This is a genomic window from Collinsella aerofaciens (assembly GCF_040910245.1).
Classification (GTDB): Bacteria; Actinomycetota; Coriobacteriia; order Coriobacteriales; family Coriobacteriaceae; genus Collinsella.
Genome location: NZ_JBDGAY010000016.1, coordinates 1 through 55,667, shown reverse-complemented (window position 1 = coordinate 55,667; position 55,667 = coordinate 1). Strand labels below are relative to the sequence as shown.

Here is a 55,667-nt window from a genome sequence, read left to right as displayed (position 1 = left end):
GCCACGAAACCGGCCCATCTACTACGTTTGGGCGGCATCCCCCGACCATGGCGCCTCGGGCAAAAATAAAACCGCAGGTAGACGGCCTGCGGTTTTCGCGAAATACGGGGTATGGTCGAGGGACCGGGACTAAACGTAGTAGATGGGCCGGTTCCGTGGCGGAGACCATACCGGGAACCCGACCCAGGGCGTTCGGAAGGGGAAACGGTCGTTTAGCGACCGATTTCCAGCCAATTACAAAGGACGTTGGCCCGTAGCTCCGTTTCCGCTGCCCTTTGAGCTTTTGTTTTGCACCTATAGCGCAAACCCAAGCGCGAGCAAAGACTTCGCACGATCGCATCAAGCTGCTCAGCATCATTAAGCATGTCGTGCGTAACCAGAAAGACGTCATATCCCATGCTTTGCAGCGCTGTCATGCGTTTGGCATCGTGGTCGAGCACGGCGCCAGAACCATGGACAACCTCTCCCTGAAGCTCCACGATGCCCGCCTTCATTATGATCGGGTTCACGATCACGATGTCCCCATAGCAGACTTTTTGCCCTGCAATGCTCTGCGCCGATGGGCTAAGCGGCGTAAAGTCGTTGACGTAAACGTTTCTAAAGCCGGCACCGCCGCGAGAGCGAGGAATCGATAGCAATAATATTCCTGCAACTTCGAGCGGAGAAGCGGCTATACCCGTCACCAGCTGCGCGGCGTTGTAAAACTTCGTACCCCACTTTCGTTTTTTCATCTTATTGGCGTACTCATGAAGCTCATGTAATTCGATGAGCGGCTTCCTCATCCAGAGCGAAGTGCCCTTTAGCTTTGTGACCTCATTCGTTTTCTTTTGTCTGTTGGGCCCCTTCGTATTTACCTGTTCCTTGACTTTTATGCGAGCATAAATGCGTTTCCATTGTGATTCTTCTTGGCTTTCGTCGTGGTCAAAGAGGGATTCGGTGGTTGCATTCTCGGCAGCGTCTTCAGCTTTGTCTAGTTCCTCTTCTGCTGCGGCGGTGGGCTCAAAGACTGAGAACCATCCGCAGAATTCGTACATGGCAAGGACAAGATCGGTTGGTGACACAAAGCGCGCCATGGTAAATAGCGTCGCAAGTGGATTGGTAACCCTAAGGCTCATCGCGGTTTCTAGCGTGCTGTCCACCCCAGAAGCATCATCACAGTGGATTGTTGTCCGTAATCCCGAATGGTAGTTAACGCCACCGGGCTCCGTCGTGGTAATAATCGGGGTCTTGAGGACGTCGGTTACGAAAGGGGCTTGGGCTAGGGCTCGCCAGCCGTCTTCGGAGTTGGGCAGTCGTGGGTAGAGGTCGCGCACTTGCGGTGGGCAGCGCCAGTAGCGGAATGCGGTGTTTGCACAGACGATTTCGTCCATTTGCTCCTCCCCTTGTATCGACCGTAGGTCATGCGGATTGTGATCATGGCCGATTATCTACCGGGGCATCATGCGGGTAAGTACCGGAAGCAAACCAAAAGCTTGACGAATTCCGCCGGAAATCCGTCGTGTGATAGATATCCGCTGGAAGGCGCTCTGGGCATATGGTCCCTGTCTCCACAATTGTGCTCGGATCACAGGGGGAATTCAATGAAAATACGCATGCGTTTTATACAAAACGGGCAATGGCGTCAGCAAAAAGGGTGCGATAAAAAAATAGCGCCTTAGACAACTAGGATTTATTTTTGGTGTAACCCTTGCTGTCAAAAAGAAAAAGGCCAGAGACTTAATACCTCTGACCTGTGCTTTAGATGGTGGGCGATACAAGATTCGAACTTGTGACCCCATCCGTGTGAAGGATATGCTCTACCCCTGAGCCAATCGCCCGTCGCCTTTCGGCAAAAGAGATACTATCATAGCCGCGCGTGGTTTACCAAGAACTTTTTGCCGCCGATTTTAAATTCGTGGGCGCCAACCGCGCCACCGCAATCAGAGCAACCGGCAAACCCCCAGCTAGACCGCCCTTTATCGCTTGATCCACGAGGTCTCGGGACGGCAGATAAGTCGTGCGTTGTTGTAGGCCATGTCGAGCGTAAGGCAGGTGCGCGCGGCATAGAAGCCGTCCTCGCGCTGGATGGTCAGCGCCAGCTCGGGCTTGTCGCCGGTCAGGCACAGCGGCAGCAGCAGCTGAATCCGGCCGCCGTAGAACTGCGGCACCGCGAGCGTGTAGTTGGCGGCGGCGCGGCGGGCGGCCTCGACGACGGCACCCTCAAAGGCGCGGCGCAGCAGCAGCGAGTTGTCCTCCCCCATCAGGCTGGCGGGGATGCACGTGAGGTTCTCCTCGTCGCCCAGAATGTGGTCGATGTTGGAGCGGATGGGCAGGCGGTAGTCAAAGACCAGCTCGGAGGGGTCCTCGGTAAAGCGCACGCGGCACGGCAGGTACTCAAACGAGACCAACATGGGGTCGCTTTCCTTAAAGAAGCCCTTCAAAAACCAGCGCTGGCGCGCATCGGGCTTGGTGTTGGGCTCAAACAGCCCGTAGATGGTCTCGTAGCGGCGTGTGTACAGGCCGGTGTTAAACAGGCAGCGGTCGTCGTCGAACACCAGCGGCAGGTTGGAAGGCGCGGTCTGGTCCACGTCGCGTTCGGTCAGAAACACCGCGCGGCTAAACGAAAACGAGAGGTAGTTTTTGAGGATGCGGTTGCTAGGACCCCAGTCCTCGGGATCGGCGAGGTCGACAAGGCGGTCATAGCAGGGCTCGGGGCAAAACGCAAACTCGTACACATTGCTGCACAGGGTGCTGGGGATTTCCATGTTGTGTCCAATCCATTCAATAACTGGCGTGCGGATGCTTAGATTCTATACGTGCGACGGGTCGCCCGCGCCCGCAACGTAACCGCGGCGCAGCCCTTCGGCGAGCCCGCTGTTCGTGCGGCGACTAGAAACGAGGTCCTGGATCCAGGCGTAGTACTGGTTGTCTTTGGGCTCGGGGCTGTCGGACAGCACGACCGGGGAGCCGGCGAGTCTTAAGACGGACAACGCAAAGACAAGGCTGGTGCGTTTGTTGCCGTCCTCAAAGATGTGGTCCTTGACCATGTGCTCGGCCACGTAGGTAACCTGGTCAAAGATGTCTGCGAAGCGATCGGCCGGCGATTGGCCGAATATCGTACAGAATGCACCCGCAAGCACGGACTCGACGCGTCCGAGTTCGAGCGCGGCCCGGTCGCATGTGGCATCGGTCGTATAGCAACGCCCGACCTTCATCAGCGTACTGTGCAGACGCATTACGGCCGCGGCCATAGCTTCGAGCGAACCGGTATCATCGAGCATGAGCGGCGCGAACGGATGCGCCCGGCGCGGCGCGACCGTCATCATGAGTTCTCCAAGAGCCTGAGCGCGTTGGGCATGCCCTCAATGGTCAGCCGAACAGCTTCATCGATTGACGTGGCGCCGCCGAGCAAAAACGGTGATGCTGAATTTGCCTCGTGCGCAGTTGGATGATCTTTTTGAGCAACGCAATCAGCGCCGTCATCTTGTTGAACATAGCTCCAAGGCATGTCTACCTCCTCTATAGCTTTACGGACGGAATAGCCTGCGAGTCGTACTCCAGAGCAATCGGTTGCCAGACGAGGTCTTCGATGGTGCAGTTTAGGGTGTCTGCAAGCGCCAATGCCGAGGAAACCGAGGCGCGGCGTAGGTCGAGCTGGTTCTGCTCGTAGAGTTGTATGGCGCGAAGCTTAACCCCCGATTGGGCGGCGAGCTGTTTTTGCGTTAGTCCGGTAGCCTTTCTTGCCGCCTTGAGGCCCTTTTTGTCTGCCTGGGCGTTGCTCCATTTATCGATGACAATCTGGGCGAATTTGTCTTCGGAGGCCTCGTGGAGCGGATGATACGAGCCGATGATCCAATCGAGCGAGGCGACTTCGAGTAACTCATTAAAGCCCAAGCCGCACATCCATTGTGTATAGGCCAAAACCCAGCCGCCCAATACTGAGGCGAACGGTCGAACGGATAGGTCTCCCTGCATTTGACGGGGGTCAGTCCCGCATGGGCGATAATATCGCGCGCGAGCTCGTCGCCCGCCATGCCGCAGACGACGCGAGGCATACCGCGCTCAAACTGTTTCATCTCAAAAGCGTTCGACAGGATCGCCGTCAACTCGGCTGGAGTCAGCCCTTGGTCACAGAGGGCAAAATCGACCGCCTCGCCCAGCGCTCTCATGGCATCCTCGAGATACATCTCACTGTAGGCGTGGGTCATCGCCCGTCATCTCCTCTCGAATGATATCGACGATACGGATTCCCTCAAATGGATTTTCGGCAAGTAGCTCCTGATATTCAATACTGGCTTCTAAGACTCGCCGAGTCTGGAAGTGTGCGGCAAAATTCAGACTTGTTGGCTAGAGCTGCATCGATAAGATCGGCGCCGTTGTCGAAGCAACCGGACTCCCCCGTCGCTAAGAACGCATCACCTTCGTGAATGGCCTGGAGGGTCACCGAGTTTGGTTCTTTGGAAGGGAAGGGCCGCGGGCTGGTATTCGTAAGCTCCTCGTCCCGCTCATGTTGTTTCATAGATGCGCACCTCATCCTGCTCGATGCTTTTGCGGAAGGCCGGGCGCATGCGCTCTGGTGGGTTAGTGACGATATCGACCTTTCGCCCAAGTTCCTTCTCGAGTTCATGAGAAAGTTCGTAAAGCGTGCCGAACCTCATGGTGTTGCCGCAGACTAGGCGCAAGTCAATATCGCTATCGGGCGTTTGCTCGCCTCGGGCAAACGAGCCAAATAAATATGCTTCGATGACGTCGTATTGAGCCAGCACGCGGGAGGCGGCAGTGGATATGTCGGTAGTCGAAATCATGGGTTATTTGCCGTTCAACAGTAGAACGTCAGAGGGCCAGCGCCGAAATCGCCGGTCCGGCTTTTTGGCGTTCGGCGAGCTCGAAGATAAACGGGGCGTTTGATCTAACAAATTCGGTCAAGAAATTGAGGTCGTCAGCAGTAAAACCTTCGACGTTGAACCATTTGACCACAGGCAAGAAGCATTCCGCATGGTCAAAGCCAAAATCAAACGGGCGCTCGACAGCCATGCGAACGGTTCCGTCTTCTCTTGTCTCTGAGTATGCAACCTGGGTGCCATCATCAAGCTGAACGTAGCTCCAAAACATGACTACCTCCTCACTGTTTGCATTTGAGTATAAAGAACGGAGTGGATTTAACACGAGGTGAATTGAATTAATCCAATAAGACCCTAACCCTGCCGGCTGGCTGCACAAGCGATAGTCCTTGTTGCGGAAACGCATATGGCTGCACGTTAGACATTGCATGCATGAAAAAGCAACGCTCCCTTGCCGAAAGCGTTGCCCTTAAAGCTCCTACAGAGTTCTTGTATCGCAGCCAAGTGCGTCGTACCGCATCAGCAGCGATATGCGGCGCTCAGAAGCACTGTTCCCAGCAGGAATAGCGTTAAGAAGGCAGTTATCCAGTAGCCGTCGCCGGTCTTGGGAAGCGCCGGTGTTGTTGCCATAGTGGATTTGCGCTTGGTCGTCTTGCTGACTGTTGTCTTGGTGACCGTTGTCTTGGACGACGTAGCCGCGGGTTTCACCGCAGGATTTGTCGCCGGCCCCGTACCGGGTCGCCCTGAAGCAGGGTCGGCGCCACCAGTAGGCTCGCCCGTACCATCCCCCGGCACCTCGCTGCCGGGTGTATCGGTCTCCCCTGTCGGAACGGTGGCGCCATCGGGCTCGATCATCACGTGCGGTGCCACTGCCCCGCCAGCATCCACCACGCCGGCAGCGGCAAAGAATCCGCCTGCGGGCGTCACAAAGTGCGCGGCCACGAGCGATCCGCGATTGCAGGCAACGCCGGCATCCATACCGGTCGCATCCAACCAGGACGCATCCACGACAAGTGTCTCGCTCGCAGGGTCGGCACCAAACCCCTCGTCGAGCAAGCACGCGCCATAAAAGCGCAAGCCCGCATCGGCGCCAGTGCCCGTGGCAGTAACGTGCCCACCGCCGCGTACGGTCAAGCTACCTGCGGCAACGCCGGCCACGGTCTGGTCAACAACGCCCGCCCCATCGGCCCTGGCATCGACCGTGCAGTCGTCCACCACCAGCGCCTGGGACACATGGATCCCGCATTGCGAACCCGTCGCCGTGAGCGAGCCGGAGCCGCGAAGCGTAAGGTTCCCCCACACCTCCATGCCGCTCATGGAAATGTCCGCATCGGGCGCATACGTCTCGACCACGGAGTTTTGCCCCACAAGCGTCACCACCAGGTCGCCGTCGGCGCCGATGGCCTCGCCCGCATAGCCGGTTAGCTCCAGATGCTCTGCATCGGTCCAATCCCAACCGGGGCCCGACACGCCCGGCTCGCAGTACGTGACGCCTGCGATAAACAGGCTCTCCGCGCCCGCGGCATAAGAAGGCCCGCCCAGCAAAACGCATAGGCAGGCCATGGCAGTAAACAGAATGTAGTGACGGCAAGTGTGGAACGCGGCAGCAAACATAACCGCTCCGATCTTCGCTAGAACCAATGGAAGCTGTACCAGGAAATGACCTGGTAGCAGTAGCTATTAGTGTAGCGAGATCAGACAAGGGGCGAAGAAAATACCCGTGATCGATACCAGAAATTAGGTGTAAATCGTTTTGCCAGTCGGTGAAAGGAGGGGTTTAGTTGCGCAAATACACCAACGGCTGATTCCTAAATCAGCAACAAAGAGCTATTACCGATATCGAGTTGACAAAACCTTTCCTAGATAGCGCCACATGTCATGTTCTCGCAAGTTAAATACCGTTGAAGCAACGCCTTAATAATCGGGTAAATACCTGGGAAGCTATTCACGGAGTTCACTACGACTGAAGGATTTAAATAATGCATCAACTAATAATTCTTGGAAACGGATTTGACTTGACCTGCGGGTTAAAGTCCAAGTTCTCAGATTTTTACAACAACAGGACGAACGGAACAAAGTCAATTGAATCGATCCCTGAGAACGAAAGAAATGTCTGGGATCTGATACTTTCTGAAACGGGACAAAGCGACCCTTTGTGGTGCGATATTGAGAGACTCATTTATGTATATGTTTTCCAGGAAGACGGATTTGGTTCAAGACTGGACAGTATGTATAGCCTCACGGGATTGGCCGTTGACCTATCAAGCGCAACTCCATACCCGCGGCCAAAAGATGATTTATACAAATTTGTGTCGACTCGGCTCGGAAAAGAAGATGTATCCCAGGCGGAATTAACAAGCTTCCTTCTAACCTCGCTAAAAGATTACGAGCACATCTTTGCGAACTATCTCGAAGAACAAGTCGATAATAATAAAAAATACAGGGAAAAGGCTGTGGAGTATTATGCAGCCATTCGCAATGCCTGCATTGAAAAGGCCCAGCAAAAGAACTATGAAACATCTATCTTAAACTTCAACTATACAACCCCATTAATATCGGAAGATCCGCAGCTGGGAATTGTTGCTGCCCGGAATATTCATGGCTCACTGGACAGAACGGACACCATTTTCGGCATTGACGGAAAAGACGTTGCTGAAGACCATCCGGCGCTGCCGTTTACAAAAACATATAGGCTTATGTCATTAGTGCCATACGAAAGCGAAACTGCAAAACTCTGCGACAGCAATACCGGTTTCATCAAGATATTCGGACACTCGCTTTCTCGGGCTGACTATTCCTACTTCCAATCGATTTTTGACACCGTCAATCTATACGGTGGAGTTACTAAGCTTGTATTTCTATACAAAAAATATCCAAACAAGTCAGATAAAACAGTTGATGAGCAGGCAATTCGCGAAGATCTGTACTCACGCATATCGCATCTTCTGTATGAGTATGGAAGCACGCTTGACAATAAAGACCATGGAAAAAATCTCATGCATAAGCTTCTTCTAGAGCAAAGGTTGCTCATTAAAGACGTTGACGAGAATATATCGGTCTTACCTTCCAATATATGTTTGCTTTAGCACCTAATCCAGATTCGGCTCCCTAAGGTGGCAATTAAAGAGTAGGACCAGAGAACGTACGTGTATCTTTCAAAGCGTAATTAAAGGCTAATGGGGCTTTAGTAACCAAAAGAGGGTGTATCGGCGCAAGCCGATACACCCTCTTTCTACAAATGGACTTATGCACCAGGCCAGAGACGACGCAGCTGCCGCTCTCCCCTAGTCCCGCTTAAACAGATCCCTCGTGTAGACTTTGTCCGCCACGTCCGCGAGCTCGTCGCTCCAGCGGTTGGCCACGATCACGTCGCACTCCGTCTTGAAGGCCTCCAGGTCGTGGGTCACCTCGGAGCCGAAGAACTCCGGCGCGTCCAGCGTGGGCTCGTAGACCACCACGGGAACGCCCTTGGCCTTCACGCGCTTCATGACGCCCTGGATGGAGCTCGCGCGGAAGTTGTCGGAGTTGGACTTCATCGTCAGGCGGTAGACGCCCACGACCGGCCTCTCCTTGCCGGCGTACACGCGGTCCCACACCATCTGCAGCACCTCGTCGGCGACGAAGTCCTTGCGGGTGCGGTTGGCGTCCACGATGGCCTCGATAAGGTTCTGCGGCACGTCCTTGTAGTTGGCCAGCAGCTGCTTGGTGTCCTTGGGCAGGCAGTAGCCGCCGTAGCCGAAGCTGGGGTTGTTGTAGTGGCTGCCGATGCGCGGCTCCAGGCACACGCCGTCGATGACGTCGCGGGTGTTGAGGCCGCGGACCTCGCAGTAGGTGTCGAGCTCGTTGAAGTAGGCGACGCGCAGCGCCAGGTAGGTGTTGGCGAAGAGCTTGACGGCCTCGGCCTCGGTGGTGCCCAGCACGAGCTCCGGGATGCCCTTGGTACCGTCGGCATTCACACGCTCGAGCTCGGCGGGGTCGGCGCCCTGCGCGAGCAGGCCGGCGAAGCGCTCGGCGGCCGCCACGGCCTCGGCGTCGTCCTTCGGCGCGCCCACCACGATACGGCTGGGGTGCAGGTTGTCGTAGAGAGCCTTGCTCTCGCGCAGGAACTCCGGGCTGAAGAAGATCTTGCTGTCGCCCAGCCTCTCGCGAAGGCCCGCGGTGTAGCCGACGGGGATGGTCGACTTGATGACGATCCAGGCGTCCGGGTTCACCGAGCGCACGGCAGCGATGGCGGCCTCGACGGAGCTCGTGTCGAAGAAGTTCCTATCGCTGTCGTAGTTCGTCGGCGTGGCGATGACGGCGTAGTCGGCGCCCGTGTAGGCCTCGGCCACGTCGACCGTGGCGTGCAGGTCGAGCTCGCGCTCCCCCGACTTGGCCTCCGCCAGGAAGCGCTCGATCTCGTCGTCCTGGATGGGCGACTGGTAGTCGTTGATCTTCTCGACCTTCTCGGGCACGATGTCCAGCGCGTGCACCTCGTTGTGCTGCGAGAGCAGGACGGCGAGGGACAGGCCGACGTAGCCGGTACCGGCGACAGCGATCTTCATGTCATTCTCCAATTGTCAAAGAACAATAATTCGCATTAAAAATGGCCCCTGTTACAGGGCCATGATTTCCTAAATGTTGTAGTAGCGCTTATACCACTTGGCGAAGGCCCTCAGGCCGTCCTCGAGCGGCGTCGCGGGCTTGTAGCCCAGGTCGCGCTGGAGCGCCGTGGTGTCGGCGTAGGTGACGGGCACGTCACCTGGCTGCATGGGCACGAGTTGCTTGTGAGCCTCGAAGTCATAGTCAGCGGGCAGCACGCCCTCCTCCACCAGCACGCGCTGCAGCGTGTCGACGAAGTCGAGCAGATTCTCGGAGTGCGAGTTGCCGATGTTGTAGACGCGGTGCGCGGCGAGGGGCAGCCCGTCCTCGCCCATCTCCACCTCGGGCGCGGCGTCCATGACGCGCCTGACGCCCTCGACGATGTCGTCGACGAAGGTGAAGTCGCGGCGGCAGTCGCCCATGTTGAAGATCTTGATGGTGTCGCCGCGGCGCAGCTTCTCGGTGAAGGCGAAGTAGGCCATGTCGGGCCTGCCCATGGGACCGTACACGGTGAAGAAGCGCAGGCCGGTCGCCGGGATGGAGAAGAGCTTGGAGTAGGCGGCGGCCATGAGCTCGTTGGACTTCTTGGTGGCGGCGTAGAGCGACACCGGCGAGTCCACGCGGTCCTCCTCGGAGAACGGCACCTTCTTGTTGCCGCCGTAGACCGAGCTGGAGCTGGCGTAGACGAGGTGCTTGACCGGGTGGTGGCGGCAGGCCTCGAGCACGTTGAAGAAGCCGACGAGGTTGCTCTCGAGGTAGGCACGCGGATTCTCGATGGAGTAGCGCACGCCCGCCTGGGCGGCGAGGTTCACCACGACGTCGAAGCCGTTCTGGGCGAACAGGCGCTCGATGAGGGCGGCGTCGCACAGGTCGCCGCGCACGAAGGTGAAGCGGCCGTCGGCGTCGGCCTCGGCCAGCATGCGCAGGCGCGCGTCCTTGATGCCGGGGTCGTAGTAGCTGTTGAGGTTGTCGAGGCCGACGATCGCGTCATCGGTCTCCTCGAGTAGCTTCTTGACGAGGAACGCGCCGATGAAGCCGGCCGCTCCGGTGACGAGAATTTTATTTGACATATCGCTCCTTTGGATGATCGAAATAACTAGTCGCGAATTGAAAGTACTGAATTGAGAAATGATGAAAATGAATCTATATAATTGTCAGATTCAAAGAGTTTTAAGGCCTTTTCTAGCGCAGCTCGTTTCATGCTGGTCAACTCATGGTCAGTTAAATTGCATGCGCTTGTAATTCCGTCAAGAAGAGCTTGATTGCTTAAATCTGGGATAACAATTCCATCAATCATATTCTCGAGAATAAGATCGGCTCCTCCGACCGCGTTGCATAACATCGGAACACCGTTCGACATGCACTCAGCGAATTTTGTTGAAAATCCGGCGCGAGAATATAAATCAGGAGTTCTAAATAGAATTCCAAAGTCAGATTCTTGCAGCATTTTGATTACGCTGTCATGGGAAACACGACCGTGAAAATGAACCTTATTAGATCTGGCAATGTTTCCCATTAAACTGACTGCCTGGTTTAAATCAATTCCAATTACATCGAGTACTGGTTGAGTGATTGCAGGAATAGCGTCATTACTTATAAGCGAAATAAACTCTGTAAGTGAGTCTTTTCCCCCAGCGGGAGAACCTGCATAGACAAACTTGGTTATAGTTCTCCGCTTCAATCCTTCTAGAGAGCAAGGGTCACTAAGAGAGTCTCCGGCCCTATTTAAGGGTGGTAAATAAAAAACCTTTGGATATCCTTGGGAGGAGTAAAGTGAATCGAAATGTTTTTTAAAAAAGGGCGAGATTGCGATAACTCCATCTAGCAATCTGTCCACTTCAGCCACCCGTTTAGAACGAGATTTCTCCACAAGCCAAGCAGCTAAATCTCCTGTAAATTTCGGAGTAAACCAATCGGTCTCATCAACGATTACGGGAACGTTAAAATCATGGCAATGATCTAAAACCCGTTTTGCAAGCTTATGTTGTATCCCGTAATAAATAACCAAGTCGGGCTGTATTTGATCGAAACATCGAGTGAAGGCTTTAAAGCTGAAGGAAGAAGAGATCCGCTCGTAATACTTTTTGGCTATTTGATGGTGCCCGAATTTCACCTCAAACGGAAAATCAAAGGGATAGTCGTAATTACTGCTTATGGCGTTGGATGACGGCTCAATTATTCCAGCAAGAACAAAATGGACGTTGAAGCCACATTTAACCAGCAAATCGGAAATTGCGAAAGCATGTTTTGTAGGAGCATTATCCCCCGGAATTGATTGAACTAAATATAAAACCTGTTTATTCATTCTGTAGTTCATTCCTGATCGATTCATTAATGCCGTTAACAAAAAACGGTTAATTCCGACGAAGGGACAATTTGTCCATAAGCAAATTAAATCCTTCGATATTCATCAGCTTAGATAGCACGATGTAACACCCTAAGGATCCGAGAGGGGCAACGATTAACGAAATAAGATTCCCGTTTGAAATGTGGATTAATAATAATGCGATCACCACGGAAAACAATGTGGCAATTGACGGCTTAAGAACGTCAATAAGCTGCTCAAATATGCCATAGCCGAGCACTTTTTTATTCGGGGTCATGTTAATTAACATTGAGACAAATCCGCAAAAGGCACTTGAAAGGGAGATCGCAAATACACCAAAAGGAATCGACATAATTAAAACGATGAACGAAATAGCTTTCTTAATGACCTCAAGCTTAAAACAAAGGGCGCCTTGACCTGCTGCTTTAAGTGCCTGCCAATTCATAGATTGGAGGGGCTGAAATAGATAGAACAAGCACGCAACTTGAAGATACGGGACGCATTCCGCCCATTTTTGACCCAAAAGAACAAGAACTAGAGGATGCGCACACGCAGCCAAAATTCCCATCATGGGGAAAACGAGATAGGCAGAAAGCTGCATCGCTTTTCTAAGAACTGATTTGAGCGCGTATTGGCTGTCTTTCTTTTCAGCCATTAGAGGCAACATTACATTACTAATTGGAGTGTTTAAGTTGCCTACAATTAAAGCCGGGAATTGGTTGCCGCGATTAAAGAAAGCCAAGTCTGCGGAGGAATAGAATTTGCCGATGACTAAAGAACGGCCTTCTGTATAAATAGAATTAATAAGATTGGCACTTGTAAATTGTATTCCAAGGGGCAACAGCTCTCTTGCTGAACCAACCACGAATTTTAGTCTAGGCGTCCATTTTGTTAACCAAGCCATTAGTACCGTTGTCATCAGAACTGTAAGTATCTGCTGAATGATTAGCGCATAAATACCAAAACCCAACATTGCAGCTACGATAGCTGCTAATCCTGAGATCAAGGAGCTGAGGAACGATGCAGAAAATTGCAATCTAAATAAAAAGTTCTTTGCGATATAGGCCTTTTGAATTGCATTCAGTGCCGAAAGAGGAAGACGTAATGCCAGAACTCTTAGGTAAAGACACATATTTGCATTTCCATAGAAGTCTGCAATGCTTGGAGCCGCAAAAAATATCAATACATATAAGATGCTCGACAATGCAATTGAACATGACAACATTGTCGAGTAGTCAATTTGATTGATATCAGACTTTTGTATCAGCGCTTCGCCCAGTCCATTTGTGACGAGCACGTCTGCCAAATTTGTAAATACAAGCAACAGCGAAAGAGTACCGTAATCACTCGGGGACAGCAAACGCGCCAAAATTAGGGAAATAACAAATAGGGTACCTTGCGTGGCAAATCTCTCACCTATTGCTCAAAACATACTGGTTGCAGCCTTGTTCGAAGCCATTATTTTTCACCATCCGCATTGCGCATACGATTAGATCTTTCTGGTTCAATGTTGTTTAGGGCAAAACCAAAGGATGAAAATAGAAGCACGACCCCGACATTAATTGTGTAAGAGTAGTAAGTTGATAATCCCAGAATCGCCATGAGATAAAAGAGGGCAACAAATTTGCACTGGCTATTTTTGGAAGAACCAAATAGGCATCGCAACAGGACGTACAAAAGCGGAACAACGGCTAAAACGCCAAAATGAAACATCAAATAAATTATTTGATTATCGAAAAAAGGATAATTTGAATTCGTGCCATATCTATATCCAGCGCTAATTCCGTTGCCGAATATAAGCGATGCCGGTTCAACCTGGCTATAGAAAATATCATATTGGTTAGACCGTGTATCTTCTCCGATTCTGTTTAAAAACGAATCAAGAACTTCAGGATAGATCAACGACAATGCCAAAAGTGCCGTTCCAGTTGCAAAAATAACAATTACTGTTCGTTTAAAAACTTTGTCAATTCCTTTAGCCATAAAAGTTGCAACAAGCATGACTAGCATTGGTTGGATTAACCAACTTCTGGTTGCCAGCATTAATGCGGTGATGCAGGCCAGGATGCCTATGCCCATCGTTATGAAATAGGCGTGTTCATCATTAGATTTAAGCACCACGGTTGACCAATATAAACTGATGCCAAATGCAAAATAGTCCCTCGCAGGACACCATCCGATATAAGATCCAAAGCCACAAAGATATTTAAATTTAATAATTGATGCTAGTGAGGCGATAAAACAAATCAATGATAACAGCGGGACCCATTCTTTAATCAACTGCTCGATTCTTGGATCCTCTGTTAATAGGTAGAATAGAGGAATGATAAATACAGTGGTTGGAACATTTCCAAAGAGCACGCTGGTTAAGTCGCCCGCATTATTGACTACGGCCATTAAGCTATAAATTATTAGTCCAAAAACTGAACAAGATATAACGAGCCAATTAGCTTTTCGTGATTTACTAATTGCACGCAACAAGAGAATCGAAAAGCTGATCTGTTGAATCAAATCAAATAAAGAAGCAAAGCGTCCGTTTGAAGTACTGAATGCAAAGCGGTTAACTTCCCAGTCAGTAGCAAGTGAGTATGATGACCCCAAATCTCGAAGAAAGGGAACCATGAGGCCGGAAATCACTGCTATTGCTAACAACAGGTCAGTGATTCTTCTATTATGATTGTATTGTTTCAACTGATAATGCAATTCTGTTTTCCTTATTGGAGACGTTTGGGCGATTCTATTTAAAGAGAAGATTTGCCCATTCATTGCCAATAGTTTCTAAAGATAGGGACTGCCTTAACATCAGGGCATTATTAGACAGTAGATTCGAGAATGATTGATCTTCAACGATCCTGTTGAACGCTTCGCTCTCAGCAAGATCGTCATCAATATCGACCAAAATGCCGTTCACGCCATTCCGAATAACTGCTTCTGCTCCACCACCGCCACATTTGGTGCAAATTGTTGGAACCCCCATGCACAAGGACTCAAGCATCGAATTAGATAGACCCTCGAACTTTGATGACATTACAAAAGCCGATGCAGTTCTAATGTGCAAAACCGCGTCAGAAGAAAAGCCCATAAATTTGATTGAATCATCCATGTCAAGGCTATGAACAAGGTTTTCTAGTTCTGATTGAAGGCTTCCCTTGCCAAAGATTTCAAGAATATATTCAGGGTGTTTTTTATGAAATAGCGCAAATGACCTGATTGTCATCGAGTGATTTTTTTGAAGTTCAAGCCGTCCCGCTGTGACGATTGCTTTTCTTCTAAGCCCAGAATACGGTTCAGGAAGTTCACTAGATATTGGATTTAAGATGATTTTTGAATTCGCCTGAAGGCATCTCGGCATTAAACTTGCCTGGCTTTTTGTCTGAAACACAATTGCATCGGACCTTCGATACAACATGTTTCTAATGAATGGGAGGGTCTTATTGCCAGGAAAATCATATCTCGGATCGTTTCGCACTGAAACAATAACCCTATTTGGAAGTCCGATAGTCGCGATAAGCGTATACATGTTTTGATGTGGCAAAAATGAAATCACCGTGGCTTTGGGCCGTTCGGAAACAAAACGCCGTATTAGCTTGACCTGGTCGAGTGGCTTAAGCGAAGCGTCTGCAAACTCAGAACACACTTCAACTCCATCTGGCACTTCATATTCAATAACGTTACTTTTAGTCAAGAAATAGGTAAATCTAATACCATGAGAAACGAAGTACGATGCAAGCGCAAGAGAGACGCGCTCGGCACCGCCACCCATCAAGGAAGGATGAACAAAGACAATGTGCCCAGCTTCATGTGCTAACTTCTTTGAATTCAATTTAATCCTCTAATTACCGCTGACAGCATTGCAATAGATACCGAGTATTTCGCTCAAGAGCAAGTTGATATCAAATGAACTGAGTATCTTTTTTCGGGCCAAAGTTCCCATTTCTTTTCTAAGCTCGCTTGATTCGAGAAGATGATTCAATGCAACGGCCAGGGCTTGATAGTTATCTACCGGAATCAGAACGCCATTAACACCATCATTAATTACTTGAGGAATTCCGCCAACGGGAGTGGCAACAGTTGGAATTCCTCTGGCCATGGCTTCAAGAACGCTCATGGGGAGCCCCTCGTTTTTGGAGGGGAGGCAGTACACCGCGGCACGCTCAAAGAGCTCCTCGCGTTCTGCGCCCGCGACCCAGCCGTGGAACTCGCAGCGGTCGGCAATACCGAGCTCTGCCGCAAGAGATTTATTCTTTTCGACCTCTCCGTCTCCGCCGAATACGACCTTGGTGTCGGGAAAACGCGTCAAGACGTCCTAAAAAAAGGACGTCTTGACGCGAACAAGGTGCGCACGGCTGGTCTGGAACTTTGACACCGTTATGAACAACGTCAATCTTCTCCAGGTCGCAAACGTTTTTTGAAAAATAGTCGCGCCACTCTTCCGACAGAACCACAACTCGGTCGGCGATACTAAAGGTCTTTCTAACATCACGACGGTAGGATTCTCCACCCTCTTCGAAGGCCTTCTTAAACTCACCATCGTGGTCGTGGAGTATTACGTACTTGCCTGCTTTGTGGGCCATACGAGCCATAATTGACTTACGTTTGTAGGAGCCACGGGCGCTAATATGTAAATGAATAATGTCATAGGATGGCATGATCATCGCATAGCGAATCAACGCTCGGGAAAATGCGACGGTTTTACCGAGCGTTGAGGAACCGATGCCCGTCCCCAGGTACTCAAAGGCATCGCATGCCTCAGGGAGACCTGCGTCTAGATAACCTTTCACGACTGAGACGATTCCGCCGTGAAGAGAGAGATCAGGTCCGATCATCAACACCTTTGCATGGACGTGCGGATAACCTTTAGTCATTGATTTCCTCTTACCGAAAGCTTAGACGGCGAGCTGGAAGCCCCCCCCCAGATTGAAAACTCCGGGCCAACGTCTTTTGTCACTACCGTACCGGCTGCAATCACACAATGGTCGGCAATTCTAACGCCCTTAAGAATCGTTACGCCGCTGCCAATCCATACATCATTGCCGATGACGACATCTTGATCATTCTCTGGAAGCTTGTCCGACTCATCAAGCGTCATCATGGGTCGGTCGAGAACATCTGTACGATGGTCTCCAGTAATAATTGTAAGATGAGGGCCGCTCATGACGTAATTGCCGATATGAATCTTCGCACGGGTCGTCAGAAACGTTGCTCCTGGGCCAATATATACATCATGTCCCATGTAAATATTTTCAATCCCCTGAATTTCACTACGACGACCGATAGTTACGTTTTTACCGCATGATGCAAAGGAGCGACGTAGGGCAGGGAGCAAGAGCAATTTGTTATAAGCTCGCGAGATACCATCAAGCAATCTGTACCCAGCGCCCATGGCTAAGATTTCCTCCACACCATCTTGTTCACCACGCCGGTGTAGCTCTGGATGATCTTGACCACCTTTGTGGACACGGTCTCATCGGCGTAGTCGGGCACGGGAGCCTCGGGCAGCGATCCCTCCGCGTCGAGCTCGACGGCGGTGTGGACGGCCTGGAGCAGGCCGCGATCGCTGATGCCGGCCAGCGTGAAGCAGGCCTTGTCCAGGGCTTCTGGGCGCTCGGTGGAGGTGCGGATGCACACCGCCGGGAACGGGCGGCCGATACTGGCGAAGAAGCTGGACTCCTCGGGCAGGGTGCCGGAGTCGGAGACCACCGCGAAGGCGTTCATCTGCAGGCAGTTGTAGTCGTGGAAGCCCATGGGCTCGTGCATGCGCACGCGCGGGTCGAGCTTGAAGCCGGTGGCCTCCAGGCGCTTGCGGGAGCGCGGGTGGCAGGAGTACAGGATCGGCATGTCGTACTTCTCGGCCAGGGCGTTGATGGCGGTGAACAGGCTCGTGAAGTTCGCCTCGGTGTCGATATTCTCCTCGCGGTGGGCGGAAAGCAGCATGTAGCGCTTGGGCTCCAGGCCGAGCTCGGAGAGGACGTCGGAGGCCTCGATCTTTCCCAGGTTGGCGCGCAGGACCTCGGCCATGGGAGACCCCGTGACGTAGGTGCGCTCGGGGGCGCAGCCGGTGTCCTTCAGGTAGCGGCGGGCGTGCTCGGAGTAGGCCAGGTTGACGTCGGAGATCACGTCGACGATGCGGCGGTTGGTCTCCTCGGGCAGGCACTCGTCCTTGCAGCGGTTGCCGGCCTCCATGTGGAAGATGGGGATGTGCAGGCGCTTTGCCGCGATGGCGGACAGGCAGCTGTTGGTGTCGCCCAGGATCAGCAGCGCGTCGGGCTGGACCTGGACCATCAGCTTGTACGAGGCCGCGATGATGTTGCCCACGGTCTCGCCCAGGTCCGCGCCCACGGCGTCCAGGTAGACGTCCGGGTCGTCCAGCGACAGGTCGCGGAAGAAGATGCCGTTGAGCGTGTAGTCGTAGTTCTGGCCGGTGTGCGCCAGCAGGCAGTCGAAGTGGCGGCGGCACTTCTTGATGACCTCGGACAGGCGGATGACCTCGGGGCGGGTGCCCACGATGATCAGGAGCTTCAGGCGGCCGTCGTCTTTGAATTCGATATCGGAATAGTCCTTGCCCATGCGGCTAGACCTCCTCGTAGTAGGTGTCGGGGTTCTCGGGGTCGAAGGGCTCGTTGGCCCACATGACCGTCACGAGGTCCTCGGTGTCGGACAGGTTGGTGATGGAGTGCGTGTAGCCGGGAATCATCTCCACGGCCCGCATGTCGGAACCCGAGACGACATACTCGTCGACGGGGAACGGGTTGCCGTCGGCGTCCTCCCCCACCTTCCTGAGCTTGATCGACGCGGTGCCGGACACCACCAGAAACCTCTCCCACTTGCTCATGTGCCAGTGGTTGCCCTTGGTGATCCCGGGCCTGGACACGTTGATCGAGACCTGGCCGCGCTCGGGCGTGCGCAGGAACTCGGTGAACGAGCCGCGCGCGTCCACGTTGGGCTTGAGGCCATAGGAGAAGTTCCCCGGCTCGTAGTAGGACAGGAACGTGCTCCAGAGCTTCTTGGAGAAGGAGCCCTCGGTCAGGTCGGGCACCGAGAGCGTCTCGCGGCTATCTCGGAAGCCGTCGAGCAGGCAGACGATCACGCCCAGGGTCTTCACATCGGTCTCCGGGACGTAGCAGAACCCGTCACCGTCGACGCGCTCCAGCCCGTCGTATCCGCAGCGGTGCTCACGCCCCAGCAGCGCACCCAGCATCTCGTCGACCAGGTCGTCGATGTAGAGGAGCTCCAGCTCGACGGAGGGGTCGTTGACGGTGTAGGGGCGGCCGTTGGCGATGGCGTCGCAGAAGGTCGCCACGGCGGAGTTGTAGCGCGGGCGGCACCACTTGCCGTAGAGGTTGGGGAAGCGGTAGATGAGCACCGGCGCCCCGGTGCGCTCCGAGTACTCGCGGAACAGGCCCTCCCCCGCCAGCTTGGACTCGCCGTAGGCCGAGCCCTCGAAGCGGCCCGACAGGCTCGCCTGCGCGGAGCTGGAGAGCATGACGGGGCACCTGTTGCCGTGTCGCTCGAGCGTCTCGAGCAGCGTGGAGGCGAACCCGAAGTTGCCCTCCATGAACTCGGATTGCTCCTTTGGGCGGTTGACGCCGGCCAGGTTGAAGACGAAGTCGGCGCGGGAGCAGTAGTCCTCCAGCTCCCCGGGCGTCGAGTCGATGTCGTACTCCATGACCTCGAGGGGAAGGAGTGCCTGGTATTTGGCGCGGCGGTCCTTGCCGTCCCTTATGTTCTTCAGCGCGCAGCAGAGGTTCCTGCCGACGAAGCCCCTGGCGCCGGTGACGAGGACGCGCACCCTACTGCACCGCCTCGTGCTCGCGGCCCTCGAGTGCCAGCTGCACGTACTCGGCGGTCTTGATCTTGGCGATGGTGCCCTCCACGTCGAGCCTCTCGGTGTTGTGGGAGGTGTAGGACTCGTCGGCCTGGGTCTCCACCTCGCCGTCGACGACGAACTTGTCGTAGTTCAGGTCGCGCGAGTCGCAGGCCACGCGGTAGTAGCCGCCCATGTCCTCGGACCTCAGGCGCTCCTCGCGGGTCATGAGGGTCTCGTAGAGCTTCTCGCCGTGGCGGGTGCCGATGACCTGGGTGCCAACGCGGCCGAAGACCTCCTGCACGGCCTCGGCGAGGTCGCCGATCGTGGAGGCGGGGGCCTTCTGGATGAACAGGTCGCCGGGGTTGGCGTGCTCGAAGGCGAACTGCACCAGGTCGACGGCCTCATCGAGGTTCATGAGGAAGCGGGTCATGTTGGGGTCGGTGACCGTGAGCGGCTCGCCCTTGCGGATGCGGTCGATGAACAGCGGGATGACGCTGCCGCGCGAGCACATGACGTTGCCGTAGCGGGTGCAGCAGATGGTGGTGCGGCCGGCGCCGTTGCGGGCGTTGGCGTAGATGATGGACTCCATCATGGCCTTGGACTTGCCCATGGCGTTGATGGGGTAGGCGGCCTTGTCGGTGGACAGGCACACGACGCGGTCGACGCCCTCGTCGATGGCTGCGTGCAGGACGTTGTCCGTGCCGATGACGTTGGTTCGCACGGCCTCCATGGGGAAGAACTCGCAGGAGGGCACCTGCTTGAGGGCGGCGGCGTGGAAGATGTAGTCCACGCCGTGCATGGCGTCGCGCACGCTCTGGGCGTTGCGGACGTCGCCGATGAAGAAGCGAACCTTGGAGGCGAGCTCCGGGGACTTCTCCTGCAGGCGGTGGCGCATGTCGTCCTGCTTCTTCTCGTCACGCGAGAAGATACGGATCTCGGCCAGGTCGGTGTTCATGAAGTGCTTGAGCACGGTGTTGCCGAACGAGCCGGTGCCGCCCGTGATCATCAGGGTCTTGTCTTTAAAGGTGGTCGAATCGTTCATCTATTTGCCTTCCTTACGTTTGGCTTTTGTAAACTGGTAAAAGAGAAATTTCGTATTAGTTACGAGGTATCGTTTGAAAAGCCGCTTCGGCTCTTGAATAAGTCTGTATAGCCACTCGAGACTCAGGTTTTGCATCCACATCGGCGCCTCTGGCACCACGCCGGCGAGAACGTTGAACGCTCCGCCAACACCGATCATCAACGGTTGTGGCCCTCCCTTGAGCTCGTGCATAAGAACTTCTTGACGGGGCGCGCCAAGAGCAATCCATGCGAAGTCTGCATCCGAATCAGCGATACGTCGCGAAAGGTCTCGCTTCTCGCTGTCGGAGAGCGGTCGGAAAACCGAAGGCTCCATGCCAGCGATTTCCAGGCCTGGATATTCCTCTTGAAGTGAATTTTTGAGAGCGTCGAGATTCTTCTGCTCGTTACCGTAGAAGTAATGGCTCCATCCTTGCTGCAAGGAAATATTGAATATCTCTCGCATCAGATCGGGTCCAGTTACACGCCCCATAGACTCTATTGTTTTACGTCCGACGACAGATAAAGGCTTGCCGTCGGGAACGGACATGAGGGAATCAGCTTGGCAGGCCCAATAGGAAGGGTCGTCATGGGCCATAACCGAGGTATGAGCATTGGAAACGCAAATATATTCGCCATGTAGCTCATCTATATGGCGAGTGAGAAACTCGACACACTCAGACATATTGGTTCCCGTGATCGGAACATCGATTACGGGAACGCGCTTGAGCTCAACGAATTTAGAATAGTCCTGAAGCATTAGCACGCACCCTTACCGGTGATGACCTCGATCACCGTGAGGACAACGATCTTGAGGTCGGTAAAAATGCCCCGGTTGGCGATGTACTCCAGGTCTCGGCGGACCATGCCGTCGAACCCGGTCGAATTGCGCTCCGTCACCTGCCACCAGCCGGTGATCCCGGGCTTCACGGCCAGGCGCTGCAGGTCGTACTCGGTGTACTCCGCCACCTCGTTCGGCAGAGGCGGGCGCGGGCCGACGACGGACATCTGGCCCAGGAACACGTTCAGGAACTGCGGGAACTCGTCGATGGAGTGCTTGCGGATGAACCTGCCGATCTTGGTGACGCGCGGGTCGTCCCTCATCTTGAACATGGCGCCGGCGATCTCGTTCTGCCCCTTGAGCTCGACGAGGCGCTTGTCGGCGTCTTTGAACATGCTGCGGAACTTCCACATGCGGAAGGTGGAAAGGCTGCCGTCGCGGTGGGTCTGGCCCACGCGGATCTGGCTGTAGAACGGGTTGCCCTCGCTCTCCAGGCGGATGGCAGCGGCGAGCACAAGGCTGGGTATGGCGATGACGGCCAGCACGCAGCCGCTAAACACGATGTCGAAGGCGCGCTTGGCTGTGCGGTAGGCAAGGCGCGAGTTGTCCCAGTCCTTCACGGCCTGCATGGCCTTGTAGCGCATGCTCGAGTCGCCGCCGCTCATGGCTTGGGCAACCAGCGAGGCCCCTACCGGCGCTTCTACTGAATTTTCAGTTTTGTCTGACACTATTTCCTTCAAGTCAACGTCCCCGCCCCCGGGGATCCTCCCTGTCCCGTTAAACAGTCGCCTGCAGCTAGGCGATCGCCCTTTTTAGGTTTCGCATTACGCGCTGCTCGGTTGAAAGCACGGCGAGGCCAACGCGCGTAGTTACGCGTCGGCCGCACAGATCGAGCTCCAAATAAGCAGTGCTCTTGCGTCTGTTAATGGTTTTGATAAGGCCTTCGTGGCCCAGCAGCGGACCTGCCGTCACTATGACCCGGTCACCGTCTTTTAGGGCCTCGCTCATGGGCACTACGCGGTCCCCCCCTATGTGTAAAACTGCCGATGAGCTGGGCCTCTTCTTTTGCCAGCGGCACAAACTGACCGTCCTGGGATAACACCCGGGCAAAGTCGTCCATGCGCAGCAGATACTGTTGCACGGTACGGGGATCTGCCGTGTCGCAGATAAGATAACCGGGAAAGAGCGGCTTGGTCGTATTGACCCATTCGCCGTGTACCTTGATCTCGGTTTGATATTGGGGATAAAAGAGCTCCTGCATGGCGTCAGCCGGCACCATGCGCTCGATGCGCTCGCGCACAACGTCTTCGCGACCGTTAATGACCTGGATCACATACCACACGAGCACCACCCCCTTGCTGTCTTACGTGTGGCTCACGGGGTTTGGGTATGGCTTCGCCAGGGCGCTTGTGCGCGAAGGCGTTCCATATTCAAACCCTGAGCCCAGTTAGACAAGCACGTGGCTCTGCCCCACCGTGAACGGTATGTATGCGTGCAGTTGCTAGAGACGCGGACGTGTATCGCAAAAAGACCGCGTCCCCAGCTGGCTGCGTGCAGCCCAGTCAAGCGGGTACAAAACTGGACCGCACGCAAACAGCTGCAGGACTGCTGCGAATTGTCATGAAATATCGATTCAAAAGAACAACTTGCACATAGACAAGAACAAAACCATTCAATGCGATACGCATGACAACGCTATTGGAGCTCGTGGATTTTCTGGCACCGCCGTTACGGCCGGATGCTGATCGACCCTGTGCTTTGCGGCTTGTTGGAGCCATGAGCACAGTTGAACCCATGTAACGTTAGCTATCCTAGCACAGCAGGTGACCCATACGTTTTGGGGTGTGTTGAGCAACATATTGTTTATTTGCCGTGGTTAAGGGGGATATTGTGCCGTCTTGCACGCATTGCCGCAGGTTTATGGGGGTGTACGGGTTGGTGAATACTGCCTGAGTTGTATAGCTGGCGGCGTGAATTGCTCAAACTATTATGTTTGGCTAACAAACTTTGCACAAAACCGGGAAGGTAATTGCGCAACTTTTTGGGGTGTAGTTGTCGCAAATTTTGCGACAACTACTGCTGACGGCGAACTTGAACAGGAAAGCAATTTGCATATTTTGCAAAAATGCAGTTCAGACCACTTAATATCGTATGCAAATAAAAAAGGCCACTCGATTGAGTGGCCTTACATTCACGATGGTGGAGACGAGGGGGATCGAACCCCTGACCTCTTGACTGCCAGTCAAGCGCTCTCCCAGCTGAGCTACGCCCCCGTGACGAGGAGATACTATAGGAGAAGATCTTCGGGGATGCAAGAGGGAATTTTAGATTGATTTCCGCCTTACGGGTTTTCCTGGGACGGAGTAAAACCCTGATGCAGCAAATAACCGATCGCAACGCCTTGGTGAACTTGGATCTTGGCCGTTTTCCGGACGACGTTAGAGATGCCTGTGTCGGCTAACAGGCCCAGGGGGCTGTGGTCTAGTTCCCATTCTAGGCCGCACTCGCTTACCTCGGTGTTGGGAGCGATGGCGATGATGGAGAAGGTTTTGCCCTCGGCGCCCTCGATGGTCCAGGTCTCGTCTTGGTGCAGGATTCTGCCCGTCACTTCGTCTTCTTCGATCCAGACGGGGGCGTCCGCATAGCCTGCCAGTAGCCCTAACACAGACAGGGCCATGTCCGGGCGGCCGCCGGTGGCGCAGGTTGCCACCACTTCGGCACCCGGCCAGCGGCGGCAGATGGTGTCTAGGGCTAGCGCTAGATCAGTGTAGTCCTTGTAGGGGTTGTGGCGTTCTACTTCAAAATCGGCAGCGGCATCGACCAGAACACGTCCCTCATCGCTAACGGTGTCGGCGTCGCCCACGTAGACGTCGCAGCTCAGGCCAGCGCCCAACAGGGCGTCCAGGCCGCGGTCTACGGCTACGATGTGGTCGCACTCCCCTGCCAGCTGGCGAAGCAGATCCGCGCTCGCCACCACCGGCGAGCCGCAAACCACTAATACTTTACGAGCCATGGCCCTCGCCTAGCCCTCAAACGAAAGCACGCGGGCCAGGTCAAGGTCCTCATAGCTGTCGATAAAGATGTCGCAGTTGGCACGCACCTCGTCGCGCTCCATACGGCCGTGCGGGTCATAGATGCCCACGCGCTTAAAGCCTGCGGTGCCAGAGCTCTTTAGGCCAAAAACGGCATCCTCAAATACCCACGCGCGCTCAAACTTGTGCCCGTGGCGCTCTTCCAGGCGACGCAACGCCAACTCGTACACGTCGGGGAACTGCTTGGAGCGCCCCGCCTCGTCCGTCGTGGTAACAAACTCCATGTAAGCGTCGAGCCCGGCACCGGCGAGCGCGGGCTGCACCAGCTCGACCGGCGTGGACGTGGCAACGCACATGGCAATGCCCGCCGCCTTCGCCTGCTCCAAAAATGCCAGGAGCCCCTCGCGCGGCGGCACCTTGGAGTACCCATCAATCAAAATCTCGCCCAGCTCGCGATACAGCTCCTCGCCATTCGCGCCAACGCCCCAGGTGTCGTGGTAGGCCTGGCACTCGTCCTCCAGCGAAAGATGCTCAAACTGGGCAAAATCGTCGACCGTTACATCAACGCAATGACGACGCAATAACTCGGTCTGCGCATGGCCCCAGACGGGGGAGCTATTAACCAGTGTTCCGTCGCAATCGAAAATAAAAGCAACACTTGGAGCAGCGATGTGGTTCATAAACGAGCCTTTCGATGTCAAATGGTAAACAACCTGCTAAAAACGTTTTACCAAACGTTAGCCTAACAGTTTTGAAACCCTAATTGGTAAAACTGTCAAGAGTTTTACCACGGCAATTCTGCCAGTGGTATAAACATGTCGCTTACCGATTAAACGCCCCCGCAAATCCGCTTTCGTCCATCAAACTAACGCACAGGTGTTATCGTAGTTTCTGCCGAAAGTTCCACCGAGCACGCGAGGTGGAACGAATCATAGAACTATCGCCGTCCCTTCGATTCGTGCAGCCTTGGACCTTTCGCATCTAGTTCGCATCTAGTCACCAAGGCAACACGCTGCCGCGTCATGATGGGATCAAACGTGAGCGATACAAAGCTAAAGCCAGCAACCAAAAAGCCTGCTACCCGCAAAGCCGCCCCGCACGCACCGGAGCTCACCAAGGACGATGTCTACCTATTTGGCATCGGCACGTGGGAGCGCAGCTGGGAAAAGATGGGCGCGCACCCCGACACGCAGAACCGTACGCGCGGCTGGCGCTTTTGCGTTTGGGCGCCCGACGTAAAGAGCGTCCACGTCATTGGCGAATTTAACGACTGGGACGAGAAAGCCAACCCGCTGGTACCCATGCATACGAGCGCTATTTGGGAAGGCTTTATTCCTGACGCCGAGCAGGGCCAGCTCTATAAGTACCTTATCGAGACCAACGAGGGCGAAAAGCTCTACAAGGCCGATCCGTACGCCTTTAAGGCCGAGTGCCCTCCGGGTACCGCCAGCGTACTGTGGACCCTCGATGGCTACAAGTGGAACGACGCCGCGTGGCTCAAGCGCCGCGCCAGCCATAACCACATGTCTCAGCCGCTCAACATCTACGAGGTGCATATTGGCTCGTGGAAGCGCCACGGCGACGCGCCGCAGGGCAAGCCGGACGAGTACGGCAACTACCCCGGCCCCATGGATCCCTTCCCCGCGCAGCGCGGCGAGTTCTACACCTACGACGACCTGTCGGTAGAGCTCGTGGACTACGTGCGCGACATGGGCTACACGCATATCGAGGTCATGCCGCTTATGGAGCATCCCTTCGATGGCTCCTGGGGCTACCAGACGACCGGCTATTACGCCGCCACGTCGCGCTACGGCAGCCCGCAGCAGCTCATGCACTTTATCGATGCGTGCCACGAGGCGGGCATCGGCGTGATCATGGACTGGGTGCCCGGCGGTTTTTGCGCCGACTCCCACGGCCTTGCCACCTTTAACGGCCACATGCTGTTTGAGCACGAGATTCATCCCAACTGGGGCACGCACAAGTTCGACTTCGCCCGCGGCGAGGTCCGCTCCTTCTTGGTCTCCAACGTGCTGTACTGGCTCGAGAACTTCCACGTGGACGGCATCCGCATGGACGGCGTGTCCAGCATGCTGTACCTCAACTTTGGCATCGACGATCCGGGGCAAAAGAAGTTCAACAAGTACGGTACCGAGGAGGACCTGGACGCCAGCGCGTTTATCCGCCAGGTCAACTGCGCCGTGGAGGCCCACTTCCCCGACGTGATGATGATGGCCGAAGAGTCCACCGCGTGGCCGCTCGTGACCTATCCGCCGCAGGACGGCGGCCTGGGCTTCCACTACAAGTGGGACATGGGCTGGATGAACGACACCCTGCACTACATGCAGACCGATTTTCCATGGCGCCCCGGCAACCACGGCCTGCTCACGTTCTCCATCATGTATGCCTTTACCGAGAACTTTATCTGTCCGCTGAGCCACGACGAGGTCGTACACGGCAAGTGCTCGCTCATCGGCCGCATGCCGGGCGACTGGTGGCGCCAGTTTGCCGGTCTACGCACGCTGGCCTTCTACCAGATGACGCATCCCGGTGCCAAGCTCAACTTTATGGGCAACGAGATCGGCCAATTTATTGAGTGGCGCTACTACGAGTCCATTCAGTGGTTCCTGACCGAGGAGTACGAGACTCACAAGCATCATCAGGCGTTTATCAAGGCGCTCAACCACCTGTACACCGCCGAGCCCGCCCTGTACGAGCGCGGCTACACCGACGACGGCTTTACCTGGATCGACGCGGACAACTCCAAGCAGTCCATCGTGAGCTTTGTGCGCCAGGGCGAGGATATCGACGACGACCTGGTAATCCTGATCAACTTTGACCCGGCGAGCTACGAGAGCTTCCGTGTGGGCGTGCCGCGCGAGGGTGACTGGGAGGTCATCTTTGACTCCGATCGTCCCGAGTTTGGTGGCAGCGGCTATGCCGGCGAGGAGCCCTACACCTGCTCGAGCGAGCCCTATCCCTGGAACGGACAGATGGACTCCATTGAGATTAAGGTGCCCGGCCTGGCTGGCGTGGTGCTTAAGCGCCGCGGTCCCAGCAGCTACAAGCCGCCGGTGGTTGAGGAGCCCAAGAAGGCGACGCGCAAGCGCACGTCTTCGGTGAAGCCCAAGCCTGCGGCCGCCAAGAAGGCTCCTGTCAAGGCCAAGGCTACGGTCACCAAGGCCAAGACCGCCGCAAAGCCCGCTGCTAAGGCCGCAGCCAAGAAGCCGGCTGCCAAAAAGGGCGCTACCAAGGCAAAGTCTGCTTCTGTTAAGTCGTCTGCCAAGGATGCGTAACAAAGCCGTTACAGCTGTAATTACCCGCCCCGACGGGGCGTAGGATACAAGTCATAACCGTTCCGGGAGAAACATCCCCGGGGGAAAGGAACGTATGAATAAGATCTTCGACAACAAGCAGGAGTTTACCGAGCTCTATCGCGATGCCGTTATGAGCATCAGCGGCAAGAGCGTCGAGGCCGCCAGCGACCTCGACCGCTTTAACGCCCTGGCCAAGCTCGTGGCCGAGAAGGCACGCACCGTTGCCACCAAGAGCGACGCCCGCGCCACCGCCGAGGGCAAAAAGCGCGTGTACTACTTCTCGATCGAGTTTTTGATCGGCCGCCTGCTCGACAACTACCTGCTCAACTTTGGCGTGCGCGACATGGTCGCCGAGGCGCTCGACGACATGGGCTTCGACCTGTCCGTCATCGAGAACCAGGAGCCCGATCCGGCTCTGGGCAACGGCGGTCTGGGCCGTCTGGCAGCATGCTTCCTAGATTCCATGGCAGCCGAGGGCATCGCCGGCTACGGCAACGGCATGCGCTACCGCTACGGCCTGTTTAAGCAGGAGATCGTCAACGGCAGCCAGGTCGAGGCCACCGACGAGTGGCTCACCCACGGCTATCCCTGGGAGGTTCGCCGTCAGGACAAGGCCGTGACCATCAAGTTTGGTGGCCACGTGGAGGGCTTTGAGGAGAACGGCCGCACGTTCTACCGCACGGTGGACACGCAGGACATCCTGGCTGTCCCTTATGACATCCCCGTGGTGGGCTATGCCGGCGAGACCGTCAACAAGCTGCGTGTCTGGGCCGCCGAGCCGGTCGAGGAGCACTTTGACCTTGAGGCCTTCAACCGCGGCGATTACGCCCTGGCCGATGCCGAGCGCGCCGAGGCCGAGGCCATCAGCGCCATCCTCTACCCCAACGACGCCGGCGAGCATGGCCGCCTGCTGCGCCTGAAGCAGGAATACCTGTTTGTCTCGGCCGGCATCTACAGCCTGCTCGACACCTTTGAGAAGGAGCACGGCGAGAACTGGGAGCTGCTGCCGCAGTTTGTGGCCATCCACACCAACGACACCCACCCCGCTATGTGCGGCCCCGAGCTCATGCGCATCCTCATCGACGAGAAGAAACTCGAGTGGGATGACGCCTGGAATATCGTGACGCAGGTCGTGAGCTACACCAACCACACCATCCTGCCCGAGGCTCTGGAGAAGTGGCCCATCGGCACGTTCTCCAAGCTCCTCCCCCGCGTGTACCAGATCATCGACGAGATCAGCCGTCGTTGGCACGAGTCGTTCGACACCACGCAGGAGGGCTGGCAGGAGCGTCTGCGCCAGACCGCCATTCTGTGGGACGGCGAGATTCGCATGGCCAACCTGTCTGTAATCTGCAGCCACAGCGTCAACGGCGTTGCCAAGATCCACTCCGACATCATCAAGAACATCGTGCTCAAGGACTTCTATGCCCTGACGCCCGAGAAGTTCAACAACAAGACCAATGGCATCTCGCACCGTCGCTTCTTTGCCGAGGCCAACCCCACCTATGCCAAGCTCGTCACCGATGCCATTGGCGACGGCTGGCTCAAGGACGCCTTTGAGCTGGAGAAGCTCAAGGAGTATAAGGACGACACCGAGTTCCTGAAGGCTGTGGGTGCCTCCAAGCGCGCCAACAAGGAGCGCCTGGCCGCCTACGTCAAGGCCGAGACCGGTCTGGTCATCGACCCCAACACCGTCTTCGATGTTCAGGTTAAGCGCTTCCATGCCTACAAGCGCCAGCTCATGAACATCATGAAGGTGATGGACATCTACAACCGTCGCATCGCCGATCCCAACTTCCACGTGACGCCGACGACCTTCATCTTTAGCGGAAAGGCTGCCTCGAGCTACACCTTCGCCAAGGAGACCATCCGCCTCATTAACTCCGTGGCCGACGTCATCAACAACGATCCGCGCGTCAACGAGGTCATGAAGGTCTGCTTTATCCCCAACTTCCGCGTGAGCAACGCCCAGCTCATCTACCCCGCCGCCGAGATCTCGGAGCAGATTTCCACGGCCGGCAAGGAGGCCTCGGGCACGTCCAACATGAAGCTCATGATGAACGGCGCCATTACGCTGGGCACCCTCGACGGCGCCAACATCGAGATCGCCGACCTGGCCGGCCGCGAGAACGAGGCCATCTTTGGCCTGACCGCTCCCGAGGTCGAGCAGCTCTGGGCATCCAACAGCTACTTTGCGTGGGATACGCTCAACAACGATCGCGAGCGTCTGGGCCGCGTGATGGACGAGCTCAAGGACAACACCTTTGCGGGTCTTTCGGGCAACTTCGAGAGCATCTACAACGAGCTCATGAACAACAACGACCCCGATCTGGTCATGGCAGACTTCCGCAGCTACGTGGATGCGTGGGAGAAGCTCACCGGCAGCTATGGCGACCAGGAGACCTGGAACCGCAAGGCGCTGCTCAACACCGCCTCCTCCGGCTGGTTCTCGAGCGACCGCACCATTCGCGAGTACCGCGACGAGATCTGGCACGCGTAAAGGCGCGCGAGCTCCCTTATGCCAGCACGGCATTACTCGACGGGCGCGACCGAGCGCCGCGCCCGTCGCTAATGGGTTTAAGAACATCGATAACAGAAGGAGAAATCGATGAGTAAGAAAGAATGCATCGCGATGCTCCTCGCAGGAGGACAGGGCAGCCGATTGGGGGCACTCACCCAAAAGATCGCTAAGCCGGCGGTTAGCTTTGGTGGCAAGTTCCGCATTATCGACTTTTCGCTCTCCAACTGCTCCAACTCGGGCATCGACACGGTGGGCGTTCTGACGCAGTATCGCCCCTACCTGCTGCATGCCTATGTGGGCTCCGGCGAGGCATGGGATCTGGACAGCCGCGACGGCGGCGTGTCGATCCTGCCGCCGTACGAGACGCAGACCGGCGGCGCCTGGTATGCGGGCACGGCCGACGCCATTACGCAGAACCTCGACTACATCAAAGCCAACGACCCCAAGTACGTCCTGATTCTTTCGGGCGATCACCTGTATCGCATGGACTACCGCAAGATGCTCAAAACGCACATTGAGAACAACGCCGACCTCACGGTGAGCGTTATGCCCGTGCCGTGGGAGGAGGCCAGCCGCTTTGGCATCCTGACCACCGACCCCGAGGACGGCCGCATCACCAAGTTCACCGAGAAGCCCGAGAAGCCCGATTCGAACCTCGCGTCCATGGGCATCTACATCTTCTCGGCCGACGTACTGATCGAGGCGCTCGAGGAGGACGCTCTGGACCAGCGCTCGAGCCACGACTTTGGCAAGGACATCATCCCCAAGCTGCTCGGCGAGAACAAGCGCCTGTACAGCTACGAGTTCCACGGCTTTTGGAAGGACGTCGGCACCATCGCCAGCTTCCACGAGACCTCGATGGACCTGCTGGGCAACAACCCCGAGTTCGATCTGTTTGACAAGAACTTCCCCATCATGTCCAACATCACCACGCGTCCGCCGCACTACATTGGCCCGGACGGCCGCCTGGACGACTGCCTGGTCTCCAACGGCTGCAAGATCTACGGCACCGCTCGCCACTCAATCCTTTCGACCGATGTCATCATCGAGGAGCGCGCCGTGGTCGAGGACTCCGTGCTGCTGCCGGGTGCGCACGTTAAGAGCGGCGCGCACATCTGCCGCGCTATTTTGGGCGAGAACTCCACGGTCGAAGAGGGCGTGAAGCTCGGCTCTGTCGATACCACCAAGGATACGGCCGTCGTTGGAAATGACGTCGTTATCGGGAAGGGGGAATGATCCGATGATCAATCGCAAGGCCATCGGTTATATCACCGCTAACTACTCTTCGACCTACGGCAGCGTGCTGCTCAAGGACCGCCCCATCGCGTCCGTTCCGTTTTTGGGCCGCTACCGCCTGATCGACTTTCCGCTGTCCAACATGATGAATGCCGGCATCAAGACCGTCGGCGTCGTCATGCCGGGCAACTACCGCTCGCTGATCGACCACGTGGGCTCGGGCAAGGACTGGGGCCTGGACCGCAAGAAGGGCGGCCTGTTCATGGTGCCCGGCAACGCGTATGGCACCACCAAGGGCGGCATGCGCTTCCTGCTGCGCGACATCATCTCCAACAAGACGCTGTTCCAGCGCTCGGACAAGCCCTATGTCGTGATGATGGGCACCAACATCATCTTTAACATGGACCTCAACACCATCATCGACGCGCACGAGAACTCCGGCGCCCAGATGACCGTGGTGTACTGCAAGGCCACGCGCAACGTCGATGACGAGACCAAGCTCGAGATTAACGAGAACGGCCGCCTGACGGGCGTGAGCGCCGGCGTCGTGTACGGCGACAATGCCTCTATGGACTGCTGCATCGTCAACCGCGAGACGCTGCTCGAGATTATCGATCACTACCAGGCCGCCGACTATCTGGACCTGCTAGAGGCACTCCAGGGCGACTTTGGCAACATCGACGTGTGCAGCTATGAGTACAAGGGCGAGGTCGTGGGCGTGTTTAGCGAGAAGTCGCTCTATCGCCGCAGCATGGACCTGCTCGACCAGACCGTGGCCGACCAGCTCTTCGATCCCGAGCGCCCGATCCTGACCAAGGCCCATGACGTGCCGCCTTCGCGCTATGCGACCGGCAGCCACGCGTGCAACTCGATCATCTCGGCCGGCTGCATCATCAAGGGCACTGTGCGCAACTCGATCCTGTCGCGCGGCGTTGTGGTCGAGGAAGGCGCGTCGGTGACCAACTCGATCATCAACCAGAGCTGCATCATCAAGAGCGGAGCCCGCGTTGAGAATGCCATCCTGGACAAGAACAACGTGGTCCCCACCAACACCGAGCTTCGCGGCACGCCCGAGAACATCCTGGTGCTGGGCAAGGCTCCGTTAACTTCCGACACCACCATCGTACGTTAACGTAGGCACCGCAACATCGCTCGTAACATGTAGAATAGCCGCCCGGTTAGCGCCAGGCGGCTATTCTCGAATTGCAACATGGGAGACAATATGGCAGATTCCAGCAAAAAGATGCAGATCGTGTTTGCCTCGGCCGAGTGCGCACCGTTTGTTAAGACCGGTGGCCTGGGTGACGTGGCGGGCTCGCTGCCTGCGGCGCTCGTGCGCGCCGGCGCCGAAGTCATCGTGATGGTGCCCAAGTACGCCACCATCAAGGACGAGTACAAGGCGCAGATGGAGCACTTCTCCGACTTTTACGTGAGCCTGGGCTGGCGCAACGAGTACTGCGGGCTCGAGAAGCTCGAGCACGACGGCGTCACGTATATGTTCATCGACAACGAGCGCTACTTTGCGCGCGACTATCCGTACGGCTTCTTTGACGACGGCGAGCGTTTTGCGTTCTTCTCCAAGGCCATCACCGAGAGCCTGCAGCATCTGCCGGCCGGCTTTGAGTGCGACATCCTGCACTGCAACGACTGGCAGACGGCACTGGCGCCCGTGTTCTTGCGCGAGTTCTACCAGGGCCTGCCGCTGTACGACCGCGTCAAGACCGTGTTCTCGATCCACAACGTGGCGTTCCAGGGCCAGTTTAGCGACACCGTGATGGAGGACATCCTGGGCGTGGCGCATATTCCGGCGGCCGCCTCGCAGCTGCGTTGCGACGCCTGCAGCATCAACTACATGCTGGGCGCGCTGCGCTATGCCGATGCCATCACCACGGTGAGCCCCACCTATGCCAACGAGATCCAGACGCCCGAGTTTGGCGAGGGCCTGGACGGCGTGCTGCGCGAGCGCTCGTACGCGCTGCAGGGCATTTTGAACGGCATTGACGTGGCGGGCTTTGACCCGGCGACCGACAAGCGCATTGCCGCCAACTACACGGTTGATGACCGTTCCGGCAAGGCGGTGTGCAAGGCCAAGCTGCAGGAAGAGCTGGGGCTCGAGGTTCGCGACGACCGTCCGCTCATGGTGATGGTCACGCGCCTGACGCGTCAGAAGGGCCTGGACCTGGTCATGTACGCGCTCGACCGCATTTTGGCCGGAGGCGTGCAGGTGGCGGTGCTGGGCACCGGCGACCGCGACTACGAGGACGGACTGCGCTACTTCCAGGACAAGTACCCCGGCACCATGGCCGCACGCATCAAGTTCGATCCTGCGCTGTCGCAGCGTATGTATGCCGCCGCCGATATGTTCCTGATGCCCTCGAAGTTTGAGCCCTGTGGCCTGTCGCAGATCATCGCTATGCGCTACGGCACCCTGCCCATCGTTCGCGAGACCGGTGGTCTGAAGGATACTGTGCAGCCGTACAACGAGTTTACCGGCGAGGGCACGGGCTTCTCGTTTAGCAACTTTAACGGCGACGAAATGGGCGACGCGGTGTTCCGCGCGGCGCGCCTGTTCTGGGATAACCGCGAGGCCTGGAACCAGCTGGTCACGCAGGCCATGAGCCAGGACTTTAGCTGGACGCGCTCGGCCGACAAGTATCTGGACCTGTACTTCTTTATGCATCCGGAGATTGAGAGGCCGGCGGCGGTTGTCGACGAGCCCGTGGCTGTGGCTGAGCCCGAGCCCAAGGCCGAGCCGGTTGTTGAGGCACCCGCCGCTGTTGAGGAGCCCAAGGCTGAGGAGAAGCCCGCTGCGAAGCCTGCGGCAAAGAAGGCCACGACTCGCAAGACGACGGCCAAGAAGGCCACGACGACCAAGGCCGCTGCCACCAAGACAGCCGCAGCAAAGACGACTGCTGCCAAGGCAACGACGACGCGCAAGCGCACCACCGCAGCTGCCAAGAAGGCCGCCGAAGCCGAGACCCCCGAGGTAAAGGCCGAGACCGCCGAGGCCAAGCCGGCCGCTAAGGCTCCGGCCAAGACAGCAGCCAAGAAGACGACCGCGACCAAGAGCGCGACCAAGGCCACTGCCGCCAAGAAGGCTACTGCAACCAAGTCGACGACCGCCAAGGCTGCTACGACGAAGGCCGCCGCGAAGACGACCCCGAAGGCAGTCGCAAAGCCCGCCGTCAAGGTCGAGGAGACGTCCGCCGAGCCCAGGGCCGAGGCAACTGTCGAGGCAAAGCCGGCCGCCAAGACCACCACGCGCAAGCGCTCTACGACAACGGCCAAAAAGACCACGACCAAGACAGCCGCTCCCAAGGCGGAGGCTAAGGTTGAGGCCAAGCCCGCTACCGCCAAAGAGGAGCCCAAGGCCGAGGTAAAGGCCAAGCCCGAGCCCGCCAAGGAGATCCCGGTCTCCCCTGCCACTCCGGCAGAGGAAAAGGCTCCGACCAAGAAGACCTCCGTCCGCAAGGCAACGGCCACCCGCAAGCGCCGCTAGCCCACAGACGATCTAAAACCTAATCAAAACCCTAAACAAGGGGCGCTCCAACCGGGCGCCCCTTCTCTATAGATAGTTGGTAAAACGATTTTCTAGGACAACCGTTCGCCGATGGTAAACGGATGTTGTTTATACACCCTGTGTACAACAGATATACTTACAATTTGTGCGTAAAGCCCATGGCCCGCAGGCCGTGATTCTATTGAACTGGACCGTACTATGAGATTGATACACAACAGCCGCCTACCGCAGTTTCGCACTCCGTTTGGCGCTGTGACCACAGGAACTACCGTTGCACTCTCGGTGATTTTGGAGGATGCCGATCCCAACCAGGCCACACTCACCCTACGTACCTGGGTCGATGAAGTCGGCGAGACCCTGATTCCGATGGAGCACGAAGGCGATGGCATTTTTACCGGCGAGCTCAAATGCACTGAACCGTGTCTTGTGTGGTACAGCTTTATCTGCAATATCGAGGGCCAGCCCGAGGTTCGCCTGGGCGCGCCGCAGGGCCGCACCGGCGGCGAGGGCGTAACCTACGACTACGCCGAGGTGCCGTCCTTCCAGATTACCGTCTATAAGCACCGCGAGAACCGCCCCACCTGGTACGAGCGCGGTATGGTCTACCAAATCTTCCCCGACCGCTACGCCCGTGACGAGCATTGGCGCGAGCGCACAATGGCCCAACTCGAAAAACCGCGCAAGGGCATTCGGCGCCGGATGGTCGAGGACTGGAACGAGCCGCCCGTGTACGAGCGCGCCGAGGACGGCTCCATCAAGACCTGGGACTTCTACGGCGGCTCGCTCAAGGGCATCCAGGAAGACCTGCCCCGCATCGCCGAGCTGGGCTTTACGGCCATCTACCTCAACCCCATCTTTGAGGCCGCGAGCAACCACCGCTACGACACGGCCGACTACACCAAGATCGACCCGATCCTGGGCACCGAGCAGGACTTTACCGAGCTGTGCCAAGCAGCCGAGAAGCTGGGCATCTCCATCATCCTGGACGGCGTCTTCAACCACACGGGCGACGACTCGATCTATTTCAACCGCTACGGCAACTACCCCGGCTTGGGTGCATGGCAGAGCGAGGATTCTCCGTGGCGCGATGCGTTTACCTTCCACGAGGACGGCTCGTACGACTGCTGGTGGGGCGTGGGCAACATGCCGGCCATCAACGAGAAGTCCGAGCTGGTGCGCGAGAGGCTCCTGGGCAAGGACGGCGTGATCCGCAAATGGCTGCGCGCCGGTGCCCATGGTTGGCGCCTGGACGTCGCTGACGAGCTTTCCGACGACTTCCTGGCCGAGATCAAGAAGGCCGTACTTGCCGAAAAACCTGATGCTCTGTTGCTCGGCGAAGTCTGGGAAGACGCCTCCAACAAGATTAGCTACGGCCATCTGCGCCGCTACCTGCAGGGCTCCGAGCTGGACTCTGCTATGGATTACCCCTTCCGCGACATGGTCATCGGCTTTTTGATGGGCTACAAGAACGCCTACCAGGCAGCCGAGGATATCGAGACCCTGCGCGAAAACTACCCGAGCGAGGCATTGTCCTGCGCGCTCAATCTGCTTTCGAGCCACGACCGTCCGCGCATCATCTCGGTACTCGGCGGCGGCCCCGACGAGTCGCAGCTGCCCGAGTGCGAGCGCAGCAAATGGCGCCTGGACGAGAACTCGATGGGCCTGGCCAAGAGCCGTTTTTGGCTCGCCACGCTCATGCAGATGACCTTCCCCGGCGTGCCTTCGATCTACTACGGCGACGAGTACGGCCTGGAGGGCCTTACCGATCCGGGCAACCGCCGCACCTTGCCGACCAAGGACCAACTGCACGACTTCGACACGCTGGCTATTGTCAAGAACGCCTCCGCCGTGCGCCGCGCGCTGCCATTTATGATCGACGGCGAGATTAAGGCCTTCGCGCTCAACGACGAGGTGCTGGCATACAACCGCACGGGCAACAATGGCGAGTCCGCGACGGTTATCATCAACCGCAGCCTACGCAATTCGCACCGCGTGACAATTCCGGCGCTCAGCGAATGCGCAAGTGACGTGATCAGCGGTCACGAGTGCGAGATTCACAATGGTACGGTCACGCTCGATCTGTATCCGCTGGGTTCGTCGATCATCTATCACCATGCCGAGCAGCGCCTGCAGGAGCCGCTCGATCACGGCGCAGGCGTTGTGTGCCATATCACCTCGGTGCCCACCGACGACGGCAAGCCCGGCACAATCGGCGCACCCACGCGTCGCTTTATCGACCATCTGGCCGCTATGGGCATGCGCTACTGGCAGGTTCTGCCTGTCAACCCGACGGACTTCTTCCGCTCCCCTTACGCTGGGCCTTCGGCCTTTGCAGGCAATATTGACCTGCTGCCCGAAAGTCAAGAGGAACTGGCGGTCGACTTTGAAACTTGGAAGGCCCGTGGCGGCGAGGATGCAGACCCGCTGTACACGGCGTTTAAACATCGCAACGCAGATTGGCTCGAGAAGTACTGCGTCTATATGGCCGTTAAGAAGTACTTTGAAGGCGAATCGCGTCACGATTGGCCGGCCGATGTCGCGCGCTACAACGAGCACCTAATTGACGACAAGCGTTTCCACGACGAGGCAGAGCTGCAGGCGTACATGCAGTACCGCTTTGATCTGGCCTGGTGCGAGCTCATGAACTACGCGCACAAGAAGGGTATCGAGGTAATCGGCGACATCCCGATGTACGTTTCGGACGATTCGGCCGATGCGTGGAGCGAGCCCGAGAACTTCTGGCTATCCGATACCGGCAAGGCGATTGAGATTTCCGGCGCTCCGCCCGACAACTTTGCGCCCGAGGGCCAGGTGTGGGGCAACCCCACCTTCCGTTGGGATCACATGAAGGAGAACGGCTACCGCTGGTGGATGGACCGTCTGCGTCGCGCATTCTCGCTCTACGACCGCGTGCGCCTGGACCACTTCCTGGGATTCCACAGCTACTTTAGTATCCCCGCGGGCAAGGCTTGCGCCGACGGCCGCTGGCTGGCGGGTCCGGGCAAGGACCTGTTCCAGACTGCCTATGACGAGCTGGGGCCGCTCAACTTTATCGCCGAGGACTTGGGCTACCTGACGCCCGGCGTTCGCGCCATGGCTTCGACCTGCGGCTTCCCCGGTATGGACGTGCTGGAGTTTAGCGATTACGACGTCCGTAACGGCGTGTATCCCACGCCGGGCAAGATTCTGTACACCTCGACGCACGACACGTCGACGCTCGCCGGTTGGTGCACGCGCTCCTTTGCGGGCGGCGACGAGCCAAGCGGTGTTGAGGTGGCGGCCAAGCTTATGGGCGACGCGCTGGCAAGCGACGCTCCCCTAGTGATGATGCCGCTGCAGGATGTCCTGGGACTAGGCGACGATGCGCGCATGAACGTGCCGGGTGTCGCCACGGGCAACTGGACCTGGCAGGCCGATGAGGCCGGCGTTGCGGCCGCCGAAGTCAAAACTGCACAGCTCCTGCGCAACACCCATAGATTCTGGGGCGAAGCGTGATAAAACCCCCGATATAGGGTACAGTTACAAACGTTTGAATTTATGCGGGCAGAGCGATCTGCCCGCTTTGTGCTGAAAAGGAAGTAATATGGCGCGCTACGATTACAAGTGCTCGAGCTGCGGCAACGTGTTTGAGGTTGAGCATCCCATGTCCGAGACCCCCGAGGTCGTGTGCCCGAGCTGCGGCGCTCCGGCGGCCAAGACGTTCTCGGCCAGCGGCATCAAGTTTGAGGGCAGCGGATTCTACAACACCGACCAGCGAAGCGGTGGTTCCAGCACCAACGCCACCAGCGGCTGCTGCGCCAACTGCCCGCATAACCACTAAGAACAACGTGGCCCCGCGATCAACGCTGATCGCGGGGCCGAATTTTTTCCAGGAATGTCCCACGCCCAAGCAACTGGTCTGGGGTTGCGCCACGAAAACGGCCTATCTACTACGTTTGGCCCCTATAGTCCGAGCACACCTGCGTTTTTGCAAAATCGATAAGCCTTCTACCTGCGGTTTTGATTTCATGAAAAACGGCATGGTTGAGGGTAACCGGCCAAACGTAGTAGATAGGCCCATTTCATGGCAAGCGAATCAACCCTCGGGTACCGTATTAGTTGCGGACCAGGCGGGCGCAGAAGTGACCGTCGTAGGAGTCGGCGTTTACGGGGACACTTTGGAAGAGGCCTCGAGGGTTTTGGCGGAGAGTGACGAGGCTCTTGGCGTGGTCGTACTCGGGGAGCTGCAGAATCTGGGCTTCGGAGAGCGGTGCCACGATAAAGCCGGCGCCCTCGGAAGAGGCCAGGAAGGCATCCACGACCTGCGTGTTCTCTTCATCAAAAACCGAGCAGGTGGCATAGATAAGCTCACCGCCGGCAGCAACGCGCGCGGCTGCTTCCTTGAGCATCGTCAGCTGTAGCTTGGGCAGCTCAGTCGTAACGTCGTTTTCGGTCAGACGCCACGGTATCTCGGGATGACGGCGCATGGTGCCGGTGCCAGAGCACGGCGCATCGATAAACACCGTGTCGAACAGGGCGGGCTCGCCAAGAATCGCGTCAAAGGACGTGAGCACCTCATTGAGCTCGCAGGCATCGCCCGAGACCGTACGTACACCCGTAATACCCGCCTTATGCAGGCGCGCGAGATTCTGATCGCACTTGCGATCGTGCAGATCGAGCGCGGTATGCTGATGCTCGTACCCAGCGCGCTTGGCCTGGCACATCATCACATAGGTCTTGGTGCCGCGACCGGCGCCAATCTCCAGGCAGCGACCGGGACGTGTCGCGGCAGTAGCGATAAGCTGGGCGTTAAGGTCGGAGGCAACCGCGGCAGCACGCTCAAACACGCCCGATGCAACCGTGACCTGTGCATCGACCGGAGCATGGCAGCCCGGGAAGACAGGCGCAACGAGCTGCGAGATATACGGGTCGGCCTTGGTCGCAAACGCATTCTCGTGCAGTGCAAGCGGCGCGGGGGCCAGATTACCGGCAAAGTTGAGCGCGCCCTCGGGCGTATCGAACGAGGCCATAATACGAGCGCACAGCCAACGAGGAAGACCCATCAAACGCGAAAGGCGAACCAAACGGCGCTCGGACTCATCCACGTCAGATGCCGTGGCAAAATCCTCCACGTTGTCCGCAACCTTGTGCAGCACCGCGTTAGCCAGGCCCGCGGCAGACTTAGCACCGCTGCGCACCAGCTCAACACCCTGGCTCACGGCAACGCGGCCCGGCGTATGCAGGTAGAGCATCTCGAAGGCCGAGATGCGAAGCGCCATGCGAACGCGCGGCGCGACCTTTTTGGGCTTATCCAAAAACTGATCGAGCAACTCATCCAAAATGCCCTGCGTGGCGGCAACACCGAGCGCCAAACGCGCGGCAAAAGCGGAATCGCGCTGGTCAATGGCCTTGGCGGAAGCGCGGGAAGACAACACGTCACGTGCGTACATACCGCGGCGATCGGCCTCCATCAACACATCGAGCGCAAGCTTGCGCGCGGGAGACAACTTGCTCATGACAGTACACCCCACCTAAGTTCGGCGCCCTGCAGGCCGGCAGCCCAGGCAGAAGCAGCCATGGCACGCTTGCCATCGGGCTTAACCTCGAGCAGTTCAACCGCGCCATCGGAAAGTCCCAGGTAAACACGCTTGCTCTTGACGGCAACAGCGCCCTCGCCAAGCGACACATCAGCCGGCGCAGCATCGAGCACACGAACCGACTTACCGGCAATCACGCAACGGGCAGGCGCGGTATCGGACGAAGCAAGCACATGACGCACGCAATCGAGCGCCGCCATCTTCGGATCCAGACGCATCTCCTGCTTGGAAATCTTGGCAGCATGCGTGACGAGGGACTCATCCTGCTCGGTCCAAACAGCCGAGCCATCGGCAAGCGATGGAAGCGTATCGGCAAGCAACTTACCGCCAAGCTCACCAAGCTCCATCGTGAGCGCCTCGGCATGCTTACCGGCAACCGAGGTCGAGGCCTGCGCACAATAAGCGCCCGTATCCACGCCATGCCCAATGCGCATAATGGAAACGCCAGCAACCTCGTCACCAGCAAGAATGGCACGCTGAATAGGAGCAGCGCCACGCCAACGAGGCAGCAGCGAAGCATGAACATTCACAATACCAAGCGGCGCCATATGCAGCACCTCATCAGGCAAAATGCAACCATAGGCAGCCACACAGAAAATATCGGCATCCGCAGCCTTGAGCGCCTCAACAACCTCCGGCGTCATACGATTAGCCTCAACAACGGGCAGGCCAAGCTCAAGCGCCTTGGCCTTAACAGGAGAAGGCTCCAGTTTTTTACCACGCCCGCGAACAGCATCGGGACGAGTAATGACAAGCACAATCTCGTTCCCAGCCTCAACAAGCGAAGTCAGCGAAGGCACAGCAAAATCGGGCGTACCCATAAACACAATACGCATAAAGAACGTCTCCCCTCAACCAAAGCCGAGACGGCTACAAATAACAGCAGAAAGCCAAGTACCCAGCCCATCCGCAATAACAATTCAACAAGAACAAATATACCCAAAACCAAAGAAAGAGCCGCAATAAAAGCAGCTCTTCCAACAAAGCAATTATCAGCGAAGACGCCCTTCCCTGGCCCGACGGCACCCGGGCGAAAAGGAGCACGAAAACGCAGTCCCCTTCCGCCGCAGGGCTTAGGTTATTGCTCCACGCGCAGTTCCGCACGAGCCGAAGAGCACTTAATGTGCTCTTCGTGCGAGCAGGACTGTTTGAGCATGGAGCAAAACCTAAGCCCTGCGGCGGAAGGGGACGGTGGGACCTACTCCGTCTCGCCCGGACGAGCGCCGCGGGCCAGGGCGTCCTGGTACTCCTTGACGGCCTTGAGCCTCTGCATGGGCTTAAGTCGCTCGAACATGGTGTTGCCGTGCAGGTGATCGATCTCGTGCTGCAGGCACACGCAGAACAGGTCGCCCGTGGCCTCATAGCGAATCAGGTTGGCATCCAGATCGTACGCCTCGACGACAACGTGATCGGGACGCTCGATCTCGCAGCTAATGCCGGGAATGGACAGGCAGCCCTCGCTAAACGGCACCAGATGGTCGCTCTGCTCAACAATGACAGGGTTGATGAGCACGTACGGGTCATAGTCGTTCTTGTCGCTATAGTCGCAGTCGATGGTGACAAGCTGGATGAGCTCGCCGATCTGCGGGGCGGCAAGGCCGCAACCGCCGTTCTCGAACATCATCTTCTTCATCTTCTCGGCAAGCGCCTCGATCGCCGGGGTGATCTCCTCGATGACGGCGCACTCCTGGCGCAGACGAGGGTCGGGCGACAGTACGATTCCGTTGGCTTCCATGGCCATCCTTTCGGGTTGTTACATCAAATCATAAGCGTCGACGTCAACACTCACGCTCACGCCACGCGCGGAGCCCACCTCTTTGAGGCAGGCGTCGATATCATCAGAGACATGGTACCCTACCGGCGACTTCACAAGCAGATGGAAGCGGTAACGGTCCTTGGCTCTCTCGATTACACACGAAGCCGGACCAAGCACCTGGGGCACGGCACCCCCCTGCCGCAAAAAATCGGGCGCGGCGGCATGCCAGCGACGCTTGAGGAACTTCGCGATGCGACCGATGTAGTCCCGCGCGACATCCGCGTTCGTCGACCATACCAATATGTTGGACAGGCGCACGAACGGCGGATACAGGGCGTCGCGGCGCTGGTCCAGGTCGTAGTCGGTAAAGATCGAGCGGTCGTGCTCGGCGACGGCGCGAATGACCGGATCATCGGGCAGGTAGGTCTGGATGATAACCTCACCGGGGCGATCGCCGCGGCCGGCGCGGCCCGCAACCTGCTCCAGCAGATCGTAGGCGCGCTCCCCTGCTCTAAAATCGGGCAGCTTGAGCGCAAAGTCGGCATTGACCACACCCACGAGCGTGACCTCGGGAAAGTCGAGGCCCTTGGCGATCATCTGGGTACCCAGCAGCACCGCGCAATCGGCAGCATCGAACTGCTCGAGCAGCTTTTTGTGTGCATCCTTGCCGCGCGTGGAATCGGCGTCCATGCGAATGATGGCGACGTCGTCGGGCAGCATCTGGTGCAGTGCGTCCTCGATCTGCTGTGTGCCCAGCCCCATTTTTGCCAGGTAGCGGCTGCCGCACTTGGGACAGCGACTCGTGGGCGCCGGATAGGGCTGCACGCGCCAGGACGATCCGCAAGTGTGGCACTGCAGCGTGTGCGTGCGCTCATGGTACGTGAGCGCGGTGGAGCAGTGGTTGCAGGTTGGCACGCAGCCGCATTCACGGCACATAAGAAACGGAGCAAAGCCGCGGCGGTTGTGCAGCAACACGGCCTTTTCGCGACGCTCGACCACACGCTCCAGGCCTTCCATCAGCGGTTTAGAGAACATGGAGCGGCTGCCGTGTGCGAACTCACGGCGCAGATCGGCAATGCGAACCGCAGGCAACACGGCGTGTCCCGGGCGCTCGGGCATCTCGACGCGCGTCCAGGTGGCACCGTTATACGTGCCGCGGCGGCAGCGGTCGAGGGCCTCGGCAGAAGGCGTGGCCGAGCCCAAGACGAGCGGACACCGATAGCGGCGCGCCATCTCGGCAGCCACCTCGCGCGCATGGTAGCGTGGGCTGGAACCCTGCTTGTAGCTGGTCTCGTGCTCCTCGTCGATAATGATGAGGCCCAAGTCGCTGAGCGGGCAAAAGAGCGCCGAACGGGCGCCCACGACCACGCGGGCCGCACCGCTGGCGACCATATCCCATTGGTCCAGACGTTCGCCAGCAGAAAGACGCGAATGGAACACAGCGACCGTCTCGCCAAAGCGCGAGCGGAAGCGGCCGACAGTCTGGGCCGTCAGCGAAATCTCGGGCACGAGCACGCAGGCCGAACGGCCGGCCGCGAGTACGCGCTCAATCGCCGAGAGGTAGACCTCGGTTTTGCCGGAACCGGTAACGCCATCGACCAGCACCACATCGCCATGGGCATCCAAGCGGGCGCGCTCAATCTGTGCAAGTGCTTGCAGCTGGCCGTTGGTAAGTGCCATCGGGGCCTTGCCGCTCGCCGAGGATAGCGTGGTCTGCTCGCTGCAGCCACGCCAGGCGCGGCGCTCCTCCACAACCACGACGCCGCGTTTTTCGAGCGCTTTAATGGTCGCCGACATGCTGCTGTAGAGCAGGTTGAGGTCGCGCGTCGTGACCGGGCCGCACTGGAGAGCCTCGATGAGCTGGCGCTGGCGAACGGCGGTCTTGGGCGGCGTGTAGTCGAAACCCTCGGGCGTGAGCATGACCCAGCGGTTTTGGATGGGTTTGACGGCGGGGCGCTCAACGGTCCACACGCCGTCGTTGCCCTTGACCACGCGCGGGCTTCCACCCGGGGGCAAGAACAGGCGCAGGCACTCGGAAAGCGTTGCGACGTACTCGCGACTCATCCAGCGCGCAATGCGTGCAGCCTCAGCGGAAAAGAGCGGCTTGCTGAGGATAGCCTCGATAGGCTTGATGCGCGCGGAATCGAGAGCGTCGTTACCTTGCAGGTCGGCCAGCTCGGGCGCGATGTCGAGGATGTATCCAGCGGCCGCACGGTTGCCAAAATGGACTAGGACGGTGGAGCCGACCTGGGCCTCGTTGGCAAGGGACTCGGGAATGCCGTAGGCAAACGGTTCGGACAGCGCACGGGTGGGGATGTCGAGAACCACGCTCGTGTAGACGGCAATGGGATCAGATGCAGGCTCGGGCTTGACCGGGGCGGCAGCGGGTGCCGGCGCCGCCGGAGTCTCCTCCGGTTCCGGCGAACCAAACAGCGACAGTTGCTCGGCCATGGCCCCAGCACCTCCCATCCCATACGTCTTTAGAAACAAGAGCCCCGCTCGGGTGAACGGGGCTCGAATACATGCGTTTACGCAGCTGCTACAGCGCCATCGTGCGGGCGCGGTCGATGCGCGCCAGGCAGTCGTCGCGACCGACGAGCGCCATGGTCTCGCCCAGCGGAGGGCTCACCATGTTGCCGCAAACGGCGACGCGCACGGCCTGGAACACCACGCGCTTCTTGAGGTCCATCTGCTCGGGCAGCGGCTCAAGCGCAGCGTCGATGTTCGCGGCGGTCCACTCGGTAACACCCTCGAGCGCGGCCTTGGCGGCATCCAGAATGGCGCCCATGCCCTCCTTGGCCAGGCCCTTGCTGACAGACTTCTCGTCATACTCGAGCGTCTCGGCCGTAGCAAAGATGGGGGCGGCGACGGTCACGGCGTCGGCCGGCATCTTGGTGCGCGGCTTGACGATGGCGGCAAGTGCATCGATCCAATCCTCGCCGTACTCGACATTGCCCTCGATGAGACCCGCCTCGTGCAGCTCGGGGACCATGATCTCGTCGGCAAACTGAGCATCGGACATGCCGTTGATGTACTCGGCATTGACCCAGTCGAGCTTCTTGGGGTCGAAGGTCGCCGGGTTCTTGGAGATACGGTCGAGCGAGAACTTGCTGGCCAGGACATCGCGCGGGATGATCGTGGTCTCGCCGTCGAGCGACCAGCCGAGCAGTGCCAGATAGTTGACGAAGGCATCGGACAGATAACCGGCGTCGCGGTACTCCTCCACCGAGGTGGCGCCGTGGCGCTTGGAGAGCTTTTTGCCATCGGCACCCAAAATCATGGAGATGTGGGCGAACGTGGGCACGGGTGCGCCGAGGGCCTCGTAGACCATGACCTGGCGCGGGGTGTTGGACAGATGGTCGTCGCCGCGGATGACGTGGGTGATCTTCATCATGGCGTCGTCGACGACGGTCGCGAAGTTATACGTGGGCGTGCCGTCGGAGCGGAAGATGACGAAGTCGTCGAGCTCCTTGGCATCGAAGGTCACCTCGCCGTGGACGGCGTCGTGGATGACGACGTCGCCGCGGTCCTCGGGCACCTTGATGCGCAGGACGTAGGACTCGCCGGCCTCGATGCGGCGGCGTGCCTCCTCGGGATCAAGATCGCGGCAGCGGCGCTGATAGCCCTGGAAGGGGTCCTTGCGCTCCTGGGCGGCCTTGCGATCGGCGTCGAGCTGCTCCTTGGTGCAGAAGCAGGGATAGGCCTTGCCCTCGTCCCAGAGCTTCTGGGCGGCCTGCTTGTACAGGTCCAGACGCTCGGTCTGTTCGTAGGGGCCAAAGTCGCCGCCCACCTCGGGACCCTCGTCCCAATCCAGGCCCAGCCAACGCATGGCGCGCAGGATGATCTGCGTGTTCTCGTCGGTGGAACGGGTGGGGTCGGTGTCGTCGATGCGCAGGATGAACGTGCCGCCGTTTGCGCGGGCAAAAGCCCAGTTATAGATAGCGGTGCGGGCGCCGCCGATGTGCAGCTTGCCCGTGGGTGAGGGTGCAAAGCGGACGCGAACGTCTGATGCCATGGAAATCTCCTCGATTGCAGGATGGATGTCTAACCGCATCAGTATAAAGCAACAAAGCGACCTCCGCACAAAGGGCACCGACCTACTCATTGGGGACAGACTTAAATGACTACCCAATGAGCACCTGGCTGGTCATTTAAGTCTGTCCCCAATGAGTAGGTGCGGAAAGGGTGTGAATGTTGGATTTACGCGCTATGATGTGCCCTTGCATATAGAGCTCGGCGGAATGGTAACGGTCGCCGGGACACGTTTTTGAAAGGACAATCATGTCAGAAGAACTTCGTTCCATCCCACCCCAACACGGGTCCTTTGTATTTACGTCGGAGTCGGTGACCGAAGGTCATCCCGATAAGATCGCTGACCAGATCAGCGACGCCGTCCTCGACGCAATCCTCGCTAAAGAAATAGAGCTTCAGGAGCAGGGCTACATTGCGCCCAACGGCGTGCCCGCCAACGTTGAGAACGTCCGCTGCGCCTGTGAGACCCTCGTGACCACCGGCACCGTCATCGTTGCCGGCGAGATCCGCACCCAGGCCTACGTCGACGTGCAGGAGATTGCCCGTGGCGTTATCCGCCGCATTGGCTACAACCGCGCAAAGTTCGGTTTTGACTGCGATACCTGCGGTGTTATGAGCCTCATCCACGAGCAGTCGCCCGATATCGCCCAGGGCGTCGACGAGTCCTTCGAGACCCAGACCGGTGCCACCACCGACCCGATCGACCTGATTGGCGCCGGCGACCAGGGCATGATGTTTGGCTATGCCTCCAACGAGACCAAGACCCTCATGCCCATGCCGCACTACCTGGCGAGCCGCCTGGCCGAGCGCCTGGCCGCCGTGCGCCACGACGGCACCCTGCCCTACCTGCGCCCCGACGGCAAGACCCAGGTCACGGTGCGCTACGAGGACGGCAAGCCCATCGAGGTCACGACCATCGTCATCTCCACGCAGCACGCTGCCGAGATCGAGGACATGGGCAAGATCAAGGACGACCTCATCGAGCACGTCATCGCCCCCGTCATGGCCGCCGAGAACATGCCGTGGGACAACGCCGACATCTATGTGAACCCCACCGGTCGCTTTGTCGTGGGCGGCCCCATGGGCGACACGGGCCTCACCGGCCGCAAGATCATCGTCGACACCTACGGCGGTTACGGCCGTCACGGCGGCGGCGCCTTTAGCGGCAAGGACTGCACCAAGGTCGACCGCTCCGCCGCATACGCCGCGCGCTGGGTCGCCAAGAACGTGGTGGCCGCCGGCCTGGCCGACCGCTGCGAGGTCGAGCTGGCCTACGCCATCGGCGTGTCCAAGCCGCTGTCTATCATGGTCGACACCTTCGGTACCGCGCATGTTGCCGAGGACAAGATCGTCGAGGCCGTCGAGAAGACCTTCGACCTGCGCCCGGGCGCGATCATCCGCGACCTGGACCTGCGTCGACCGATCTACGAGAAGACGGCAGCCTACGGCCACTTCGGCCGCGAAGACACCGACTTCACCTGGGAGAAGACCGATCGAGTCAACGAACTCAAAGCAGCCTGCGGCCTCTAATTAAGAACCATTAAGGCCGCAACAACACACGCGCTTTCAAAAAGAAGTACCGCCCCCAACCGGTACTTCTTTTTTATTAAACCGGTGGCGAAGACGAGCCAACACAGGACATGGAATAAGTCACCAGCCGATGAATTTTGCAGCACGCCCGCCGCAACCATGTATCCTAAGTTCCGAGGGCTTTAGTATTTGGTCGGTCGCGAGTTCCGCACGAGCCGGAGGCCACTTAATGTGGCCTCCGTGCGAGCCAGGACTGTCCGAGCAGGCGACCAAATACTAAAGCCCTCGGAACGACGGGACGGATATAAGGAGCACCCATGGCAGGCAAGCCGCAAACACTAGCTACGACCTCGGCATTCGAGATCTTGGGGCCCGTCATGGTCGGCCCCAGCTCGTCGCACACCGCCGGCGCCCTGCGGTGCGCACAGGTGGCCGCCAGCCTGCTCGAGGGCCGCATCACCAAGGTCACCTTTGGCCTGTGGAACTCTTTCGCCCACACCTACCGCGGCCACGGCACCGACCGCGCGCTCGTCGCGGGCATCCTGGGCCTCGACACCGATGACGAGAATATCAAGCAAGCCTTCGACCTCGCACGCGAGCAGAGCCTCGATTATCACTTTGACATCAAGGGCGACGACGCCTCCCTCCACCCCAACACCGTCGATATCGACATGGTCGACGACACGGGCGCTACGGCGCAGGTCCGCGGCGAGAGCCTGGGCGGCGGCAAGATGCGCATCAGCCGCATCAACGGCGTCGGCGTCGACATCTCGGGCATGTACTCCACGCTCTTCGTGGCGCATCAGGACGTCCCCGGCGTACTCGCCGCACTCACGAATCTACTCGCCTACGCGCACGTGAACATCGCCTTCTGCCGTACCTACCGCACCGAGGTGGGCGGCCAGGCCTACTCCGTCTTTGAGACCGACGGCGCACCCGATGACACCGTCATCCCCATGGTGCGCAAACTCGACAACGTCGGCTACGCCACCTTTATTGAGCTCCCCGGCTCGGCGTCATCGCTCTCCCCCGGCGTCTCGGCCAAGGAGGTCTTCGACGACGGCGAGCAACTGCTCGACGCGTGCGAGGAGCTGGGACTCAGCATCGGCGCCGTCATGGCCGTGCGCGAGGGGCGCCTTACCGGCGAGGCGCACGCCGTCGCCGCCATGCGCCGCGTGCTCGACGTCATGCGCGAGGAGACCACGGCCCCCATCGCCAATCCGCAGCGCTCGCTCGGCGGGCTTATCGGCGGCGAGGCTAAGCTCGTCGATGCCACCGGCCGCAACGACCTTAGCTCCAGTTTAATGGGCGCCGTACAGACCGAAGCCGTGGCACGTGCCATGGCCGTACTTGAGCGCTCCGCCACTATGGGCGTGATCGTCGCGGCCCCCACGGCAGGCTCCGCGGGCGTCGTGCCCGGCTGCGTGCTGGCCCTGGCCGACCACCTGCAGTTCAATGACGAGCAGGTCATGGACGCCCTCTACTGCGCCGCCGCCATCGGCCTCAACCTCACCACGAGCGCCTGCGTCGCCGGCGCCGAGGGCGGCTGCCAGGCCGAGGTAGGAAGCGCCGCCGCCATGGCCGCCGCCGCGCTGGTGCAGATGCTCGGCGGCACCCCCGAGCAGGCACTCGACGCCAGCTCCATCGCGCTGAGTAATCTGCTGGGACTCGTTTGCGACCCCGTGGGAGGACTGGTCGAGGTGCCGTGCCAAAACCGCAATGCCATCGGCGTGGCCGCGGCCTTCAGCTCGGCCCAGCTCGCGCTCGCCGGCATCAAAAGCCTGGTGCCGTTTGACCAGATGGCGCATGTGATGCTCTCGGTGGGTCACGCCCTGCCGGCAACCCTGCGCGAGACGGCCAAGGGCGGCATCGCCCAAGCCCCGGCAGCGCTATCTGCCTGCGCCAAATGCGGCATATGCGGATAGGCAGACTTCTCCAAACTGATACTGTTTCCGAACCACAAACAACAGGCTAATCGCTATAATGCAAGCCCAGTTAAAACACGATGAGCCGCAAGGCGAAACTCGAAGGAAATATATACGATGTCGCAAATCGACCGCAGCAGCATGATTCCCGATCCGCAACAGCCCAGTAGGCATACGGGCGGCGTCCAATCGCCGCGCCCCATCGCGCCGGCTCACACCCAACAACACGGACCGGCCAATGCCTCTCAGCGCCCGAATCAGCGTCAATACCAGCAGCATCAACAATATCAGCAGCGTCCCGCACATGGTGCCGCCCCCAAGCAGGGCCCTTCGCACACGCGCACGGCAAACAATCGCGGGCCCGCGGACAAGCGCACCAACAAAAGCAGCAAGTCGGGCGGAAAGATGGCCTTCTTTGTCGTCCTCGGCCTCGTCGCGATCGTCTACATCGTAGGCGTCGTGGCGTTCTCGCAGGTCGCTTACCCCAACACTACCATCGCCGGCATCGACATCTCGCTCTCTAACGCATCTTCGGCAGCCACCAAGGTCAACTCGGCATGGAAGCACTACAAGCTCACCGTTTCGGACGACAGCTTTAGCTGGACCTACCAGCCCGAGTCCGACGAGCCCATCGTCGATGGCGAGGAAGCCGCCCACGAGATTATCAGCAAAAACGAGCCGCTGCTGTGGCCATCGCGCCTCATCGCGTCGCTTGGTGGCAAAACCGTTAGCGCCACCAAACACGACTCGGTCGACTTGGATCAGGACGTCGACCTGTCCATGCTCTCCGATGCCTTTGACCAAAAGCAGTTTGAGGAAGACCTGGGCAGCGCCATCGACGAGTTCAACGAGGGCCGTTCGGGCACCTTCGAGGCCGCCAGCTCCTATGACGAGAAGGCCGGCAAGTTCACCGTTGAGAAGGCCCGTTCCAACGAGAAGATCAACCGCGATCATGTCATCAAATATGCCGAGATCGAGCTCGCGTCGCTCGCCGAGAATGTCGATATCACCAAGATCGGCAACGACGCCTACGAACCGCTCAACGGCACCCTCACCAACGACCAGATTCAGGCTGCATGCGATGCTGCCAACAACTTCCTGGGCGTCAACGTGACCCTTAAGCTCAACGGCAATGATGCCGGCAAGGTGGACGGCAGCTCGGTGCTGCAGTGGATCAGCTTTGCCGATCCGGCCAACCCCACGCTCGATACGTCGCAGATCAGCAGCTGGGCCGCCGAGCTCGCCAACGGCTTTAACACCGTGGGCTCCACCCGCTGGTGGACACGCGCCGACGGTAAGGAGTGCGCTGTCGAGGGCGGCGACTTTGGCTGGTCCATCGACAGCGACACGCTCGCCAAGCAGGTTGAGGACGCCATCAATAACAAACAGACCGGCGATATCGAGATTTCGTACTCCAAGAAGGCCGACACGTTTACCGCCAAGGGCGAGCCCGATTGGAAGGCCTATATCGACGTCGACCTGTCCGAGCAGCACGCGCGCTACTACGACGAGAACGGCAATATCGTGTGGGAGGCCAACTTTATTTCCGGCAAACCGGGCGAAGACGCCACCCCCGAGGGCGTGTGGCAGATCAACAGCAACGACGGCGCAAGCAAGCTCATCGGTGCCAAAGACCCCGAGACCGGTAAGCCCAAATACGAGAGCCCGGTCAGCTACTGGATGCCGTTCGAGGGCAATATGGTCGGCTTCCACGACGCCACCTGGCAAAACGATTCAAGTTTCGATAGTGCCGAATCGTACAAATGGTGCGGAAGCCACGGCTGTATCAACCTGCGCCTGGCCGATGCCAAGGCGCTCCATGACTGCATCAAAGTCGGCCTGTGCGTGGTCGTGCACTCGTAGGGAAACACGCCTTCGCACAACGGGGAACTGACGCTCCAATCTAACAGTTTCGAAAGATACCGCCATATGCGCCCGCCACTCGCGACGGGCGCATATACTTATCGTGGAACTTTCTATAAAGGAGACGCCATGTCGAATGTCCCCACCATCACCCCGGGACCGAATGATACCGAGCGAGCGCCCGAGGGTGCCACCGAAACGCTTCCCCTCATAACAACCGTGCACGTCACACAGCAAAACGACAGCATAAGCGATACAACCGGGATTTCTGACGAAGAGGTCTACGCCAAGCTCAAGGCGAAGCGTGCCGAGCGTCGGCGCAAAAAGCTCATCCGACGCGGCATTGCGGCAGGCGTCGTGGCCACCATTGTGCTCATCGCCGTTGTCGTGACCTTCGTCATCAACGCACGGCCCGCAGGCAACAACGGGCCGGTGACCGACATGGTCACCGAGGGCACATTTATGACCACCGTCGAGGCTAAAGGCCAGCTCAAGCCCATCTCGGCTTCGGTGGTCTCCCCTTCTGTCGACGGCACGGTGGCATCGATCAACGTGCAAGCCGGCCAGTCCGTCAACGAGGGCGACGTGCTCATGACCATTAAAAACGACGAGCTCGATCGCAATGTTGCCGATGCACAGCGCGCGGTGACAGCTGCCAAGGAAGACCTCGCCAACGCGCAGAAAGCGGTAGCTGCCGCCCAAGCCGCTCCGGCGACTGACGCAGATGCGGCAGGCGCGAGTGGCGTCAGCGGCACCGCCGACACGAGTGCCGTCTCGAGCGCCCAACGCAACCTGGCCTCGGCCCAGGCGAACCTGGACCAAGGCAACGCCAAAGCTGCCGAGCGCACCGTGACCGCGCCCAGCTCGGGCAGCATCGTAGAGCTCAACGCCAAGGTCGGCGCCACGGTGACGGGCGGCATGATTATGGGCGAAGGCGATACGAGCGGCGGCAAGCAGTGCATGCAGATCGCTGACCTCTCCAAGATGAAGGTCACCGTTCAGGTGGGTGAAAAGGATATCGCCAAAATCGCCGTTGGGCAGAGCGCCAATGTTACCTATCCGGCCTTTCCCGATATCGTGAGCCAGGGAACGGTCACCGCAATCGCTTCGGTGGCAAACTCCGACGCTAACGGCGGCGGCAGTGTGACCTTTAACGTCGATATTTTGATTGATGCGCCCGACGCGCGCCTCAAGCCGGGCATGACCGCCGAGGTCTCGGTGGTGACTGAACAGCTCAACGACGTTGTGATGGTGCCGACCATGGCGCTCATGACCGAGGATGGCGAGCATTATTACGTCAACGTGGCAACCGACGGCGAAGGCAAACAGACCCGACGCGTAAAGGTGACCGTCGTGACGCAAAACGATAACGATGCCGTGGTCGGAAAGACGCAGGTCAAGCGCGACGACCAGGGCAACGAGATCAACCCTAACGTGCCGGTCACCAAACTGCGCGACGGCGACACACTTATCATGGACACCGGCGCAGACATGACGGCCGACGGCGGCGACACCGGTAGCATGTCTGCCGACGAGGGCATGTAATGCGTCCCGTCATCGACATCCGCAACGTGCATCGCATTTTTGAGAGCGAGGCCGGCTGCGCCCATATCCTGCATAACGTGAGCCTGGCCGTGAATCCCGGCGAGTTCGTGGCTATTACCGGCCCTTCGGGTTCGGGCAAGTCAACGCTCATGAACATCCTGGGCTGCCTGGACAAGCCAACGGCAGGCGATTATTACCTGCAGGGCCTCAACGTGGCGGAGCTCGACGATGACGAGCTCACCGAAGTCCGCGCCCTGAGCATCGGCTTTGTCTTTCAGAGCTTTAACCTGCTGCCGCGCCTATCGGTCATCGAAAACGTCATGCTGCCGCTTTCGTACACCAACGTGCCGCGGGCTCAGCGTGAGATGCGCGCCGTCCATGCGCTGCAAGCCGTCACGCTGCAGGTCGACCACTGGGACCACCGCATCTCCGAGCTCTCGGGTGGACAGATGCAGAGAGTTGCCATCGCGCGCGCCCTCGTCAACGACCCGCCCATCATCCTGGCGGACGAGCCGACGGGAAACCTGGACTCCGCCACCGGAGCGCTCGTGATGGAAACCTTCCACAAACTCCAGGAACGCGGCAAGACCATCGTGCTCATCACACATGATCCCGGTATCGCCGCCGAGGCCGACCGTGCCGTAACCATTCGCGACGGCCGGATCCACGACGGCGCGTACATCGCGCACGCGCCGCAGACCCTGCGCGGCGCCATTGATAACCTGCCCACGATTTCCGCACACGCCAATCCGACGAAAGGAGTGAAGGCATGAGCGCGCGCGACCTTATCCAAGAAGCCCTTCACTCCCTCGAGGCCAACAAGGGACGCAGCCTACTCACCATCCTGGGCATCGTCATTGGCATCGCCTCCGTCATTGCCATGACCTCGCTTATCGGCGGCATCCAAAACAGCCTGGTCAACAGCCTAGGCCTCAACGCCGCGCGTATGGTACAGATCTATTCGTCGCAAGAGCTCACCGAGTCGGACGTTGAGAAGCTTCGCAAAATGGTGCCGCAGATCGAGCAGATTGGCATCGTGGACAGCGCCTATACCGAGTACAAGTCCGGTGACAAAAGCTATACCGTCATGGCGCAGGGCGTCGACAGCGACATGCTCGACGCGGTGGGCGCCAGCAAGCTCGTCGCGGGACGCACCTACACCCAGGCCGAGTCCCAATCCGGCGCACGCGTGGCGCTTATCAGCCGCGGCGGCGCGGATCAGCTGTACGGCAACGAACAGGACGCGGTGGGCAAGACCATTAAGATCTCCAACGGCGAGGTGCAGATTGTCGGCGTGATTGATGGCGGTAGCGACTCAATGGGCTCGCTCACGCTATACATGCCGCGCGAGACCATTTCCGGCCTCTTTGGCGACGAGAATCCGTCGTTTCCCAGCGTAACGGCGCTCGCCACCGAGGGTACAGACGTGGATGAGCTGTGCAAGACGATTGAATCCAAGGTGCGCGCAATGAAGGGCATCGCGGAGGATGATGAGTACGACAGTGTATCGGCAACCTCCATGAAAAGCGCCATCGACGCCCTCAATTCCTTTATGGGCGCGTTTTCGCTCATCATGGGCGCTGTCGCCAGCATTTCTCTGCTCGTGGGCGGTATCGGCATCATGAATATGATGCTGACCAATGTGACCGAGCGCATCCGCGAGATCGGTATTCGTCGAGCCTTGGGTGCGAGCCGTCGCGATATCACCGCGCAGTTTTTGGCCGAGTCCTCGGCGCTATGCGTCACCGGTGGCCTGTTGGGTGTTCTGATTGGCTATCTGCTTGCCTGGGGTCTAGCGATGTTCGCCGCGGGTTCCGGCGTGCTTGGCGAGCTCGGCGCCAGCGGTACCATTACGCCGAGTTTTTCGATCGCCACGGTGCTGCTGGCCTTTGCGGTCTCCGTCGGCATCGGCGTCATCTTCGGCTTCTATCCCGCCCGCCGCGCCGCAAAGCTCGATCCAGTCGAATGCCTGCGCTACCAATAAGCAACCACCAATAAGTTGCGGTGAAATAGGGAGTGTTTAAGCCGTTAAAAGGCCTATTCAGTCCCTATTTCACCGCAACTCAGGGGGGGTGTTCCTATAGTTTTGTCAACTGGGCAATGCTGTTTTCGAGATTGAATCGCGACATGCTAACGCCAGGCCTTTCGGCCGGTGGGCTCCAATCTGTTCGGAGCGCTTCGACTAGGCGGCGTAGGGCACCCTGTCCCGCATGATCGCGTAGATGACCTTCAGCCTCTTTCGCGCCAGCGCCTTGAGCGCCTTGCCGTGCGGCATGCCCCGCTCTCGGCACCTAGCGTAGTAGTCGCCCCATCTCCCCTCTGTCCGGGTAAGGCAGTTGCACGAGAATATGAGCAGGTTCTTCAGCCTCTTGTTGCCTTGGCGCGATGCCGTCACCGAGGAGATCGAGGTTCCCGACTGGCGGTTGCGCGGCGCCAGGCCGCA

General features: G+C 58.2%; 46 protein-coding genes and 2 tRNA genes. 14 read left to right on the top strand and 34 right to left on the bottom strand.

Annotated features, from left to right (window positions below):
* Nucleotides 1-212: 212 nt before the first annotated feature.
* From AB5Z20_RS06855 to AB5Z20_RS06815, 9 genes are all read right to left on the bottom strand, one after another.
* Nucleotides 213-1,370 carry a hypothetical protein gene (locus AB5Z20_RS06855; protein ID WP_368156756.1) on the bottom strand — a complete coding sequence of 386 codons (1,158 nt, stop codon included), beginning with the start codon at nucleotides 1,368-1,370 and terminating at the stop codon, nucleotides 213-215.
* Between the two features lie 372 nt (nucleotides 1,371-1,742).
* A tRNA-Val gene (locus AB5Z20_RS06850) sits at nucleotides 1,743-1,817 on the bottom strand.
* A gap of 138 nt (nucleotides 1,818-1,955) precedes the next feature.
* Nucleotides 1,956-2,744, bottom strand: coding sequence for a DUF3825 domain-containing protein (locus AB5Z20_RS06845; RefSeq protein ID WP_368156755.1), 789 nt, complete (start codon nucleotides 2,742-2,744; stop codon nucleotides 1,956-1,958).
* Between the two features lie 45 nt (nucleotides 2,745-2,789).
* Entirely contained in the window at nucleotides 2,790-3,305 is a 516-nt protein-coding gene (locus AB5Z20_RS06840) for a Fic family protein (RefSeq protein ID WP_368156754.1), read from the bottom strand.
* Nucleotides 3,302-3,487: a hypothetical protein gene (locus AB5Z20_RS06835; protein ID WP_368156753.1), complete on the bottom strand. Its 186-nt coding sequence runs from the start codon at nucleotides 3,485-3,487 to the stop codon at nucleotides 3,302-3,304. Before AB5Z20_RS06835 ends, AB5Z20_RS06840 begins: the two co-directional genes overlap by 4 nt.
* Nucleotides 3,488-3,498: 11 nt before the next feature.
* Nucleotides 3,499-3,873 (bottom strand): helix-turn-helix domain-containing protein, encoded by a 375-nt coding sequence (locus tag AB5Z20_RS06830; protein ID WP_368156752.1) that lies wholly within the window; start codon nucleotides 3,871-3,873, stop codon nucleotides 3,499-3,501.
* A 611-nt stretch (nucleotides 3,874-4,484) separates the two neighbouring features.
* Nucleotides 4,485-4,784, bottom strand: a complete 300-nt coding sequence (locus tag AB5Z20_RS06825; RefSeq protein WP_368156751.1) for a nucleotidyltransferase family protein — start codon at nucleotides 4,782-4,784, stop codon at nucleotides 4,485-4,487.
* A gap of 28 nt (nucleotides 4,785-4,812) precedes the next feature.
* Nucleotides 4,813-5,091, bottom strand: a complete 279-nt coding sequence (locus tag AB5Z20_RS06820) for a hypothetical protein (RefSeq protein WP_368156750.1) — start codon at nucleotides 5,089-5,091, stop codon at nucleotides 4,813-4,815.
* A 248-nt stretch (nucleotides 5,092-5,339) separates the two neighbouring features.
* On the bottom strand, nucleotides 5,340-6,434 hold the full coding sequence (locus AB5Z20_RS06815; protein ID WP_368156749.1) for a hypothetical protein: 1,095 nt from the start codon (nucleotides 6,432-6,434) through the stop codon (nucleotides 5,340-5,342).
* A gap of 365 nt (nucleotides 6,435-6,799) precedes the next feature.
* Between AB5Z20_RS06815 and AB5Z20_RS06810 the strand changes: the two genes are divergently transcribed.
* Nucleotides 6,800-7,906, top strand: a complete 1,107-nt coding sequence (locus AB5Z20_RS06810) for an AbiH family protein (protein WP_368156748.1) — start codon at nucleotides 6,800-6,802, stop codon at nucleotides 7,904-7,906.
* 198 nt (nucleotides 7,907-8,104) lie between these two features.
* Here the strand turns inward: AB5Z20_RS06810 and AB5Z20_RS06805 are convergent, their stop codons facing one another.
* From AB5Z20_RS06805 to AB5Z20_RS06715, 19 genes are all read right to left on the bottom strand, one after another.
* A complete protein-coding gene (locus AB5Z20_RS06805) occupies nucleotides 8,105-9,364 on the bottom strand; it encodes a nucleotide sugar dehydrogenase (protein ID WP_368156747.1) in 1,260 nt (419 codons plus the stop codon).
* Nucleotides 9,365-9,433: 69 nt separating this feature from the next.
* Nucleotides 9,434-10,471 carry an NAD-dependent epimerase/dehydratase family protein gene (locus AB5Z20_RS06800; RefSeq protein ID WP_368156746.1) on the bottom strand — a complete coding sequence of 346 codons (1,038 nt, stop codon included), beginning with the start codon at nucleotides 10,469-10,471 and terminating at the stop codon, nucleotides 9,434-9,436.
* 26 nt (nucleotides 10,472-10,497) lie between these two features.
* Complete coding sequence (locus AB5Z20_RS06795) at nucleotides 10,498-11,706, bottom strand: glycosyltransferase (protein WP_368156745.1); 1,209 nt, start codon at nucleotides 11,704-11,706, stop codon at nucleotides 10,498-10,500.
* A 49-nt stretch (nucleotides 11,707-11,755) separates the two neighbouring features.
* On the bottom strand, nucleotides 11,756-13,147 hold the full coding sequence (locus tag AB5Z20_RS06790; RefSeq protein ID WP_368156757.1) for a lipopolysaccharide biosynthesis protein: 1,392 nt from the start codon (nucleotides 13,145-13,147) through the stop codon (nucleotides 11,756-11,758).
* Nucleotides 13,148-13,185: 38 nt separating this feature from the next.
* A complete protein-coding gene (locus AB5Z20_RS06785; protein ID WP_217750631.1) occupies nucleotides 13,186-14,430 on the bottom strand; it encodes a hypothetical protein in 1,245 nt (414 codons plus the stop codon).
* Nucleotides 14,431-14,464: 34 nt separating this feature from the next.
* Complete coding sequence (locus AB5Z20_RS06780) at nucleotides 14,465-15,550, bottom strand: glycosyltransferase (protein WP_368156744.1); 1,086 nt, start codon at nucleotides 15,548-15,550, stop codon at nucleotides 14,465-14,467.
* A gap of 9 nt (nucleotides 15,551-15,559) precedes the next feature.
* A complete protein-coding gene (locus AB5Z20_RS06775; RefSeq protein WP_368156743.1) occupies nucleotides 15,560-16,027 on the bottom strand; it encodes a glycosyltransferase family 4 protein in 468 nt (155 codons plus the stop codon).
* Nucleotides 15,966-16,592, bottom strand: a complete 627-nt coding sequence (locus tag AB5Z20_RS06770; RefSeq protein ID WP_368156742.1) for a glycosyltransferase — start codon at nucleotides 16,590-16,592, stop codon at nucleotides 15,966-15,968. Before AB5Z20_RS06770 ends, AB5Z20_RS06775 begins: the two co-directional genes overlap by 62 nt.
* On the bottom strand, nucleotides 16,589-17,110 hold the full coding sequence (locus AB5Z20_RS06765) for an acyltransferase (protein WP_195364236.1): 522 nt from the start codon (nucleotides 17,108-17,110) through the stop codon (nucleotides 16,589-16,591). The genes AB5Z20_RS06770 and AB5Z20_RS06765 overlap by 4 nt, the downstream gene beginning before the upstream one ends.
* A 2-nt stretch (nucleotides 17,111-17,112) precedes the next feature.
* Nucleotides 17,113-18,294 (bottom strand): non-hydrolyzing UDP-N-acetylglucosamine 2-epimerase, encoded by a 1,182-nt coding sequence (wecB, locus tag AB5Z20_RS06760; RefSeq protein ID WP_368156741.1) that lies wholly within the window; start codon nucleotides 18,292-18,294, stop codon nucleotides 17,113-17,115.
* 4 nt (nucleotides 18,295-18,298) lie between these two features.
* Nucleotides 18,299-19,516, bottom strand: a complete 1,218-nt coding sequence (locus tag AB5Z20_RS06755; protein WP_368156740.1) for a polysaccharide biosynthesis C-terminal domain-containing protein — start codon at nucleotides 19,514-19,516, stop codon at nucleotides 18,299-18,301.
* Nucleotide 19,517: 1 nt separating this feature from the next.
* A complete protein-coding gene (locus tag AB5Z20_RS06750) occupies nucleotides 19,518-20,576 on the bottom strand; it encodes a polysaccharide biosynthesis protein (RefSeq protein WP_368156739.1) in 1,059 nt (352 codons plus the stop codon).
* Nucleotides 20,577-21,353, bottom strand: coding sequence for a WecB/TagA/CpsF family glycosyltransferase (locus AB5Z20_RS06745; RefSeq protein WP_368156738.1), 777 nt, complete (start codon nucleotides 21,351-21,353; stop codon nucleotides 20,577-20,579).
* Nucleotides 21,353-22,102, bottom strand: coding sequence for a sugar transferase (locus AB5Z20_RS06740; RefSeq protein WP_368156737.1), 750 nt, complete (start codon nucleotides 22,100-22,102; stop codon nucleotides 21,353-21,355). Before AB5Z20_RS06740 ends, AB5Z20_RS06745 begins: the two co-directional genes overlap by 1 nt.
* Before the next feature lie 67 nt (nucleotides 22,103-22,169).
* Nucleotides 22,170-22,382: a KOW motif-containing protein gene (locus AB5Z20_RS06735; protein WP_368156736.1), complete on the bottom strand. Its 213-nt coding sequence runs from the start codon at nucleotides 22,380-22,382 to the stop codon at nucleotides 22,170-22,172.
* Nucleotides 22,357-22,716, bottom strand: a complete 360-nt coding sequence (locus AB5Z20_RS06730) for a transcription termination/antitermination NusG family protein (protein WP_368156735.1) — start codon at nucleotides 22,714-22,716, stop codon at nucleotides 22,357-22,359. The genes AB5Z20_RS06735 and AB5Z20_RS06730 overlap by 26 nt, the downstream gene beginning before the upstream one ends.
* 855 nt (nucleotides 22,717-23,571) lie before the next feature.
* Nucleotides 23,572-23,647 (bottom strand) — tRNA-Ala (locus AB5Z20_RS06725).
* A 68-nt stretch (nucleotides 23,648-23,715) separates the two neighbouring features.
* Nucleotides 23,716-24,387, bottom strand: coding sequence for a thiamine diphosphokinase (locus tag AB5Z20_RS06720; RefSeq protein WP_368156734.1), 672 nt, complete (start codon nucleotides 24,385-24,387; stop codon nucleotides 23,716-23,718).
* Nucleotides 24,388-24,396: 9 nt separating this feature from the next.
* Complete coding sequence (locus AB5Z20_RS06715) at nucleotides 24,397-25,086, bottom strand: HAD family hydrolase (protein WP_368156733.1); 690 nt, start codon at nucleotides 25,084-25,086, stop codon at nucleotides 24,397-24,399.
* Nucleotides 25,087-25,428: 342 nt separating this feature from the next.
* On the opposite strand from AB5Z20_RS06715, the gene glgB reads away from it, so the two are divergent.
* From glgB to AB5Z20_RS06680, 7 genes are all read left to right on the top strand, one after another.
* On the top strand, nucleotides 25,429-27,699 hold the full coding sequence (gene glgB / locus AB5Z20_RS06710; RefSeq protein ID WP_368156732.1) for a 1,4-alpha-glucan branching protein GlgB: 2,271 nt from the start codon (nucleotides 25,429-25,431) through the stop codon (nucleotides 27,697-27,699).
* Between the two features lie 94 nt (nucleotides 27,700-27,793).
* On the top strand, nucleotides 27,794-30,220 hold the full coding sequence (locus AB5Z20_RS06705) for a glycogen/starch/alpha-glucan phosphorylase (protein ID WP_368156731.1): 2,427 nt from the start codon (nucleotides 27,794-27,796) through the stop codon (nucleotides 30,218-30,220).
* 108 nt (nucleotides 30,221-30,328) lie between these two features.
* Nucleotides 30,329-31,477: a glucose-1-phosphate adenylyltransferase gene (locus AB5Z20_RS06700; protein WP_035138263.1), complete on the top strand. Its 1,149-nt coding sequence runs from the start codon at nucleotides 30,329-30,331 to the stop codon at nucleotides 31,475-31,477.
* Nucleotides 31,478-31,481: 4 nt separating this feature from the next.
* Complete coding sequence (glgD, locus tag AB5Z20_RS06695) at nucleotides 31,482-32,609, top strand: glucose-1-phosphate adenylyltransferase subunit GlgD (RefSeq protein WP_117736345.1); 1,128 nt, start codon at nucleotides 31,482-31,484, stop codon at nucleotides 32,607-32,609.
* A gap of 90 nt (nucleotides 32,610-32,699) precedes the next feature.
* Nucleotides 32,700-34,976, top strand: coding sequence for a glycogen synthase GlgA (gene glgA, locus AB5Z20_RS06690; protein WP_368156730.1), 2,277 nt, complete (start codon nucleotides 32,700-32,702; stop codon nucleotides 34,974-34,976).
* A 219-nt stretch (nucleotides 34,977-35,195) separates the two neighbouring features.
* A complete protein-coding gene (locus AB5Z20_RS06685) occupies nucleotides 35,196-38,492 on the top strand; it encodes a 4-alpha-glucanotransferase (RefSeq protein WP_368156729.1) in 3,297 nt (1,098 codons plus the stop codon).
* 88 nt (nucleotides 38,493-38,580) lie between these two features.
* Nucleotides 38,581-38,817 carry an FmdB family zinc ribbon protein gene (locus AB5Z20_RS06680; RefSeq protein WP_195192825.1) on the top strand — a complete coding sequence of 79 codons (237 nt, stop codon included), beginning with the start codon at nucleotides 38,581-38,583 and terminating at the stop codon, nucleotides 38,815-38,817.
* A 274-nt stretch (nucleotides 38,818-39,091) separates the two neighbouring features.
* Here the strand turns inward: AB5Z20_RS06680 and AB5Z20_RS06675 are convergent, their stop codons facing one another.
* The 5 genes from AB5Z20_RS06675 to gltX all read right to left on the bottom strand — a co-directional run bounded on the left by AB5Z20_RS06675 (nucleotide 39,092) and on the right by gltX (nucleotide 46,344).
* Nucleotides 39,092-40,492, bottom strand: coding sequence for an RsmB/NOP family class I SAM-dependent RNA methyltransferase (locus AB5Z20_RS06675; RefSeq protein WP_368156728.1), 1,401 nt, complete (start codon nucleotides 40,490-40,492; stop codon nucleotides 39,092-39,094).
* Complete coding sequence (gene fmt / locus AB5Z20_RS06670; RefSeq protein WP_368156727.1) at nucleotides 40,489-41,409, bottom strand: methionyl-tRNA formyltransferase; 921 nt, start codon at nucleotides 41,407-41,409, stop codon at nucleotides 40,489-40,491. The genes AB5Z20_RS06675 and fmt overlap by 4 nt, the downstream gene beginning before the upstream one ends.
* A 362-nt stretch (nucleotides 41,410-41,771) precedes the next feature.
* Nucleotides 41,772-42,308: a peptide deformylase gene (gene def / locus AB5Z20_RS06665; protein ID WP_148331380.1), complete on the bottom strand. Its 537-nt coding sequence runs from the start codon at nucleotides 42,306-42,308 to the stop codon at nucleotides 41,772-41,774.
* A gap of 18 nt (nucleotides 42,309-42,326) precedes the next feature.
* Nucleotides 42,327-44,780, bottom strand: coding sequence for a replication restart helicase PriA (gene priA / locus AB5Z20_RS06660; RefSeq protein WP_368156726.1), 2,454 nt, complete (start codon nucleotides 44,778-44,780; stop codon nucleotides 42,327-42,329).
* 88 nt (nucleotides 44,781-44,868) lie between these two features.
* A complete protein-coding gene (gene gltX / locus AB5Z20_RS06655; RefSeq protein WP_368156725.1) occupies nucleotides 44,869-46,344 on the bottom strand; it encodes a glutamate--tRNA ligase in 1,476 nt (491 codons plus the stop codon).
* A 266-nt stretch (nucleotides 46,345-46,610) separates the two neighbouring features.
* Here gltX and metK point away from each other — a divergent pair, with 266 nt between their 5' ends.
* The 6 genes from metK to AB5Z20_RS06625 all read left to right on the top strand — a co-directional run bounded on the left by metK (nucleotide 46,611) and on the right by AB5Z20_RS06625 (nucleotide 55,208).
* Nucleotides 46,611-47,891, top strand: a complete 1,281-nt coding sequence (gene metK / locus AB5Z20_RS06650; protein WP_368156724.1) for a methionine adenosyltransferase — start codon at nucleotides 46,611-46,613, stop codon at nucleotides 47,889-47,891.
* A gap of 317 nt (nucleotides 47,892-48,208) precedes the next feature.
* Nucleotides 48,209-49,816, top strand: coding sequence for an L-serine ammonia-lyase, iron-sulfur-dependent, subunit alpha (gene sdaAA, locus AB5Z20_RS06645; protein ID WP_368156723.1), 1,608 nt, complete (start codon nucleotides 48,209-48,211; stop codon nucleotides 49,814-49,816).
* Between the two features lie 117 nt (nucleotides 49,817-49,933).
* A complete protein-coding gene (locus tag AB5Z20_RS06640; RefSeq protein WP_368156722.1) occupies nucleotides 49,934-51,679 on the top strand; it encodes a L,D-transpeptidase in 1,746 nt (581 codons plus the stop codon).
* Nucleotides 51,680-51,808: 129 nt separating this feature from the next.
* On the top strand, nucleotides 51,809-53,224 hold the full coding sequence (locus AB5Z20_RS06635; RefSeq protein WP_368156721.1) for an efflux RND transporter periplasmic adaptor subunit: 1,416 nt from the start codon (nucleotides 51,809-51,811) through the stop codon (nucleotides 53,222-53,224).
* Entirely contained in the window at nucleotides 53,224-53,997 is a 774-nt protein-coding gene (locus AB5Z20_RS06630; RefSeq protein ID WP_368156720.1) for an ABC transporter ATP-binding protein, read from the top strand. The genes AB5Z20_RS06635 and AB5Z20_RS06630 overlap by 1 nt, the downstream gene beginning before the upstream one ends.
* Entirely contained in the window at nucleotides 53,994-55,208 is a 1,215-nt protein-coding gene (locus tag AB5Z20_RS06625) for an ABC transporter permease (RefSeq protein WP_368156719.1), read from the top strand. The genes AB5Z20_RS06630 and AB5Z20_RS06625 overlap by 4 nt, the downstream gene beginning before the upstream one ends.
* Nucleotides 55,209-55,406: 198 nt before the next feature.
* Here the strand turns inward: AB5Z20_RS06625 and AB5Z20_RS06620 are convergent.
* A partial coding sequence (locus AB5Z20_RS06620) for a transposase (RefSeq protein ID WP_368156718.1) occupies nucleotides 55,407-55,667 on the bottom strand: 261 nt, incomplete at its 5' end.

What these genes read in the sequence shown, in the direction of transcription:
- AB5Z20_RS06765 (WP_195364236.1), bottom strand. Translation starts at nt 17,110, where the DNA reads ATGGGCGCTGGGTACAGATTGCTTGATGGTATCTCGCGAGCTTATAAC.
- AB5Z20_RS06715 (WP_368156733.1), bottom strand. Translation starts at nt 25,086, where the DNA reads ATGAACCACATCGCTGCTCCAAGTGTTGCTTTTATTTTCGATTGCGAC.
- gltX (WP_368156725.1), bottom strand. Translation starts at nt 46,344, where the DNA reads ATGGCATCAGACGTTCGCGTCCGCTTTGCACCCTCACCCACGGGCAAG.
- AB5Z20_RS06840 (WP_368156754.1), bottom strand. Translation starts at nt 3,305, where the DNA reads ATGATGACGGTCGCGCCGCGCCGGGCGCATCCGTTCGCGCCGCTCATG.
- AB5Z20_RS06800 (WP_368156746.1), bottom strand. Translation starts at nt 10,471, where the DNA reads ATGTCAAATAAAATTCTCGTCACCGGAGCGGCCGGCTTCATCGGCGCG.
- AB5Z20_RS06750 (WP_368156739.1), bottom strand. Translation starts at nt 20,576, where the DNA reads ATGAACGATTCGACCACCTTTAAAGACAAGACCCTGATGATCACGGGC.
- AB5Z20_RS06705 (WP_368156731.1), top strand. Translation starts at nt 27,794, where the DNA reads ATGAATAAGATCTTCGACAACAAGCAGGAGTTTACCGAGCTCTATCGC.
- AB5Z20_RS06630 (WP_368156720.1), top strand. Translation starts at nt 53,224, where the DNA reads ATGCGTCCCGTCATCGACATCCGCAACGTGCATCGCATTTTTGAGAGC.
- wecB (WP_368156741.1), bottom strand. Translation starts at nt 18,294, where the DNA reads ATGGGCAAGGACTATTCCGATATCGAATTCAAAGACGACGGCCGCCTG.
- priA (WP_368156726.1), bottom strand. Translation starts at nt 44,780, where the DNA reads ATGGCCGAGCAACTGTCGCTGTTTGGTTCGCCGGAACCGGAGGAGACT.
- AB5Z20_RS06675 (WP_368156728.1), bottom strand. Translation starts at nt 40,492, where the DNA reads ATGAGCAAGTTGTCTCCCGCGCGCAAGCTTGCGCTCGATGTGTTGATG.
- AB5Z20_RS06845 (WP_368156755.1), bottom strand. Translation starts at nt 2,744, where the DNA reads ATGGAAATCCCCAGCACCCTGTGCAGCAATGTGTACGAGTTTGCGTTT.
- AB5Z20_RS06680 (WP_195192825.1), top strand. Translation starts at nt 38,581, where the DNA reads ATGGCGCGCTACGATTACAAGTGCTCGAGCTGCGGCAACGTGTTTGAG.
- metK (WP_368156724.1), top strand. Translation starts at nt 46,611, where the DNA reads ATGTCAGAAGAACTTCGTTCCATCCCACCCCAACACGGGTCCTTTGTA.
- AB5Z20_RS06820 (WP_368156750.1), bottom strand. Translation starts at nt 5,091, where the DNA reads ATGTTTTGGAGCTACGTTCAGCTTGATGATGGCACCCAGGTTGCATAC.
- glgB (WP_368156732.1), top strand. Translation starts at nt 25,429, where the DNA reads ATGATGGGATCAAACGTGAGCGATACAAAGCTAAAGCCAGCAACCAAA.
- glgD (WP_117736345.1), top strand. Translation starts at nt 31,482, where the DNA reads ATGATCAATCGCAAGGCCATCGGTTATATCACCGCTAACTACTCTTCG.
- AB5Z20_RS06700 (WP_035138263.1), top strand. Translation starts at nt 30,329, where the DNA reads ATGAGTAAGAAAGAATGCATCGCGATGCTCCTCGCAGGAGGACAGGGC.
- def (WP_148331380.1), bottom strand. Translation starts at nt 42,308, where the DNA reads ATGGAAGCCAACGGAATCGTACTGTCGCCCGACCCTCGTCTGCGCCAG.
- AB5Z20_RS06720 (WP_368156734.1), bottom strand. Translation starts at nt 24,387, where the DNA reads ATGGCTCGTAAAGTATTAGTGGTTTGCGGCTCGCCGGTGGTGGCGAGC.
- fmt (WP_368156727.1), bottom strand. Translation starts at nt 41,409, where the DNA reads ATGCGTATTGTGTTTATGGGTACGCCCGATTTTGCTGTGCCTTCGCTG.
- AB5Z20_RS06625 (WP_368156719.1), top strand. Translation starts at nt 53,994, where the DNA reads ATGAGCGCGCGCGACCTTATCCAAGAAGCCCTTCACTCCCTCGAGGCC.
- AB5Z20_RS06810 (WP_368156748.1), top strand. Translation starts at nt 6,800, where the DNA reads ATGCATCAACTAATAATTCTTGGAAACGGATTTGACTTGACCTGCGGG.
- AB5Z20_RS06640 (WP_368156722.1), top strand. Translation starts at nt 49,934, where the DNA reads ATGTCGCAAATCGACCGCAGCAGCATGATTCCCGATCCGCAACAGCCC.
- AB5Z20_RS06735 (WP_368156736.1), bottom strand. Translation starts at nt 22,382, where the DNA reads ATGAGCGAGGCCCTAAAAGACGGTGACCGGGTCATAGTGACGGCAGGT.
- AB5Z20_RS06855 (WP_368156756.1), bottom strand. Translation starts at nt 1,370, where the DNA reads ATGGACGAAATCGTCTGTGCAAACACCGCATTCCGCTACTGGCGCTGC.
- AB5Z20_RS06835 (WP_368156753.1), bottom strand. Translation starts at nt 3,487, where the DNA reads ATGCCTTGGAGCTATGTTCAACAAGATGACGGCGCTGATTGCGTTGCT.
- AB5Z20_RS06685 (WP_368156729.1), top strand. Translation starts at nt 35,196, where the DNA reads ATGAGATTGATACACAACAGCCGCCTACCGCAGTTTCGCACTCCGTTT.
- sdaAA (WP_368156723.1), top strand. Translation starts at nt 48,209, where the DNA reads ATGGCAGGCAAGCCGCAAACACTAGCTACGACCTCGGCATTCGAGATC.
- AB5Z20_RS06795 (WP_368156745.1), bottom strand. Translation starts at nt 11,706, where the DNA reads ATGAATAAACAGGTTTTATATTTAGTTCAATCAATTCCGGGGGATAAT.
- AB5Z20_RS06635 (WP_368156721.1), top strand. Translation starts at nt 51,809, where the DNA reads ATGTCGAATGTCCCCACCATCACCCCGGGACCGAATGATACCGAGCGA.
- AB5Z20_RS06770 (WP_368156742.1), bottom strand. Translation starts at nt 16,592, where the DNA reads ATGACTAAAGGTTATCCGCACGTCCATGCAAAGGTGTTGATGATCGGA.
- AB5Z20_RS06805 (WP_368156747.1), bottom strand. Translation starts at nt 9,364, where the DNA reads ATGAAGATCGCTGTCGCCGGTACCGGCTACGTCGGCCTGTCCCTCGCC.
- AB5Z20_RS06825 (WP_368156751.1), bottom strand. Translation starts at nt 4,784, where the DNA reads ATGATTTCGACTACCGACATATCCACTGCCGCCTCCCGCGTGCTGGCT.
- glgA (WP_368156730.1), top strand. Translation starts at nt 32,700, where the DNA reads ATGGCAGATTCCAGCAAAAAGATGCAGATCGTGTTTGCCTCGGCCGAG.
- AB5Z20_RS06745 (WP_368156738.1), bottom strand. Translation starts at nt 21,353, where the DNA reads ATGCTTCAGGACTATTCTAAATTCGTTGAGCTCAAGCGCGTTCCCGTA.
- AB5Z20_RS06815 (WP_368156749.1), bottom strand. Translation starts at nt 6,434, where the DNA reads ATGTTTGCTGCCGCGTTCCACACTTGCCGTCACTACATTCTGTTTACT.